Below are 55,692 nucleotides of genomic sequence, written 5' to 3'. Positions count from 1 at the left end.
GCGATATTCATCGCGCACGCCGTCCAGCAGGGTGTACAGGCGGGTCTGCGAGAGGGTCAATCGGCCCTGGGCGTCGGGCGTGAGCTTCCCAGCCTCCACCTCGGCGCGGACGGCGCGCAGGAGCAGCAGGGCGGCGGCTCCCGGCACGCTGCGGCCCGGTGCCCAGCGCGCGGCCAGCCCGTGCGTGACGCCCTCGCGCAGCAGCAGGGCGTAGGGGCCGTGAACGTCCAGCGTCCAGCCCAGGGTGCGCTCGACTTCGGCCAGTTCCGGCACCGTTTCGGCTTCTGCCAACACGGCGAAGGCTCCTTCGTCCTGCGCCCGCGTCAGGGCCGGGCCGCACAGCAGGGCGCGCACGGCCCGCTGCGCCGGGGTCACGGGCAGCGGCGGCGGCAGGCTGATCAGGTACGGCGCGGCGGGGGTGAATTCCAGCAGCGCGCCGCCGTCGGGCAAACCCTCGTCCGCGCCGCCTTCCCAGCGCGAGGCGTCCTCGTCCAGCACGCGCAACGCGCCCACCTCGGCCAGCGTGCGGATGGCCTGGAGGAGGGCGCGGCGGTCTGCCAGCACGCTGAAATCCAGATCACCCGCGCCCGGATTGGCCGCGATGGCGGCGGCCAGTTCCGAGAGGCTGAACTGCGCCACCTCGCCCAGCCGCACGCCCAGGTATTCGTGATACCACAGCGTCCAGACCACCAGCGCGGCGGCGCGCGGGGATTTCAGACCGTCCCAGGCACGTCCGCCCTCGGGAAAGGGGGGCGGCAGCACCAGCCTCAGCACGCCGGGGCCAATTTGCACGGTCAGCGCGGCGGTGCGGGCAAAGAAGGCCCGCAATTCGGTGCGCCAGGCGTAGGTTTCGCGGAAGCCGTCCATGCCCTCGGTGAGCAGCGGCGTGCCCAGCAGCGTGCGGGCGGCCTGGGTCAGCGCGGTGGGCACACTCTGGATGGATGCTTCGGGAGCGGACAGGTAAGAAGCGGTCACCGCACCCCCTCCGACTGGCCCAGCAGCTCCAGCGCCGCGCCGCGCTCGATCCACAGCGTTCCGTCCGGCACGCGCAGCAGAGCGGGGGAAGAGGTCAGCGATACGCGCACCTGATGGCCCTGCGGCCCCGGCGTCAGGCCCGCGCCGCCCTCAGCTCCGTTTTCTGGGTCATGGGCGGCATGAAGGCCCGCCGAGAGCCACGCCAGCACTTCGGGCAGCATGGCAGCGTCGGGGAGGATCAGGCCGTCCAGATCCAGTTGCCCGTCCTCGAACAATTCCAGCAATAGCCTCTGGCGGCGGCGTTCGGCTTGCAGGGCGTCCCTCGCGGCGCGTTTGGCCTCGCGGCTGACCTCACCGACATCCGCGCTGAAGCGTTCGGCCACCTTGCCCTTTTGCACCGCAGACAGCAGCACCGACTCGGTGGGCGTGGCCCAGGCATCGTAGACGACCTGTGCGGGAGGAACGCCAGGGGCGTGCAGCGGCGCGGACAACCCCAGCGCGTGCGCCAGTTCCTCGCGCGCCGTGGAGGCGTCGGGCAGGTCAACCAGGTGGGCGGCCAGTTCCGCCAGCACCCCGGCGCGGCCCAGGCCCAGTTCGCGGGTGCGGTGAACCGCGTCCACGAAGGCCAGCACCCGCGACACCGCCCCGCGCAGGGCCACCACGCCGTATTCCAGGCCGTCGCCCTGTTCGGCGCGGCGCGAGAACCAGCCCAGCAGGCCGTCCCACTCGCGCACTGTTATACGCTCGGCCCCTTCCGCGTCCAGCACGCCCGCGCCGCGTGTCAGGCGGCCCGCGCGCACCCCGGCCACTGTATTCAGCAAACGTGAACGGAGATCAGGCGACAGCTCCTGCAAGCCTGCGCGCAGGCGGCGGCCCGGCCCGGCCAGCTCGGCGGCCAATCGCTCCACATACGAGCGCACCGCGTCCTTGAATTCCAGAAAATCGTCCAGGGCTTCCAGGCTCAGCTTGCGCTCCAGGTTCAGGGCCAGCAGCCGCACGTCGCCCGAAAGCGCCACGAAATCGCGCACGAGGTTGGCCCAGCTCGCCTCCAGCTCGTCGGGGTGCAGCTCCGGGGCGCTCAGCAATTCGGCCAGATGCGCCCACTGCCGCTCCATGCCGCTGACGATCCCGGCCCCCACCGCCACGGTTTCCTCGGCGGCGTCCAGACCCGCGTCCAGAAAGCCCTCAATGGCCAGGCCGCGCGCCGTGGCGTAATACAGGTCACGCTTGCGGGCGTACTCGGCCAGCGAACCCACCCGGCGGGTGTCGCGCCGCCGCCCCAGGTTGCCCCAGGCCACCAAGGCGTCCAGATCGAGCAGCAGCGCTTCTGGGGTCAGGTCAAGGTCTGAATCCTCGATTCCCGCCAGCACCTCGTCGGGCGGCAGGGTGTGCTGCTGCTTCAGGTGCGCCTCGTAGAACAGCCGCATCAGCGCGCGGTACGTGGGGGCCGAGGGCGCGGTCAGGTACGCGAATTCACGCAGGGCAGACAGCATCGGGGAGGAGTATAGCGGCAGACGGAGAAACGGATTCTCGATTGGCCCGCTCTCCATGCGTTTTACACTCAGCCATGACTGACCCGCCCCCCACCATCCGCCCCGCCGTCCCCGCCGACGCCCCGGCCATCGCCCGCATTCACGTCACCAGTTGGCGAGAAACCTACGCGGGCCTGATGCCTGACGAGTTTTTAGAGCGCATGACGAGTGAGGAAGCGCGTCAGCAGCGCGAGGCAAACTGGGAACGCACCATCTCGCGAAAGTCAGAAACGGTGCTGGTGGCTGAGCAGGACGGGGAGGTGGTGGCCTTCGCCTCGGCTGGCCCGGCCCGCGATCATCCCGGTTTTGAGATGGAATTGATGACGCTGTACGCGCTGAAGTCAGCGCATGGGCACGGGCTGGGAAGGGCGCTGTTCGGGGAGATAGTGCGGACGCTGAAGGCAGACGGTTTCCACAATCTGGCCCTGTGGGTGCTGGATGCCAACCCCACGCGGCAGTGGTACTTGCGCCAGGGCGGACGCGAGGCGGGCGAGAAGACCGAGGGGGAACTGCGCGAGGTCCGAATCGTCTGGGACACCCTGCCGGGCTGACGCCGCAGCCTGATCGCTGCCAACCGCGCGCCCCGCCGATGTGTCAACATCATTGCCCAGTCTGCCCATGACCGATCCCTCCCTCCTCCAGCCCCCCTCCCCCAGCGTGATTGCCCTGATCGGCGCACCTGCTGCGGGCAAAAGCACCTTCGCGGCGCAGCATTTTCAGCCCGCAGAAGTGCTGTCGGGCGACTTTTCGCCGGAGCTGGAGCGCCGACTTTCACGCGGCGAACTGAGCGTGATAGACGCCCCCCTGACCCGCCCCGACGAACGGCGGCGCGTGCTGGAGGCGTCGCGCGCCCACGATCTGCCCGCCGTCGCCATCGTTCTTGATCTGCCCAGGCAGGTGCTGGAGGAACGGGCCACGCGTCTGGGACTGGACCCCGCCACCATCCTCCCCGAGTTTGCCGAACTGCGGCGCACGCTGGGCGGCTTGCAGAAAGAGGGCTTTCGCCAGGTGTGCGTCCTGCGCTCGGTGGCCGAGATCGACGCCGCACAGATCAGACGCGTGCCGCTGCCGCCGGATCGGCGCGATTTGCCCGGCCCCTTCGATTTCATCGGTGACGTCCACGGCTGCCTGCCCGAACTGCTGGAGTTGCTGGCGAAACTCGGCTACAGCCTCAGCGGTTCAGAGGTCACGCCGCCAGCGGGCCGCACCGCCGTCTTTCTGGGCGACCTGACGGACCGGGGGCCAGACAGCGCGGGCGTGCTGCGTCTGGTCATGGGCATGGCGGCGTCAGGCGCGGCGCTGTGCGTGCCGGGCAACCACGACGAGAAACTGGCCCGCGCGCTGGACGGCAAGGCGGTCAGGGCCATGCACGGCCTGGACGGCACGCTGGCGCAGATGGACGCGGCGGGCGCAGCGTTCAGGGCACAGGCCCGCGCCTTTATCGGCAGCCTGCCCAGCCATCTGGTGCTGGACGGCGGGCGGGTGGTGGCAGCCCACGCCGGACTGCCTGGGAAGTATCAGGGGCGGATAGCCAGCCGGGTCCGCAGTTTCGCGCTGTACGGCGATGTGGACGGCAGCCGCGATGAACTGGGTCTGCCCATTCGCCGTGACTGGGCTGCCGAATATAACGGGCAGGCCATCGTGGTGTACGGTCACACGCCCGTCGCCGCGCCCGTCTGGATTAACCGCACGGTGGACATTGACACGGGCTGTGCGTTCGGCAACGCGCTCACGGCGCTGCGCTATCCCGAACTGGAATTCGTCAGCGTCCCTGCCCGCCAGATTTACACGCCGCCGCCCCGCCCTCTGCCCTTGCTGGGGCCGGGGACTGGGACGCCGGAGTTGAGTTAAATCACCCCTGGCACGAATCGCTTGGTCCGCTTGCAATAGGCCGCGTAGTCGGGAAAGCGCACCAGCAGCGCCTTTTCCTCACGGGCAGATTTGAAATGGAACAGCGCAGCGAGGGCGGCAGTCCAGCCCAGCGCCCCCCAACTGCCCCGCAAAATGCCCCAGCCCAGGCCCAGCGCCAGCAACCCGCTGTAAATCGGATGGCGGACATGGGCGTACAGCCCCGTCGTCACCAGTTGCGCCGTGTCCAGCGGCTCCGGCAGGGGGCTGAGGTTGCGGCCCAGACCACGCCCGCCACCCGCGACGACTGCGCCGCCCAGAGCCATCAGGGTCAGCCCAGCCACCTTCTGAACGACGCCAACGCTTTTACGCTTCCGTCCACCCAGCGCCACCAGCACGATCAGCACGAATTGCGCGGCCACCAGATCGCCGCCGCGCTGGCGAAAGTTCTGGAGGCGGGTGGGTGGGGTCATACGCGAATCCTACCCCGCCGTCACCACGCCGTCGCGCACGCTCAGGCGGTAGTTCGCCAGCGCTGCCACCTCCAGATCGTGGGTGATGAGGACCACGCGGCGGCCCTCGGCAGCGGCCCTGGTCAGCAGGGACAGCACCAGTTCTCCGGTCTTGCTGTCCAGATTGCCCGTCGGCTCGTCGGCCAGCAGGATGCCGGGATCGCGGGCCAGGGCGCGGGCAATCGCCACACGCTGCGCCTCGCCGCCCGAAAGCTGGTTGGGCAGGTGTCCGGCGCGGTTTTCCAGGCCCACCAGGGCCAGCAATTCCCGCGCCCGCGCCCGACGTTCTTTCGGTGGCAACCCCGCCAGCGTCAGCGGAAACTCCACATTCTCCTGCGCGCTCAGAATGCTGACCAGATTGTGGTTCTGGAACACGAAGCCGTAGTGCGCCAGCCGGAAGTCGGCCCGCGCGGGTTCGGAGAGGGTGGTCAGGTTCACGTCGCCCACCGCCACATGCCCGGTGCTGGGCGAATCAAATCCGGCCAGGAGGTTCAGCAGGGTGCTTTTGCCGCTGCCAGATGGCCCCACCACTGCCGTCATGCCCGGCGGAAAGGTGTGCGTGAAGGGGGCCAGAGCCTGCACCTGCCCCTCGCCGCTGGGATAGACGCGCGACAGGTTTGCAACGTGCAGGGGCGGCGTACTGGTGGCCTGAGCCTCGGCTTTTTCCCTCGTTGCGACAGTCATCAGACCCTCCCCAGCGCTTCGGTGATGTTCAACTTACTGGCGGTGCGCGCGGGCAGCAGACCCGACACCAGCCCCAGGAACAGACTGATGCCCAGCGCCAGCAGCACCAGCCGGGGCGTCAGCGCGGCGGCGTCAATTCCGGCCAGTTGCTGGGTGTACAGGTTGACGCCCCAGATGCCCACCAGCCCCACGATCACGCCGCCCACGCCGCCCACCAGCGACAGCAGCAGCGATTCGCTCAGCACCAGCGCCCGCACGAAGCCGGGCCGCGCCCCGATGGCCCGCAGCGTGCCAAATTCGCGGGTGCGCTCAAACACGCCCATCATCACCGTATTCGCCACCGCCAGCCCGCCCACGATCAGCGAGATCAGCGAGATGCCGAAGCGCACCGCGTCACTGATCTTCAGCGCCCGCTCCACGAAGCTCAGGAAGTCCGACTGGGTAGAGGCTTCCAGGTCCAGTTTCTTGGACAGCGCCGTGGCCACCTCACGCGCCTGTCGGGGGTTGTCCAGCTTGACGGCCACCAGCGAGACGCGGCCCTCTGCACCCTCCGACTTTTGCAGGGTGTTCAGCGGCAGGAAAATAAAGTTGTCCACCAGCCCGGATTCGGGGGCCAGCACGCCCACCACCTTGGCCTGATTGCGGCGGTTGAGGTTGAGGGTGCTGCCCACCTTGAGATTCAGGTTCTGCGCCGCCTTCGCGCCTGCAATCGCCACCCCCTTGCCCTCGTCGGCGGCAGTGAAGGCGCGGCCCTGCGCTTCCGATGAATTGGGAAACACCGCCCCGATGCCCTGCGCGGCGGGCAGGCCATACAGCACGACGCTCTGCGACACGTCCAGGCTGCCGCGAATGGTCATCACCACCGGGGTCACCGTTTTAATTCCCAGTTCGGGGGCCAGTGCCTGGATGTCGGTCACGGCCTTGTCGGGCAGGTTGGGCTGCGGCGCAAAGCCCTGCGTGAAGCCGCTCAGGCTGACCTGAATATCCGGGCCGATGCCGCCCAGTTGCTCCACAAACACCTTGCGGATGCCCTCGCCCAGCGACAGGAAAATGACCATGCTCGCCACCGCCACCGTGATCCCCAGCGCGGTCAGGCCCGTCCGCACCCGCCGCCGCGTCAGCCCGCGCCAGGCCAGTCCCCACAAATCCGTCCATTTCATTGCCCTCAAGGTACGCCCCAGGGGCCGGGGCAGATGGTACGCAGTGCGGAGGTGTGGGGAAAGGGGGATTGGGGGGCAGGGGCGGGTGGTTGCGGTTTAACCCCTCTCCTGCGGAGCTGTACCAGCCAGTCAGCTTCGCTGCCAGCTCCCCTCAAGGGGAGCCAAGAGGGGCAATTAACCTTGCCACGCAGAAATCTCCTTGCCTCCCCTTGAGGGGAGGTGCCCCGAAGGGGCGGAGGGGTTAAACCGCAAGCTGCCAACCCAAAACCCCCTCTCATCCCCCCCCGCTACCCTTCCCCCATGTTTCGGCACACTCTCCTTCTCTCCTTACTTATCGCTGCCCAGGCCGGGGCACAGACCCTTCTCCCGCTGGATTCACGGCCCGCGACACGGGTGCTACCTGCCCTGATCGCGGGCCTCGGCGGCGGCACACCCCACGTTCCGCCCGCCGTGCTGCTGGGCAACGCTGGACAGGAGGCCAACCCGGCGCTGCTGGCCGCGTGGCTCAGCACCCAGCCCACGGACGGACCGCTGATCGCCTCACTGGACGCGCTGGCCTACGGCGGGCTGGTGCAGTCGCGCAAGAGTCCGCTGACGGCGGCGCAGGCGCTGACCCGGCTGGAGCCTCTGCGCGAGTGGCACAAGCGGACCGGGCAGCCCATCCTCGCCTTCATCACCCTGCCGCGCGAGCCGGACGCCACGGACCGCGCGCGCAATCTGGACGTGGCGCGGACCATGCTGGACTGGGCGGCGGCGGGAGACTTTGCCCAGTTGGACATCACCTGGGACGACGCCCTGCCCGGCAGCCCGGCCCCGGCGGAAGGTGCGGCGCTGGCAAAAGCGGCGGCAGACAGGGGCCTAGCGAACGTGCGCGTCTACCCTGGCGCGGACGAGGTGCTGTCCATGCTGGTGGCCCGCGCACTGGCCCCCCAGAAAAAGACCGTGCGGGTGGAATACAGCGACCCGAAAGCGGCGCAGGCGGTCATCAAGTACGAGGGCATTCCACTCACGCAGAGCGCGGCCAACCACGCGGCGGGCAGCGGCTTCACGGTCACGGAAGAGGCGAACGCCGATCTGACCCTCTACGTGTTCAATGGCGGCGATCCACGCAAATCTGCCCTGCGAATCAGCGCGTTGCTGCGGCGCGGGCCGGTGGCGGTGGCGGACGTGGAAAAGGTCAACCTAGGCAACTCGCGGCTGTGGGCCGATCTGACCACCCTGCGCCAGCACGCCAACCTGCGCGCCCTGGCCGCCTGGGGAACGCCGGGCAACAACCTCGGCTCGGCGCTGGCCCACGCCAAGCTGGCCCTCAACAATCCCGATCCGCTGCGCCAAGACGCCCTGCTGGCCCGCGAGTACGCCAATGACGTGATCTACAGCACCGAACTGCGCGCCGCACTTCGCAAGGCCGTGCCGGAAAAGGAGCTGGACACACCGCAGGGACAGGCCGAACTGCTGAGGCTGGCGCAGTCCTACTTTCCGCTGCGAATCGGCAACGAATATGTGCTGGAGGACGCCGCCCTGCCCTGGGGCCGCTCCTTCGAGTGGGATTTTGATTTGCAGGCCCGCTGAGAATCTAGCCCCAGTCGGCGGGACTGCTCAATTACGGGCCGCTCAATCGCGTGGCCCCAGCAGGGCAGCCGGGCCAGCCCGCAGCAATTCCAGGGTATCGGCCAGTTCCAGGGGCCGGGCGAACAGGTAGCCCTGGCCCCAGCGGCAGCCCATGCGGATCAGGTGGTCGCGCTGCGTGGCCGTCTCGATGCCCTCGGCGATCACGTCCACATCCAGGGTGCGGGCCAGCAGCAGCACGGTCTGCACCAGCTTGGCGCTGACCAGATCCTCGCCCAGGCGGGCGATGAAGGCCCGGTCCACCTTCAGGGCGTCCACCGGAAAGCGGTGCAGGAACGCCAGACTGGAATGCCCGGTCCCGAAATCGTCGATGTGGATTCGGACACCCAGGTCGCGCAACTCGGTCAGGGTACGGGCGGCCTCGTCGATATCCAGGATCAGGGCGCTCTCGGTGACCTCCAGGTGCAGCCGCGCGGCGGGAAAGCCCGTATCGTCCAGAATCCGGCGCACCGTCTGCGCGAGGCCGGGGCGCAGGAACTGCCGGGTAGACACGTTGACCTGTAGCGACGGGAGCTGGGAGGCAACCGCGCCAGCCGGATCAGAGCAGGCCGACTGGAAAGTGCGGCAGGCAGCCTCCAGAACGAAGGCCCCCAGCTCGGAGATGATCTCCAGTTCCTCGGCCAGCGGCACAAATTCGTTTGGCGGGACCGCTCCGAGTTGCGGATGCTGCCAGCGCAGCAGGGCCTCGTAGCCGCCGATCCGGCCCGTCTGGATGTCCACGATGGGCTGATAGACCAGCCGCATCTGGCCGCGCCGCGCCGCCTGCGCCAGATCCGCCTCAAGCTGAAGCTGGCGCAGGGCGGCGGTGTGCATCTCGGGCCGGAAGGTCACCACCGGGCGGGACGGGTCACGCTTGGCACGGTACATGCTCAGGTCGGCGTCGCGCAGGATGTCGGCGGGCGAGCCGTGGTGCAGCTCACCCGGCGCGACGCCGATGCTGACGCTGACCCCCACAGAGCGGCCCTGGACCGTGAACGGCGCGATCAGGCGGGCCTGAAGGCGCGCGGCGGCGTTCTCCACCGGTCTCAGGTCACCCGGCGGCAGCCCGCACATCAGCACGGCGAACTCGTCGCCGCCCAGCCGGGCCACCAGCGCGCCGTCCATGCAGGCTTTCAGGCGCTCGGAAAACGCCTGGAGCAACTGGTCCCCGGCGGTGTGGCCCAGGCTGTCGTTGATCACCTTAAACCGGTCCATATCCAGGTACAGCACCGCGTAATCTGGCCGTCCGGTCTGCTGGGCCAGCGCCATCTGCTCCTCCAGGGCGCTGTACAGGCGGTCGCGGTTGAACAGCCGGGTCAGCGAGTCGTGGGAGGCGGCCCACAGCAGCCGCGCCTCGGCTTCCTGCCGCGCCGTGACATCCCGCGACGAGGACAGGAACTGGTACGGCACAGACGGACCCGCCCGCCCCTCCCGCTCCAACTCCTCCGACTCGATGCGGCTGATGCTGGCCTCCAGGGTCAGGTAATGGCCCTTCTGGTGGCGCAGTCTGATCAGGATGGTCTGGCCCGGATGCTGGCCCAGTTCATGCAGGCGGCCCCGGTCTTCCGGGTGCATCAGGGCTTCGGGAGAAGTGCCGATCAGTTCGGCTGGCAGGTAGCCCAGCAGTCCGTGGACACTGGGGCTGACATAAATGAAGTTGCCGCCGGGCCGGTGCAGACAGACCAGATCGTTGGTGTACTCGGCCAGCAGGCGGTACTGGGCCTCGCGTTCCCTGACCTGCGCGTGCAGCCACGAGCGTTCCAGCACCTGTTGCAGGTAGCCGCCCACCGAGCCGATGATCTGGGCGTCCCACTGCCCGAGCGGCTCGGCGCTGCCGAAGGTCTCGACGTTCAGGACGCCGATCACCTGCTGGCCACGCAGCAGCGGCACGCACACCTCCGAGGTAATACCGGGCAGGGCCAGCAGCGCGTCCGGGTCCCGGCTGAGGTCCGGGATCCACTGGGTCTCGCCGCTGCGGCAGGTCCGGCCCATCACGCCCCGGCCCAGCGGCAGGCGCTCAATTACCTCGGCGTACCCCACCTGATCCTGCATGGCCAGCACGTCCCCGTCCAGCAGGTACACGCTGACATGCGAGTACCCGAAGGTCTCACGCAACCCACGGGTCACCGCCCGGACGCTCTGGGCGGTGTCCAGTCCTGTGCCGAACGAGGTCCGCAGGCGGTGCAGCAGGTCCAGCGCCCGGCGCTGCCGCTCGGTGTCGGCATGCAGCCGCCCGCGCTCCAGGGCCTGCCCCAGCCAGGTGCCCAGCGTCGCCAGCGGGCGCAGGTCCTGCATGCCCAGATGCCGGGACTCGCATTCCACGTCCAGCACGCCCACCACGCGTGTGCCGTCCAGCAGCGGCACGCAGATCTCGCTGATCACTCCCGGCAGCATGGAGATGTAATCGGGGTCCTGAGTCACGTCCGGGACCAGCGCGGGCTGACCACTGCGGGCGACCCGGCCCGCCACGCCCGTATCAACCGGGTGTCGGGTGTCCCACTGGCCCTGCCCGGCGCTCTCGCGCAGGACCAGCACGCCCCCCCCCAGCACGCCCCCCTCCAGCATGCCGATGGCCACATGCTCGACCTCCATCAGCTCGTGAACGGCCCGCGTGACCTGCTCGAACAGCTCCTGCTGGCTGCCCGAGTGCGCCACCGCCCGCCACGCCCGCTCCAGCAACTCCACCTCGCACTGCGCGGCGTTCAGGGCGCGGTTCAGGTCCAGTCGGTGCAGCGCTGCGGCCAGCAGCCCGGCCTGGGCCTGCGCCAGTGCCAACAGTGGCGCGGGCGGCAGCGCGTCCACCGATTGGACCGCAGCCCCGTCCACGGGTTCGAGGTCCAGATGTAGCGCCCCGCGCACCACCCCGCCCACCTCGACAGGGACGGACAGGGAGAGCGAAGGCTGGGAAGTCACTGCGCCGCTCAGCACCTGCACGGCGTCCGGTGCCAGCAGCGCCGCGTAGAGACTGGAGGCGTCGAACAGGCGCTCAGGCTGCGGCAGGTGCGCCAGCAGTTCGGCAGCGCGGCGGCACAGGGCCAGCGACGTGGCCGTAATGGGCACCGGGGCAACTTGAGCGCCAGCCTGGGGAGATACAGGGCCAGCCTGGGCCATCAGCGCGAAGGTGCCGCTCTCGCCAGTCAGGAACAGCCGCGCCGCCACCACCGATTCCAGCTCCAGCATTCCCGCCAGCGGCCCCAGCAGGATGTCCGGCGCGGACCCGGCCCCCGGTCCCGTCATAGTGACGGCAATATCCGTCTCTTGTCGTCGGGGAGGAAAGATCGGCGGGTGAGGATGCATGAGAATCTTCATGTATGGTAGCGCACCGCTCTTTCTGAACAATCACCGCCTTCCAAGTAATCAATGCGGTGCGGGCAGGAAAGACTCAGGACGCGTGTCAGGAATCCACTGCTAGCGCCCGCGCGTCGGCACTTTTTTCTCCACGCTCAGCAGCAGTGCCGCGCCGATCACCAGCGCCGCGCCCAGCAGGGCCAGGGCCGCCAGACGTTCGCCGAACAACAGCGCCGCCAGCCCTGCCGCCACCACCGGCTCCACGCTGGCGATCACGCTGGCGCGGGTGGCGTTCAGGCGGCGCAGGCCCGCGCTGTACAGCAGGTACGCCAGATAGGTGGACAGTACCGCGATGCCCGCCAGCCCGCCCCACGCGGAAGCTGACTTGGCCGCGAATCCCGCCGGGGCCACGAAGGGCAGCAGCCCCAGCGCCCCCACCGGCAGCGCCACCCCCAGCAGCGCCGGGGTGCTGTAGCGGTGAAAAAATGCCTTGCCGTACAGGTAGTACAGGCTGTAGGTAAAGCCTGCCGTCAGCCCGAAAGCCAGCGCGGGGACCGTGACATTCACGCCCTGCCCACCGCCCAGGCTGATCAGGGTGATGCCCAGCAGCGTTCCAGCAATCGCCAGCCACTCGCGCCCGCCGGGTTTCTCCTTCAAAAAGGCCCAGCCCAGCAGCGCCACGAAGGCCGGGGCGGTGTACAGCAGCACGGAAGCCAGGCTGGCCCCGCCCGCCCTGACCGCCAACTGATACGTGCCGTAAAAGATGCTGACCCCAGCAATCCCGAAAGCCGCCGTGATGCACAGGTCACGCCCACGCGGCAGGCGGCTGCGCGTCAGCAGGGCGTGCAGGGCGTACAGCGCCCCGCCCAGCAGCGCCCGCCAGAAGGCCACTTCCAGCGGGGCCACCCCCTCCGCCTGCACGCCCTTGCCGAAGATGCCCAGCAGGCCCCACAGGCACGCGGCGGCCAGAATCAGCAGCGGCGCGGGAACAGCCGGGCGGGCCGGGAGTGCAGTCTCCGCACTCATGGACGGGTCACCTGCGCCGCCAGATCGCCACCGTGGCGGCTACGGTGGCCAGCAGGGCCAGCCCACCCAGCACCGCCAGGATCAGGCTGGCGCGGTCCCGCGTGTCGCCCACCGGGGCCAGGGTGCCGTCGGTAAAGGCGCGGGTGTCCCCGGCGGGGGCCAGCACATCCACGGGTGTGGGCGCGTCCGCCCGCCCGGTCTGGAGGCTGCCGGGGCCAGTGCTGCCCGTGGGCTTTAGGACCCCGCCCGCCGACAGCGGGCTGTAGACGCTGCTGGTCACCCAGTACGCGTAACTTCCAGCGGGCACGGCGGCGTCGATGACCAGTCCGGTGCCTTCGATCTGCACGGTGGGTGCGGTCAGGCGCTCGGTCTGCTCCCCGGCGTCGTCCGTTCGCTCCAGCGTGCTGCCGTAACCGGTCACGCGCAGGTGATAATGCCAGCCCCCACTGCGCGCCCGCAGGCCGGTGTCCGCCAGCGCCGTCTGCCCGCCCGGACCTGTCTTGATAAAAATGTCGGTGACCCCTGCCGAGAAGCCCGACGGCGCATTCCAGGGGTTGCCGATCTGCCCGAAGCTGACCGTGAAGCGCATTCCCGTGGCCTGTGTTGCCACGGTCTGCGGCGCGGCACTGAACGAGCGCAGATCCAGCGCGTCCTCGGTCACGGCGGGCTGGCGCGGCAGGATGTAACCGCCATCCCCACGCGCGTCCCCCGCCGGATCGGGAACGGTCAGCAGCGAGGCGGTGAGCAGCAGCAGCAACAGCACAGGGGGAAGTATAGAGGCGGGGTACGAAATGCGGGGCCAGGACCGGACTGAACCGAGAGAACCAGAAGCAGGGCAGGCTGCGCCCGCCACCCCCGCAAGGAGGGAGGGGCTAAAGATCAAGGAACTGGCACTTCCATAGATGTCAGTTAAGTAGCAACCGAAGGCCGTCGGGCGCGTAGCGGACGGGCCGCATTCAGCGTAACGGAGGAGGGCGTCAGACCCGGATGCCGCCGCCCTCTCCCACCGATAACGCCCAAAAACTCGTGCCTAGCGCAGCGCTGCTCCCCCTGCCCCTCTGGGGTAGGGGGCTGGGGGGTGGGGGGGGCTGCCCGAAAAACACAGCAGCCCCCTACAGCCGAACCAGATCGTCCCGGTGGACCGCTTCCGGCCCGTAGGTAAAGCCCAGCAGCGCCTCGATCTCGCGCGAGTGATGCCCGGCGATACGCCCCAGATCGCCCGAGGCATAACGCGTCAGCCCACGCGCCAGTTCCGCGCCGCCAGGGCCGATCAGGCGGATGGTCTGACCGCGCACGAACTCGCCCTCCACGCGCCGGATTCCAGCGGGCAACAGGCTGGAGCCACGCTCGGTCACCGCCCGCGCCGCGCCGTCGTCCAGATGCACGCGGGCAGGGCTGATCTCGGCTAGAATCCAGCGCTTGCGGGCTTCCAGGCGCGAGCCAGCGGCCAGAAAACGCGTGCCCAGCGCCTCGCCGCCCACGATGCGGGCCAGCGCGTCGGGCGCGTCGCCGGGGGCGATCACCACCGGGGTTCCGGCGCGGGTGGCGATCTCGGCGGCCTGGATCTTGGTGTGCATGCCGCCCGTGCCCCGGTGGGAGCCTGCGCCCCCGGCCCGCGCCCAGACCTCCGGCGTAACGCGCTCCACCACGGGAATCAGGGTGGCGTCGGGATCGGTACGCGGGTCTGCGGTGTACAGGCCCGGGGCATCGGTCAGGATTACCAGCAGATCGGCGTCCACCAGATTTGCCACGAAGGCCGAGAGGGTGTCGTTGTCGCCCACCCGGATCTGTTCCAGGGCCACGGCGTCGTTCTCGTTGATGATCGGCAGCACGCCCCGGCTCAGGCAGGCGTCCAGCGTGGTGCGGGCATTCAGGTAACGGGTGCGGTCCCGGAAATCGTCGGCGGTCAGCAGCACCTGCGCCACGTTCACGCCGTACAGCTCGGCCAGCAGGGCGTACAGGTGCATCAGGCGGCCCTGACCCACCGCCGCCAGCAATTGTTTCTCGGCCAGCGTGCGGTCACGCGGCGGAAAGGCCAGGGCCTCCCAGCCTGCCAGCACCGCGCCGCTGCTGACCAGCACCACCTGATGCCCGGCGGCCTGCACCGCCACCATGCCGCGCATCAGGTCCACCAGACGCGGGCGGCTCAGGCGGTCCCCCCCCGCCGTCAGGACGCTGGTGCCGAGTTTCAGGACGACGCGCATGGGAGGCAGTGTACGGGTCAGAGGGTCAGCAGATCACCGGGCTACCTCGCCCCTTCCCCAAAACGCACCAGATGCGCCTGCCGTCCCGCCGCTGCCCGCAACGCTCCTGGCGACAGCACGGCGTCCCGGAAGGCGTCGATCAGTGGCGAAGCCTCCTGCTGACCCCGGCGGGTCACGCTGCCGATTTGCCTCCACAGCGGCGTGGGCAGTGGATAGGCGCGCAGATTGGGCGGCAGAGGCACGAACACCAGACCGGTCAGCACCGTGAACCCGTGTCCCTCGGCCACCCGGCCCAGCGCCACCTGCGGGTCCTTGAGACGCACGGCGGGCGTGGGCGGCTGCGAATACCGGGCCACATGCGCGGCGATAAACGGGGCACAGTCCTCCTCGCAGACGATATACGCGGCGCGGTGAAAGTCGGCCCAGGTGCGGATGGGTGGAGCGTAGGCAGACGCGATGATCAGGTATTCGTCGGCCAGCAGTTCGCGCGTGTCCAGTTCGGGGTGCATCGGCAGGCGGCCCAGGCCCAGATCGGCCTTGCCCGCCCGCACCAGCGCCTCGATCTCGTCATGCTCGCCGGAGGTGTCGCGCACCACCACCTCCACGTCCGGGTACAGGTGACCAAAGGCGTTCAGCGCCGGGGTGATGAACTGCCGGATCACGCTGCGGCACGACACCACGCGCAGGGTGCCGCCGAGTGGAGCTGGCAGAAGGGTCATGGCGTGCAAGGCGTCGGCGGCATTGCGGGCGTGGGCCAGCACCCGCGCGCCCGCCGCCGTGGGCCACGCGCCGTGGCGGCCCCGCTGGAAAATCCGCAGGCCCAGCACCGTCTCGGCGGTCTGCACGGTATGGCTGACGGTGGACTGGGCCAGCCCCAGCCGCAGCGCGGCCTCGCTGAAGCTGCCCGCCTCGGCCACGCCCAGTAGCACGCTGAGGTGGGCGCTGCCCAGTGCGGGTAACTGGGCAGGCAGAGCGGGACGAGGGGGTGGTTCGGCAGTCATGGCCGCAGTCTAGGGGCTTCCATCGAATTTCTCGATACAAGGTCCGGGGAGCATCGGCTCTCTGCGTTGTTCCTGCCCAGTCACGGACGCAGAATGCACGGAACACCCCTGCTGACCCGCCCTTCAACTGTTCCGATCTCAGGAGGCCATTCCATGTCCAGATTCCCGGCCCACCCCCGCCTGATTTTCCTGTGCGCCGCCCTGCTCGGCAGCGCCCATGCAGGCGGCAACGAAGCCCCGCAGGCTTTTCAAACCCTATCCCCGCCCCCCGCCGAGGCCGCGCGCCCGTTGCGCGAGGTGCAGATTGCCGCCGCCCCGGACGGCTCCCTCGTGCTGGCGCTGCTGAACGATGCCGGGCAGGCCGACAGCGGCAAGGGCTTTTACGAATCGCGCAAGGTCCGGGTGTGGCGCAGTACAGGAAACGGCTGGGAACTACTACGCGGCGGTCTCCCCGGCGGCGTGCTGAATTACGACGTGCCGCGTCCCGCCTCCAACATTGATCTGGCGCTGGACGGCGGGGGCACGCCGATCATGGTCTGGAACGAGAATTACGGCGACAACGACGTGGTGGTCTTCCGCGCGTATCAGGAGGGAAACTGGACCCGGTGGCAGCCGCGCTATCTGGGCGACGATCTGCCCTACGCGGCCCGCACCCGCTCGGTGGTGGCGCAGAACGGCGAACCCGTTTTTGCGTGGGGCGAGTCCCTCCGCAATCCCTACGGCAGCCGCCTGAGCGTGCGCCGCTGGGACCCGGCGGCAAAAACCTGGACGCGCAGCCCGGCCTTCAACCAGATCAGCGTCTTCTCGCGCACGCCTGCGCTGGGGCTGAACGGGGCGGGGCAGCCCACCGTGGCGTGGCTTCAGGGCGAGGTGCTGGAGAGCAACGTCTTCGTGAAACGCTGGAACGGCGCGGCCTGGGAAGCGCTGGGCGGCAGCCTCAACCGCACGCCGGACCGCTATCTGGCCTCCACCCGCCTGAAACTGGACGCCCAGGGACAGCCCACCGTGGCGTGGCTGGAGGACCTGAATGGCAAGGACGCGCTGTACGCCTCGCGCTGGGACGGACAGAAATGGCAGGCGCTGGGCGGTCCCGTCAGTGCGAACTATGCCGCCGCCCCCGCCCTGGCGCTGGACGCGAATGGGCAGCCAATTCTCGCCTGGGTAGAGGAACGCGCAGGAGCCGGGCAAATTCACCTGGCCCGCTGGAATGGTGGACGCTGGCAGGATTCCAGCGTGCTGAATCTGGACCCCCACCACGACGCCCGGTCTCCCAGTCTCGCGGTACTGCCGGACGGAGAGATCGTGCTGGCGTGGCGCGAGGACATGAACGGCGTGTACGGCGTGCAGTTGCGGAAGATCGGGGGGAAGCCCTGATCTCAGAGCCTCTCCCTGACCCTTATTGCGTGTTCAGGAAGTCCAGAATGGCCCGCGCCAGCCCCTGCGCGACCTTTTCGCGGTAGGCCGCCGTCGCCAGCCGGGGTCCCTCGCTGGGGCTGGAGCCGAAGCCGATCTCGGTCAGGATGGCGGGGGTGGTGGGGTTGCGGATCACGTAGAAGGCGTCGGTCTGCACGCCCCGGTTGACGGCCCCGGTGTACTGCACCAGCCGCGACTGCACCTTCTGGGCCAGTTGGCGGGAGAACGACAGCTTGGCCTGCGCCACGATGTCGCCCAGCAGGCCCTGGGCGCTGTTCGCCGCCTTGCGGGTCAGCTCCTGGCCCACGCTGCCGCCGCCGTTTTCCTGCACGGCGCGGCTGCGGTCACTGCCCGCCAGCGGCTGCCCGAAGTAATACGTCTCGATGCCCTGCGCCGACGCTCCGCCCGCATTGACGTGAATGCTGATATACGCGCTGACCTTGCCGGTGGTGGCCAGCCGTGAGCGGGCGTCAAGATCGGTGCGCTTGTCGGCGCTCAGGTCCGTGTCGGCGGTGCGGACCATCACCACATCCACGCCGTGTTTGATCAGTTCGGCGCGGGTTCGCAGGGCCACGTCCAGTGTTATGTCCTTCTCCTTGAGCCACTGGCTGACCATGCCGGGATCGACGCCGCCGTGCCCGGCGTCCAGCACCACGCGGGGGCGGGTGACGGTGGTCGATACCGCCGGTCTGCTGGAGGTGGAAGCCGCCCGGACCGATGCCTGCGCGGCGGCAGTGGTGGGCACGTCGATCACCAGCCGCGCTGCCGCCGTTCCGCTTCTGGGCAACACGCTGACCCGGGTCCTGGCCGCACTGACACCCCCCGCCAGCGTGAGCGTGACGGTCTTGCCCGACACGTTGTAGAACTTGACGCCCGCCGCGTTTAAGGCTCCCTTTTCAGTCTTGAGGGTGGTGCTGAGCCTGACGGTGACGCTGTGCGCCGCCGTACTGACCCTGGAGGTGGCATTGCCCGGCAGCGCGAACACCAGCCGCGTAAAACCGTCGTGCGATCCCACACGCGGGGCGGCGTCGGCGCGGGGCAGAACCAGAAAGGCACACAGCAGGGCGACGATCTGAAGAAGCCGGGAGGAATGCGCGGCCCCCTGGTTCACAGCACCCTTATGGGCTGGACTCTGGCCGACTGGACCACGGCGAATTAGACCCCGGCGAACTGGGAACGGAAGAGACAGTAGAGATGAGGAGATCACTGCCCCGGAGTGTAACGCCCCCGTCCTGATCGGCGATTGAAAGCCCATGAGAGCGCGGGGACACCGCTCCGGCACCTGAATCAGGTCTGACTGGCCCACTCACACCGCTCAGGCACGGGCCGTTACGGTGGAACGATGAAATTTCCCTCCTCCTCGTCCCTGCTGGCCGCCACCGCACTGGGTCTGCTGACTCTGAGTCCCCTGTCTGGCGGGCAGGCCGTGAACTTTGGCGGGCTGAACGTCACGCCGCGCGGCCCACAGAACCTGAATCTGGAGACTGGCGTCACTGAACTACCGCAGGGCGGCACCGCCACCGACAGCAAGGGCGGCCTGAAACTGGTAGCCGGGGCGATGACCCTGAATCCCGGCAAGATCCTGACCGCCCAGAACGCCGTCCTGACCACCAAGCAGGGCGGAACACTGCGGGCCACGCAGGTGATCTATGACCTCAAATCCTCCACCGTGACCGCCACGGGCAGCGTGACCTACAACGACGCCCGCTTTAAAAACCTGAGTGCCCCGCGCGTGATCCTGAATGTGGGCAGCGCTTTCGTGACCGCGCTGGGCGGCGTGAAGGCCGACGTTCCCGCCCTGAGCGGCGCGGCGCTGGTCTTCGATCTGAACACCATGCAGGCCGTGCTGACCGGGCCGTACACCGCGAAACAGGGCACGCTGAATGCCTCGGCGGACGCGGCAGGACGGCTGCTGCTGGTCTTCGGGGGCAATCAGGTGGTGCGCTCCTCGACCAGCCCGGACGCGGCCACGCTGGGACGCTTCACGCCTTACCTGCACTAAAGGTTGTGGGGCGTAGGCTGTGGGTTGCAGGGAGGACAGGGACTGTGAATTCAGTCTCGACTTTTCATCCACAGCCTGACAGAAGCCGAAAACCTGCGTCTGGCACCCATCTTTCCCCACACCCTACAACCCACAACCCTCTACGCGTTCGGCTTGAGCAGATGCTCCAGGCAGTGGCCGTAGCTGACACCCTGGCGCGAATCGGCCACCAGATCGGCCACGCTGAACTCCTGCAACACGCCCAGCATGGCGTCGCGCATGCGGGTGTAGACGGTGGCGCGGACGTGGCACCTGCCCTCCTCCGGGCAGGACTCGTGCCAGTTGAGGCTGATACAGCTCAGCGGCGCAACCGGGCCGTCCACGGCGCGCACCACCTCGCACAGGCTGATCAGGGCGGGCTTGCGGGCCAGCGCGTAGCCGCCGCCGATGCCCTTCTTGCTTTTCACCACGCCCTTGTTGCCCAGTGCCGCCAGGATTCGCACCAGATACGGGCGGTGAATCCCGGTGGCCTCGCTGATTTCCTCGCTGGACACCCAGCGCGCGGCGTCCCCTGGCCCCGGAGAATGGGTCCCCAGAAAACCCAGGGCCTGAAAGGCGTACACATCGGTGGCCGAAAGGCGCATGGAGACAGTCTAGAGCAGATGTGATGGAAGCGGCTGTCTGGACCGCTCCTGTCAGTCCCCAAAGTGACCTTGCAGGTACGCCAGCGCCACCGGATCGAACTGCCCGCCCGCCATCCAGCGCTCTTCCAGATTCTCGGTGCCGTACAGCGCCCAGGCGGCGGCCTCGGTGGTGGCGTCCCAGGGACCGTCCGGCAAACTGGGGGCGTGGCCCTGCCGAATCAGCACGCCCCGCAGCCAGTTCAATTCCCCGGCGGTCAGTTCACGCGTCTGCGCTGGCCTGCCGAACAGCAGATCAAAGGTGTCCAGCAGGCGCTCCAGCTCGGCGCAGGGTTCGGCGTGATCGTCGGCACGCAGATTCACCCAGTCGTCCGTGAGACCGCCATACCCCCGCCCCGGCCCGGCACACAGCAGCGCGGCGGACTGGCGGCCCCGTTTGTCGCCGCCCGCACGGTCCCCGGCACGCAACGCGGCCAGCAGACGGCGCGGCAGGGGCTGGCCCGCCGCCGCATTCCAGGCCGCGTGCATGGCTGGGACCACCTCCGGTCCGGTCAGGATGTTGCCCTGGATCGCCACGTCCGCCCCGGCCATTCCCCCGGCCCAGGCGTGGCACTGCGGGCCAGTAAAGGTGACGCTCTGTCCATCCGCGCCCACGATGCCGAACTGGCGCTGGGCGATGCCGGAATCCTCGGCCTGGAAACGGGCGCTGACCTTCTGGGGCGACAGACCTTCCAAGAGCAGGCGCAGCCCGTCGGGGCCGAAGTTGGGGTTGACGTAACTCTGGGTGGCCACCGCACCCACGCCCGCCCGCACGAACGGCACCAGCGCGCCCACCGCCAGAAACCTGCTGGCCACCGCCACGCCGATGTCCCCGGTTGCCGCGTCGCGCCCCACGATGGAAAAGGTCATGCGGAAAGCTAGCAGGCTTTACGGTAACGGGGTGTTGAAAGCGGCCCTGAACGGCAATCGGACCCCCAGCGAGCATCCCCGAATTCCCGTCACGCCTCAGCAACTGGCCGGGGCGGCGCGTGAGGCGGTGGAGGCGGGCGCGGACGCCCTGCATCTGCACCCCCGGAATGCGGCGGGGGCGGAAAGTCTGGAGACAGAAGCTGTCGCGCATGCCCTGAACGCCGTGCGCGCCGCATGTCCGGGCGTTCCCGTGGGCATCTCCAGCGGCTGGTGGATTCTGTCGGACGTAGAGGCCAGACTGGCCGCCGTCCGCGCCTGGACGGTGCTGCCCGATTTCGTTTCCGTCAACTGGCACGAGGATCAATCCCCCGAACTGGCCGAACTGTTGCTTGAACGCGGCATTGGCGTAGAGGCGGGACTGTGGACGGCGGAAGCGGTGCAGACCTTCCTGGACTGGCCCCGGCGTGACGAGGTGCTGCGCCTCCTGCTGGAACTGCCCGACAAACCCATCCGCGATTACAAGGCCGAGTTGAGGGAGATGTTCGCCCTGCTGGACGCCTCCGATCTGGACAAACCTACCGTGCTGCACGGCCTGGGCGAGAGTGCCTGGCCCCTGCTGCGCGAGGCGGGGCGGCGCGGCCTGAGCGCCCGCATCGGCCTGGAGGACACCCTGCTGCTGCCCGGCGACTTTGATGCTGCCGACAACGCAGAGCTGGTGCGTGTGGCGCGGGAAATACTGGGGTGAGGGGCTTCGCCCCGTCAAACCGTCTAAAAGTCTAACCGTCTGACCGCTCAACAGCTCGGCGGTTTGACGGTTGGACCGTTAGACGGTTTGACCCCTGATCCCTCACAAGTGTTACCCTCGCCACGATGCTCACCTTTGCCCAGGCCGTGACCGAGCGCACCCGCCGACTGAACACCCGCCTGTGCGTGGGCCTGGACCCGCGCCGGGACGCCTACCGCGACGCCACCCACCTGAAAGCACACACGCTGGACGTGCTGGAGGCGTGCGCCCCGTATGCCGCCTGTATCAAACCGCAATTTGCTTTCTACGAGGCGCTGGGGCTGGAAGGCTTCGGCATTCTGGAGGAGGTCTGCGCCGCTGCCCGCACGCTGGGGCTGCCCGTGCTGCTGGACGCCAAACGCGGCGACATCGGCAGCACGGCTGGGGCCTATGCGCGGGCGTGGCTGACCGGGCGGCACGCAGGGGCGGCGCTGACGGTCAATCCCTTTCTGGGTTTTGAAACGCTGACCCCCTTCGTGGACACGGCGCAGGCAAACGGCGGCGCGGTGTTCGTGCTGGTCAAGACGAGCAATCCCGGTCAGGCCGACTTGCAGGGCAGCGGCGTGAGCGAGCGGGTGGCGGTGGAAGTGGCCCGCCTGAACGCACAGGAACCAGAGGGCGAATACGGCAGCGTCGGCGCAGTGGTGGGCGCGACGCATGCCGCAGATCTCGCCACCTTCCGTGCCCTGATGCCGCGTGCGCTGCTGCTGCTGCCCGGACTGGGCGCACAGGGGGCCGCCGCCACCGATTTGCAGGGGGCTTTCCATGCGGGCGGTACGGGCGCACTCGCCAGCGCCAGCCGGGGCGTGCAGTACGCGGACGGCCTGAGCGTGGCAGCCAGTGTGGAGGCGGCGAAAGGGTTCAGGGATGAGCTGAATGGGGTGCTGGAGCTTTAGGCCCGCCCTTTTCTCCTCTTTTGAGTACAGCCGCTGGCGGAGCGATGCAATGAGAAGAGAGCTTCCCGGCAGGCAGAATGCTGGGCTTACTCCACCTCCTGCGCTCTAGATCCCTGCCAACAGCCGCTCCACATCCTCCAGAGTCGTGTAATGCGCGATGCTGACGCGCACGACGCCTTCAGGGTACAGGCCCAGATCCTTGAGAGGCTGCACGGCGTAGAAATGGCCCGCCCCCGCGTCCACCCCGGCAGCGGTCAGGCGGGCAGCAGTCTGATCAGGAGATTCGCCGTCCACGCGAAAGGCCGCTGTTCCCACCCGGCCCGTCATATCCTGCGGGCCATAGAGGGTCACGTTTTCCATCCCCGCCAGTCCAGAGATCAGGCGCTCGGCCACTGGCCCTTCCAGTTCGGCGATGCGGGTGTATGCGGATACCAGCGCGGCCCGCGTCAACTCCGGCGACTCCCCCAGCTCGCGCAGGTAATCCAGCGTGCCCAGCCATCCGGCCAGCAGTTCGTACTGCGGCGTGCCGTGTTCAATGCCCGTGATATCGCCGTCTGGCACAAAGCTCAGCTTGGGCCAGGGCAGATGGGCGCGGTGTTCGGGTCTGATCCACAGCGCCCCCAGGTGCGGGCCAAAGACCTTGTAGGGGCTGAACATCACGAAATCCGCGCCCCACGCCTGTACGTTCGGCAGCGTGTGCGGCGCGGCGTGGACGGCGTCCACCATCGTCCAGCCGCCTGCCGCACGCACCTGGGCGGTCACGGCGGGAATGTCCACGGTGACGCCCAGTGCGTTGCTGGCCGCCGTTACCGACACCAGACGCGTTTTATCCGAGAGCAGTTCCGCCAGATCATCGGCGTGCAGGCGCATTTCCGGCGGGCGGGCGTGCCAGACCTTCACGGTCACGCCCACGCGCTCCAGCTCGCGCCAGGGGCTGGCGTTGGCCTCGTGTTCCAGGCCCGACACGATCACCTCGTCCCCCGGCCCCCACAACCGGGCAAAGGCGGCAGACAGACGGAAGGCCAGCGCGGTGGCACTCTGCGCCAACGCCACATCCTCGGGCTGGGCGTTCAGGAAGAGGGCGGTAGCCTCCCGCGCATGGTGTTTGAGGGCCAGAATCTCGGCCCCCGGCAGGTGTCCAGGCATGGCGTTCGTCGCGCCGTAGCGCATCAGGTGGGCGGTGATCGCTTCAATGGCACGCAGGGGCAGCAGCCCGCCCGCCGCGTTGTCCAGATACGCGCGGCCCGCAGCCAGCGGGGGAAACTGTTCGCGCAGACGATGGGGCAGGGTCAGTGTCGCGGGGGTCATGTTCAGAGTGTAGGCCGGTCTGAATGCCCGGAGGTGATTGAATCTCTCACCGCTCCTGCTCAGATGGGTTGCACGCCAGCCGGAACCGGCTCACCCACCCTCAGAGCCTCCACGAACGCCCCGAATTGCAGCGCCAGCGCGTCACGGACACTCCGCCAGCGCTCCAGCGGTCCGCCCGAGGGATCGGGAAAGGGATAGTGCAGGCGCGTCGTCTGGCCCCCATACGCCGGACACGCCTGATCTGCCGAGTCGCAGACCGTGATCACGTAATCAAAGTTCTGGGCGTCGGGAACGTCCCACAGCGTCTTGCTGGTGTGAGCGTCCAGGCTCAGGCCCAGTTCGGCCATGACGGTGCGGGCCTCGTCCTTGACGCGAGTGGCCTCGGTTCCCGCCGAATGCACGTCCAGCGGCAGGCCCACGCGCCCGGCAGCCGCGCGGGTCAGTGCCTCGGCCATCTGCGAGCGGGCCGAATTGTGGGTGCAGAGAATCAGCACGCGGGGAGTGTGGGCCATTCGCCCACCATACCCGCGCCTCCGCCCAGACAAGTCAGTGGGAAGTCAGGGCCAGAAAGTCAGAGTCAGAGACTGCCGTTAACCCCCACTTGCTCACTCTTTGGTGTGATGTGGCGCTCATGCACCCCCCCTATCCTTTACCTATGAGTTTCGTCCGCAAACCCCGCCCCTATTCCTCCGGCCTGCCGTCGGTGGGGCTGCCCGGTGCAGCAAGGGCCACTGCGGCGCGGGAGGCTCCCAGACCCGAGAAGGCCAGAAAGGGACCGCGCCCCCCACGCGGCTCCCGTCCGGCCATGAGCTGGGCCGGGGCGGTCACCGGGCTGGCAGTGCTGGGCACGGCGCTGGTGATTCTGGTGGGCGCGTCGGGGCTGTGGAACAGCGTGGCCCGTGACTGGCAGTTCCGCTCGGCGGCGGCGGGCGTCACCGACGTGGCCCGTTGAGGCTGAGGTCATGAACCGCAGCCGTTCAGAACGCAACAGCTTGAGACAGCGGCTCACGTTCTGGCGAAACCCCTGGCCGCGCACGCCGTTCGTGCAGCAGCCAAAGTCGCGCTGGACCCTGCGGCGCGTCATGCGGGCGGGGCTGGCTACCGTGGGCGTGCTGACGCTGGGCATGATGGGGCTGGGCGTGGCGGGCGCGTGGAGTACCGGGTCCTTTACCCGCGTGTGGAACCTGCGTTCGGAGTTGCGGCCCATTGAAGTGCAGGACCGCCGGGGGCAGCCGCTGGGCGTCATTGACCACTGCCGCGAGGGCCAGACCACCAACGCCGTGCCGTGCCGCGAGTCGCTGAGCGTGCCTCTGACCGGGGTTTCGCAAGCGTTTCTGCTGGCCTACGTGGCAAAGGAGGACGTGCGCTTCTTCTCGCACTCCGGCGTGGATCTGGGGCGGCTGCCGCGCGCCCTGCTGAGCGGCGCGGGCGGCAGCACCCTGACCATGCAACTGCTGAAGAACAACGTGCTGGCCGGGCATTTTGACTACGATACGCAGCGGCGCGGACTGGGGCTGGTGATGGCCCGCAAGGCCACCGAGTTCGTGCTGGCCCCCCTGGTCACCCTGCGTTACGGACGCCCAGAAGTTCTAGCCATGAGCGTCAACAGCCTGCCGTGGATCGGCATCGGCCAGCGCAAGGGCGTGTACGACGCGGCGCAGGCGGTCTTCGGCGTGGACCCGGCGGACCTGACCCTGGCGCAGAGTGCCTTTCTGGTGGGCCTGCTGCCCGCGCCGGGGCGCTATCTGGTTTCGGAGAACACCCCGCCCGAAACCGCCACCGCCCGCTTTCGCTGGATGCGTTCTCAGCAACTGCTGACCCTGCGAATCCTGCGCTCCCACGGCCTGATTTCGGAGAACGATTATCTGGCGGCAGCTTCCGTCCCTCTCCAGCCCCGGCTATGGCGCACCGAGTACGCGGGCAGCGGCGGCGACTTACGAATTGTGAGCGCGGCGCGCAATCCCGATTACCGCAACGATCCCGAACCCGTGTGGGCCATGCAGGAACTGGTGCGCCGCGAGTTGCGGGCGGCGGGCCTGAATCCCAGCAAGGTCAGCCGTGTGGTCCTGACCATTGACGCAAGGGCACAGGCGGAACTATCACGGCGCGTGAGCGGCGAGGGCGCGACTGGCCCCCGTCCACCCGGTATCGCTGAGGGCGCGGCAGTGGTGGATGTGCGCGGCGGCGGCATCGTAGCCCTGGCCAGCAGCACGGGCGGCAACCAGAGCAGCGACGCCGGGCGGCAGTGGGCGGCGTATGCCCAGAGACCCGTTGCCAGCACGGTCAAACCGCTCCTGTATGCCACTGCCTTCGGCACCGGGGACGGAGACCTCAACCAGTTCAGCACCTTCACCGATCAGGCCACCCGCTACGGCTCGCAGGCCATCGGCAACAATTCCGGCACCTTCCTGGGCCGCGCCGTCACCGTGCGCGAGGCCAATGCCCGCAGCCTGAACACCGTGGCCGTGCAGGTGGGCACCGGGCGGGAAGCCGCACTACGGAAAGTCCTGGCAGGCGTGAACTATCAGGAGGACAGCGCCAACCGCTCCAGCCCAGCGCTGGGAACGTTCCGGGCCTCGCCGCTGACGGTGGCGGCGGCGTATGGCAGCTTCGCCAACGGCGGAACGCTGTGCCAGCCGCACCTGCTGGCCGAGGTCTACGGAGATGGAGACAGACCGCTGCCCCTGCGCCGCCGCGACTGTCAGCCGCTGTGGGACCCGGTGGTGGCGTATGAGACCTTTGACATGCTGACGGGCGCGGTGGGCGATTCGGTGGGCCATGTCAAGTTCCTGCGGCCCACCCTCTACCAGCGCCTGAGCGGAAGAGCCATGCCGCTGGGTGCGAAGTCCGGCACCACCGACGACATCAACGATACGTGGTGCGCGGGCGTGACCCCGCAGTACGCGATGGCGGTGTGGATCGGTGACCCGGATGGCCGTCAGAGCGTGCCCGTGGGCCTCTACCGCGAACAGGCCGCCTGCCGCGAGATCGGCCTGCTGCGCGAGTTGCCGCATGACATCAGAAGTGTGGACGTTCCGCCTGGGATTACGCGGGTGGGCGGCGTGGCGGTGCCGATTCCGGGGCTGAATCCGAGGAATCCGGTGCCTCCTCAATGAGTGGTCAGTGGTGAGTGGTGGAGGCCAGGGCGACTTGATTCGTTTGTGTTTGCCCGGTGGCCCCCTCACCCTTCCGGCGCTACGCGCCTCCCTCCCTCTCCCACGAGTGGAGAGGGGATTAAAAGCCCCTTAGACCCTCAGACTTTTTGACCCTTAGACCCTCCGAAGGAGTTTCCCCATGTCCCCCCTCCCCTTTCTTTTCCTGTTGCCCCTGCTGACGCCCGCGCCCATGAGCGCCGGGACAGTTCTGGGGCTGAGTACGCCGCCGCTGCATTTCGTGATCGCCGCCGATATGACGGGCAGCAGCAAGAATCCCGCCTACAAGTACGCCGAGCAGGCGCGGTTGCTGTCGCAGAGCATCATGCTCAATCAGGTGCGTTCAGGGGACACACTCACGCTTCTCCGTATCTGCGAGGGCGTGCAGACGGTGGCCGACTTCAAATTCGCCTCTAAAAACGGCGCGCGGATGGGCAAGGCTGACATCCTGCGCTACACGGGCGCACTGACGCAGCCGTGTACCGGGCGGGGCAGCGCGATTACCGCCGGGCTGAGCAAGGCGAACGAACTGACCGCCAGAACGGCAGGCACGGGCGACGTGATCGTGATGTTCACCGACGGGGCGCTGCTGGATGACCCGGCGCGGGGCAAGCTGGGAGTTATTTTTGACAAGCTGCTGGGCCGCAAGGACACGCGCCAGATCTTTTTCGCGGGCCTGAGTCCAGAAAAGGACAAGAACGGAAACTCCATCCGCGACGGGTTCGTGAACGCGCTGGGCAAGGCGGGCAACGACGCGCGGGTGCTGACGGCGGGCGCGTATGACCTGAACAATGTGTATCCCACCTTCGCCGACGCCGTGAAAAAGGCCAGGAGGTAAAGCTAGTGCCCACCGACAGAACGGTTGAAATCCACCTCTCCAAGAGAGAGCCAGAGCTGACCTCACCCCAGCCTTCAGCCCCTCAGACCCTTAGACCCTCAGACGGGCCGGAAGGCCCCACTGACCCCGGAGCCTTTGACCTCTCCAGTTACGCCGCCGCCCTGCCGCGCCCGGAAGCGCTGAGTGCCGAGCAATTCCTGCCGGTGCTGAGGCCGGGGCAGTTCTCGGAATTGCTGGAGGACCTGAGCGGCGAGTTGCAACTGGTTCCCGACGAGGCCGCCCGCAGCGCATTGACCTCACGGGCAAGAATCCTGCGGCTGAACGTGGACCAGTACCGCATCAACTACGACGCGGCGCGCACCACGCTGGACCGCGTGCTGGCCGAAACCGGGGTGGGCGTGCGCGGCTCCTGGGCACGGCAGCAGGACCACCTCAACTTCATGAACGTGGCCAGCGGCGATGTGGAGCGCGAATACCTGAAGGCCACCGAGGAAATTGAGGCCGCCCGGCAGGGCCGTTTTGAAGCCCTGTCCCGCCACGGCGTGCGCCCCGACGTGAACAGCGCCGAGGGCTTTTACCACGAGCAGGCGCTGGCCGAACTGGCGCGCGAGGGTCATGCCCTGCGTCCGCCGGAGGGCCGTTCGGGCAGCAAGAAGGTCTTCAATGCCTTCGCGGTGTTCAGCAAGTTCTTCGTGGGGATCATCAGCGGCGTGAGCATTAACCTGCTGTTCAACCCGGAAAGTCGGCTGTACATGACGATTATTGCGCTGACTGCCGGGATCATGTTCAGCGTGCTGCTGCTGTGGCTGGTGGACGAACTGGCCTACCGCGCCAAGCTGGCGACGCGCACCCAGGGCATGGCGCGGCCTATCGCGTACACCCTCGGCATCGTGGCCGTGACCGCGCTGTATCTGGGCGTGGAAGGCTACCTGAACTGGGACGGCATCCTGCGCGTGACCCAGCAGATCGCCGCCAACGCCGCGCAGCAGGGGCAGTTGACCGATCTGAGTGCCGCCTCCGACACGCCGGTAGAACCGCAACACTGGTCCCTGCTGACCTTTACCCTTGCGCTGGTCAGCATGGCGGCGGGCGCAGCGCTCATTCAGGGCCGCGAACGCGCCCGCATCCTGCTGGAGCGCGAACGGCTGGCAAGCAAAGTGGCCGAACTAAAGGTGGAAGGCCGCTACGCCGACGCCGCCCGTGCCACCGATCACGTCACCTATTTGGAGATGGCCCGTGACCGCCTGGCCCCCCCGCGCGACGTGACCAGCCCGGACCACGCCCGCCTGAACGAACGCGTGTTGAATCACTGGGAACAGGAACGCGACGGGCAGGTGCAGAGCATCGCCGCCGATCTGGTGCGCGAGGCAAGGGCCGTGCAGGACGCCCTGGAAGCCTTCGCACAGGACTTGACCGGAGCGAAGCACCCGCAGACGCGACGGGGATTTGGGTTCTTATAGGTTGTGGGATGTGGGTTGTAGGACGTGGGAAAAAACTGGGGGAGTGGGGCTTTCTGGCTCCCTCCCTTATATGGGCGACTGGCACAGCTCGGCACGAGAGGGGCGGAGACCTGCAAAGCGAGGGGGCGAGTAGGGCGTCCCAGAAACCCATTTTCTGAGGTGCAACAAGAGTTTCCAGAAAATTGGGGAGAGCGTATGGATGGGCAAAAGAGCAGGGTCAATGCGGAAAAACTGCGGTCAGCACGTCAAAAATAGATGACTCTGAAAATCTCGCTCTCAGCGCCTTTCAACTGGAATCGGTTGTGATTTCCATGCTGCTGGTGCGCTGTATTCCGCTTCACCCCTCCCATTCCCCTCTTCGCCACCTTGACCGCACTCCATCTCCAGCACGGTCAGAATGATATTTGCTGTGCTGACCGTGCTTTTCTCCGTTTCGATGCGGAAATGAACGTCCCACACAGCACATTTTTTTGACTGGAAACTCTTGGTGCAAGGCTAAAAGCTCTTGTTGACCAGGCTGCCAGCTCTTCCAGAAGAGGACACTGCCCTGGACTTTCCGCGCTCCTTTTCACTCTGGCCCCCGCGCTAAACTCGCCCGCATGACTGCTCCATCCTCCACTCTGACCACCGCCGAGATCCGCGAGAAGTTCCTCAGTTTTTTTGAGAGCAAGGGCCATCTGCGCCTGCCCAGCGCCAGCACGATCTCCCCTGATCCCACGACGCTATTTACGGTGGCGGGGATGCAGCCGTTCAAGGCGCAGTTCATGGGCGCGCCCGCCCGCTTTGAACAGGGCGCGAACAAGCGCGTGACCACCGCCCAGAAATGCCTGCGCGTCGGCGACATTGAGAACGTGGGGCGCACCCTGCGGCACTGCTCCTTGCTGGAAATGCTGGGCAACTTTTCTTTTGGCGACTACTTCAAGCGCGAATCGCTGACCTGGGCCTGGGAATTTCTGACTGACCCGGAATGGATGGGCCTGGACGGCTCCAAGCTGTACGCCACCATCTACGAGGACGACGAGGAAGCGTATGACATCTGGACGAAGGAAATCGGCCTGCCCGCAGACCATGTGCTGCGCTTTGGGGCCGACGAGAACTTCTGGCCCGCCGACGCGCCGAAGGAAGGCCCGAATGGTCCCTGCGGCCCATGCAGCGAGATTTTCTATGACCGGGGGCCGAAGTACGGCGACGACACCTGGGCCGAATACGCCAACACCCGCGAGAGCGCGCGCTTTCTGGAAATCTGGAACAACGTCTTCCCGCAATATGACCGCCAGGAACCGGGGGCAGACGGCACGCCGACGCTGATTGACCTGCCCTTCAAGAACATTGATACGGGCATGGGCCTGGAGCGCATCGCCACCGTCGTGCAAGACGTGTACGACTTTTACAGCAACGATGTCTTCGGCCCGATTGTCGCCAGGGTGGCCGAGCTGAGCGGTCACGCCTACGAGGGACCGCAGAACGTCTCGCACCGCGTCGTGGCCGAGCATGTCCGCAGCGTCAGCATGGTGATTGCGGACGGCAGCACCCCTGGCAACACCGGGAGCGGCTACGTGATCCGCAAGATTCTGCGCCGTGCCAGCCGCCACGCCTACCTGCTGGGCCTGCGCGAGCCGACGCTGTACAAACTGGTGCCGCTGGTGGTGGAGAGCATGGGCGACGCCTACCCCGAACTGCGAACGGAACAGGCGCGGGTGGAAGCGACGATCAAGAGCGAGGAAGAACGGTTTTTGAAGACTTTGGAAGGCGGGATTTTACGCCTTGGCGGGCTGCTGGAAGGCATGGAGAAGGGAGCGGTGCTGGGCGGCAACGAAGCCTTCATCCTTTACGATACCTACGGTTTCCCCGTTGATCTGACCAAGGAAATTGCCGAGGAATACGGCGTCAGCGTGGACGAGGCCGGATACGCCGAGAGCCTGGAAAACGCCCAGAACATCGCGCGGGCGGGCAGCAAGTACGGCAAATCCGAACTGTTCGGGGCGCAGGAGGCATTAGAAGACCTGCCCCAGACCCAGTTTGTCGGCTACGACGACTTGGAGGCCGACGGCGAGGTGCTGGCCCTGATGGTGGGCGGCGAACGCATTGAACACCTATCGGCGGGCGACGAGGCGACGGTGGTGCTGTCCCGCTCACCCTTCTACGCGGAAGGCGGCGGCGAGGTGGGCGACACCGGACGCCTGGAATGGGACAGTGTTAATGGTGAGCGGGGCGCGGGCGTGGTGCGCGACACCCGCAAGACCCCCGGCGGCGTGTTCCTGCATGACGTGGCGGTTGAATCCGGCGAGCTGAAACCCGGCCAGAGCGTGCGCGGCGTGGTGTCGGGCGAGCGGCACGCGACGCAGCGACACCACACCGCCACGCACCTCCTGCACGCGGCGTTGCGGGCGGTACTGGGTTCGGGAGTACGGCAGGCCGGGTCCCTGGTTGCGCCGGACCGTCTGCGCTTTGACTTCTCGCACGGCGCGGCCATGACGGTGGACGAACTCGCGGATGTGGAGCGGCTGGTGTCCCGCTGGGTCAGCGCCAACTTCCCCGTGACGTGGCAGGAAATGCCGATTGCCGAGGCACGGGCGTCGGGCGCAACCGCCCTGTTCGGCGAGAAATACGGCGACACCGTGCGCGTGGTCCGTGTGGGCGGCGACGTGTCCTACGAGGGGCAGGCCGTGGCGAGCATGGAACTCTGCGGCGGCGCGCATGTAGGGCGCACCGGGGACATCGGCGCATTCGTCCTCCTGAGCGATGAGAACGTGGCTGCCGGGGTCCGCCGCATTGAGGCTTTGGCGGGCGAGGCCGCAACCGGGTGGCTGCGCGAACGCCTTCAGCAGATGGCCCGCGTGTCGGCCATGCTCAACACCAATCCCGACGGCCTGGAAGGGCGTGTGGCTGGCCTGCAAGTTCAGGTCAAAGCGGCTGAGAAGGAAATGGTGGCGGTGCGCCGTCAACTGGCCGAGGCGCAGATGGGTGGCGGCAGCGGCGCGGCCTCCCCGGTGCGCGAACTGGGCGGCTTCAAGGTGGCGTCCCTCAAGCTGAGCGGCATTGAGGGCAACGAATTGCGCGGCGCTGCCGACAAGCTGCTGGATCAAAGTGGAGCCGATATTGTCGTCCTCGCCGGGGATAAGGGCCTGGTGGTCAAGGCAACGAAAGACGCCGTGGCACGCGGGGCGCATGCCGGGCAACTGGTGGGCAAGCTGGCGGCGGCGGGCGGCGGCAAGGGCGGGGGCCGCCCGGACATGGCCCAGGCGGGAATTACGGACGCAGGGGCGGCTCTGCTGGCTCTGGACACGGCATTCTGAGTTCATCTTTCAGCATCAGCTCCGGTTCACCGCTCCATGCAGGGGACCACGGCTGACGGGTGGGGCGCGCAACGCGGTCAGGTCAGTGACGGGGCCATCGTCCTTCATCTCACCAGACTGACCCCTGGTTGATCAGATTGACCCCTCGTCAACCTGACTGACCTATAGTGGGCCTTCATGCGCCCAGGTTTCCGCCTTCTGTCTTCTGTGATGCTGTGCCTTCTGGTCGTCGGTTCCGTGGGCGCAGCCCAGACGATCAAGTACGACAAACCCATCGTGATCAGCAAGGGCGGCACCTACCGGGGCAACTGGCAGAGCCTGGACCCCAAGGTGCCCGCCGTGACCGTGGCCACCAGCCAGAAGGTGATCATCGAGAAGTCCAACATCCAGAGCAAGGGCACGCTGATCTACACCGCGTTCGTCAGCGCCAACCTGACGGTCCGCAACACCCGTGGCGTGGCGCTCAACCCGGACCGGCCCCTCAAGGAATACCGCTACCCTGGCCGTTTCCTGGCCGCCGAGGAATTCAAGAACATTGTGCTGGAGAACAACGAGATGATCGGGACTTCAGGCATTTACCTGCGGTCTTACAAGGGACAGGCGAAGCTGGGAGAAACGATCAAGATCCTGCGCAACAAGGCCCTGAATATCGACGGGCGCTACAGCACGGGCAAGGGTCAGTATTCGGACAAGGAATACCGGCTGGTGCAGTTCGTGCAGTTCAATGCGGTCCGCAAGATCAGCGGCGCGGAGATCGCCTGGAATCAGGTCATCAACGAGCCGGGCAAGAGCCGTCCCGAGGAAAACATCAACATGTATCTGTCCAGCGGCGTCCCCAGCAGCCGGATCAAGATCCACGACAACTACATTCAGGGGGCGTATGCCGTCAACCCACGGGTCAGCACCTACGCGGGCGGCGGCATCAACGCGGGCGACGGCAGCGCCAAAACCGTGGCCGAGGCGGCAGGCTACATTCTGGTCTACAGAAATCAGGTCGTGGCCACGTCCAACAACGGCATTGCCGTATCTTCCGGTCACGATATCGAGGTCTACAACAACCGCATCATCGCCAGCGGCTACCTGCCCAGCGGGGCACCGATCCCCGCCCAGAATGTCGGGTTGTACGTGTGGGATGCGCGCGGGGACAAGGCCAGAAAAACTTTTTTCAACATCACGGTGCGCGACAATCTGGTGGCCTGGGGCAATCCCCTCAAGGGCCGCGAGACCCAGAACCCCACCTGGTTTCCCGACTGCGAACCGCGCAAATGCTACGGCAACAGAATCCTTCCTGGCCGCATCACCCTGACGATGGAACGCAATGAGTACACCCGCTGGCTGGCCAAGCTGAAATCGACCAAAATCACGGTGGGGCCGGTCTCCAAGTAAGCCGCCTCCAGCCACGAGAAGCGCAGGACCAGCTAGCGCAGAGGCCCGCCCGTTTATTTTTTATTAGCGGCCCGCTGGCTACATTCCGTCACGTTATGAGGTTCGGACCGGTTCCGCACCGACTTCTGGGAGAAGTATGTCTGCAAGCCGTCCGTCCACACTATTCCACGCCCGAAATCGGCCTGCTTCCAGGGCGACTGACCATTCACACGCCCAGTCCTGCCCGGCGAAACGGACCCCGGCAGTTCCTCCATATGCCCGCCGCTTCACAGCGAAAATGAGGGGCACTGGCCTGTGAAGTCCATGCCTCTGCGGAATTCCGGGGCGCAGACCCAGCCCGCGCGCGTCGGCTGGGCGACGTGGCTGGCGCTGCTGGTTGCCGCACTGCTGGTGGGTGTTCTGGCCACCGAACAACCGCTGCTGGCCGGGGCACTGGCGGCCCTGATGGTGTTGCTGGCCGGGCTGGTGCGCGTGTGGGACCGCCTGTCCCAGTTCGCCCTGGGGTTCATCGGCGTTTCGCTGATCGGCTACGCCTTTCTGGGCAAGGGCTACTCGTATATCGGGGTGCCCCCGCTGTTCGTGGGCGAGATGGCGCTGGCCGTGGGACTGCTGGCGCTGTGGCGGGTGGGCATGGTCGGCATCCGCCATTACCGGGGGCTGCTGGCGCTGCTGGGCGTGTTCATGTTCATTGGCCTGATCAATACCGTGCCGTATATCGGTCTCTACAAAATTGATGCGCTGCGCGACAGCGTGGTCTGGCTGTACGCGGCCTTTGCGCTGATCGTGGCGGGGCTGCTGCTGCGCCTGGGCTGGCTGGAGCGGGTACTGACGCAGTACGCCCGCATCATCCCGTGGTTCCTGTTCTTCGCGCCCCTGAGCTTCGTGATCTTCAAACTGTTCGAGAAGGTCATTCCAGCGTGGCCGGGCAGCGATACGCCGCTGCTGTATCCCAAGGGCGGAGACATCGGCGTTCATCTGGCGGGCGTCGTGGCTTTTCTGCTGCTGGGCCTGCACCACCGTTTCACGCCGCCGGAGCGACGCCGGAGCTGGCACGAATGGCTGTGGTGGGGGCTGATCCTGCTGGGCATCCTGGCCACCTCCGAGAGCCGCGCCGCGACGCTAGCCATTGTCGCCAGCGGGGCGTTCATCGTCCTGCTGCGCCCCCGCAGCGGCTGGGGCCGTCCGGTGTATCTGGTGGCCGTCCTGCTGACCCTGCTGATCGCCACCAATTTCAAGGTCAACCTGGGTGGCCAGCGTGACATCTCTGCCGAGTCCCTGCTGCTCAATGTTCAGAGCATCGCCGGGGATTCCGGCTCGGATGTGCGCGAGGGCACCCGCACCTGGCGGCTGGACTGGTGGAAAGAAATCGTGGACTACACGGTGTATGGTCCCTACTTCTGGACCGGCAAGGGCTACGGCATCAATCTGGCCGACTCCGACGGGTTCCAGGTGTATCAGGACCACTCGCTGAGAAACCCGCACAACGGCCACATGACCTTCCTGGCCCGCTCCGGCGTGCCGGGTTTCCTGGCCTGGGTGGCGCTGCAACTGGCCTTCGGCTTCAGCCTGCTGCGCGCCTACGCACTCGCACGCGCCGCCCGGAACACGCTGTGGGCCAGCCTGAACCTGTGGCTCTTCGCCTACTGGCTGGCCTTTCTGGTCAACGCCTCCTTCGACGTGTATCTGGAAGGGCCGCAGGGGGGCATCTGGTTCTGGTGCCTGTTCGGTTTCGGGCTGGCCGCCATGGAAACCCAGCGTCGCCAGTTCGCCCTGACCGAATCTCCCACAGCCCCTTCTGCGTTGCCTGTTCCCACCGCCCTCAAGGAGTCCTGAAACGATGTCTGTTCCCACCTCGCCCGATCCACGCCCTGCCGCCTCCACGCCGTCCACCACCGCCCCACCCGCCCCCACCCTGACCTCCCGCTCGATTCTGGGGATGCGGGTGGATGTCACCACCTACGCGGACGCCACGGCGAGGGTGATGGACTGGGCACGCTCCGGGCAGGCGCGCTATGTCTGCGCCTCCAACGTCCACATGGTCATGGAGACCAGCGACAGCGCCGAATTCCGGGATGTGGTCAACGGAGCCGATCTGGTGACCTCCGACGGCGTGCCGCTGGTGTGGGCGCTAAAAGCGCTGGGCGTGCCGCAGGCCGAGCGCGTGTACGGCCCCACGCTGATGCTGCACGTCTGCGAGGCCGCCGCCCGTGAAGGCGTGCCCATCGCCCTGTACGGCGGCACGCCCGAGAGTCTGGAGGAGTTCGTCGTTTTCCTGCATTCCCACTATCCGGGCATCGAGATCGCCTGCCTGATCGCCCCGCCCTTCCGTCCCCCCACCCGCGAGGAAGACGCGCTGTACACGCAACAGATCGCCGATTCGGGGGCCAGGATCGTGTTCGTGGGCATCGGCTGCCCCAAGCAGGAACGCTGGATGGCCGCCCACACGGGCCGCCTGGACGCCGTGCTGCTGGGCATGGGGGCCGCCTTCGACTTCCACTCCGGGCGGGTCAGGCAGGCCCCGCCCGCCATGCAGAAGCTGGGGCTGGAATGGCTGTTCCGCCTGATCATGGAACCCCGCCGCCTGTGGAAGCGCTACGCCAAGCACAACCCGCGTTTCGTGGGCAAGTTCATGCTGCAACTGCTGGGCCAGAAGGTGATTGACCGGGGACGGACGGCGGGCAAGGGCTGAGGGCTGGGCAACACAATTCAGAACAGTCAGCGTCTCGGCGGCACAGGGGAGAACCCAGGATGCCGCCGTTTCCCTTGACATAGTTTATATAATGTGCTTTTATTAGACATGAAAAAAACAAGTATCCGAATCTCAGACGGTGAGCAAGAATTTTCATACTTGGTTTCTTCAGAGGTGGCGGGCATGTTGATACGACAGCTCAACGACGCTGTTTTTCCCTCTCCTATTTCAGGAGAAGAAGCATCAAGAAAGTTCGACTTCAATCAGATCCGTCCCAGATACCGAGAACTTGCCAGACACCTTTATGGACGTGAGGAAGAAACTTTTTGCATGACATTCTCGCAAATTGAGGACATCATTGGTAAATCACTTCCTGCCTCAGCCAGAAAATACAATGCGTGGTGGGCCAATACCCGCAGTCACCCGTACTCCGCAGCCTGGTTGGATATTGGGCGGCGGACCTGTGAGCTTGATCTTGGTGAAGAGACAGTCGTCTTTCAAAAAAAGTAACTCCAGGAGAAGCATAATGACACTATATACACATTTGACCGAATTGGCCCTAGCCCAAACCGCCTCTCCCTCGCAAGCCTGGGAAAACGCCAAGCAGACCCTGGCTGAGCGGGACATTGGCACACCAATCAGTCGAGCCAAGGGCTGTCCAAAGGCGGCGTTCGTGGGTCTGGCCAAGCATGGTTTTGTCCGTGGATTTACTGCGTCGTCGGACAAGCCGCTGAGGGAAAACGCCCGCCACGCCTTATGTGCTTACCACCTGTATCTGGCTGATCCTTCGTTACTGAACCGCAAGCCCATATGGTGGCAGGCCGTCGCTGCTGAGCGTGGCATCTCCCGCAAGGGCCAGAATGGCGTACTGGACGTCATGGCTTCATTGATCCAGCACGACGCCTTCCTTCCGGCAGCGGGGACGGCCTCACCCTGACCTATCACGGCCCGGCGCGCGATCAGACAGCGGCGGCAAGAAATGACCCCGCCGCTCTATCGTTAAGCCCATGCTGACCGCCTTCGCCACGCTGCTGTGTGTCACGGCGCTGTTGGCCTACCTCAACGAGCGCTTTTTCCACTTTCCCACCACTGTGGGCGTCACGCTGGCCGGGGCGCTGGCCAGCATCGTGCTGATCACGCTGGACGCCTTTCACCTGATTCCGGGCGTGCGCGGTTGGGCGGCGCAGCTTCTGCAAACGCTGAACTTCACCAACTTCGTGCTGAACGGCATTCTGGCCGTACTACTGTTTGCCGGGGCATTGAGTCTGGACGCCCGCCAACTGCTGCGCCAGCGCGGAAGCATCCTGACGCTGGCCTTTCTCAGCACATTGATCAGCACCTTTCTGATCGGCTTCGCGGCGTATTTCGTCTTCGGGCTGGTGGGACTGGACGTGCCGCTGATCTGGGCGCTGCTGTTCGGGGCGCTGATCAGTCCCACCGATCCGGTGGCGGTGCTGGACCTGCTGAAACGGGCCAAGGTTCCGGCCAGGATCGAAACGCTGATCGCCGGGGAAAGCCTATTCAACGACGGTGTGGGCGTGGTCATTTTTCTGGCGCTAGCGGGCATCGCGGGCATCGGCGGGCGGCACGATGGCGGCGTGAGCGCGCTGGAGGTGCTGATCCTGTTTCTGCGCGAGGCAGGCGGTGGGCTGCTGTTCGGGGCCGTGCTGGGCGTGGTGGGCTACCGCCTGCTGCGCAGCATCAACCAGCATGCCGTGGAAATTCTGGTCACGCTGGCGCTGGTGGTGGGCGGCTACGTGGCCGCCGCCGCGATGGAGATCAGCGGCCCGCTGGCGATGGTGGTGGCCGGGCTGGTGATCTCGGCCAACCGGCATGAGGTGTTCAGCGAGGAAACGGGCGAACTGGTGGAGAGTTTCTGGGAGACCATCGATCAGGTGCTGAACATCCTGCTGTTTGCCTTTATCGGGCTGGACGTGCTGCTGACCCGCACCACCGGGGCGCAACTGATCGCCAGCGCCGTGCTGATCGCCGTGGCCCTGGCCGCCCGCTGGATCAGCGTGGCGCTGCCCTTCATGCTGGTCCGCGCCCGCGAGGGCTACGGGGCCTACACGGTGCGGCTGCTGACCTGGGGTGGCCTGCGCGGCGGCATTGCCATCAGTCTGGCGCTGAGCCTGCCCGCCAGCGCGTACCGCACGCATATCGTGACCGTCACCTACGCCATCGTGCTGTTCACCATTGCCGTGCAGGGGCTGACCATCCTGCCGCTGGTCCGCAGAGCCGCCGAGGCCAGCCCGGACGCCTGAACCAAGCTGGAATGCATTTCATCTCACATTGATGGTCGCCCGCAGGCAGCCCAATACCCTCATGACAAGTTCAGAACAGACAACTCCAGAAAAGACGATGTCCCGCGAGGTTCAACTGGCCGCCCGGCCCCAGGGTGCGCCGAAGGACAGCGACTTCGCGCTGGTGGACCGCGAACTGGGCCAGCCCGGTGACGGCGAGGTGCTGGTCCGCAACCTGTTCCTGAGCGTGGACCCCTACATGCGCGGGCGCATGAACGACGTCAAGTCCTACACGCCCCCCTTTGCGCTGAACGAGACCATGACCGGCGGCGCGGTAGGCGAGGTCATTGCCTCGAATGGGGATGGCCTGAGCGTGGGCGATCTGGTGCTGCACGATCAGGGCTGGCGCACCCACGCGCTGCTGCCCGCCAAGGCGGCGCGCAAGGTGGACGCGATGGACGGCGTCTCGCCCAGCGCGTACCTGGGCATTCTGGGCATGCCCGGCCTGACCGCCTACGCGGGCCTGCTAGATGTCGCCGCCTTCAAGGAAGGGAACGTGGTGTTCGTGTCGGGCGCGGCAGGGGCAGTGGGCAGCGCCGTGGGCCAGATTGCCCGCCTGAAGGGCGCGGCGCGCGTGATCGGCAGCGCCGGGTCCGCCGAGAAAGTAGCGCACCTGACCGACAAACTGGGCTTCGACGCCGCATTTAATTACAAGGACGGCCCGGTGAACAAGCTGCTGCGCGAGGCCGCCCCGGACGGCATCGACGTGTACTTCGACAACGTGGGCGGGGACCATCTGGAAGCGGCACTGTTCGCCTTTAACCCCTTCGGGCGGGCGGCGCTGTGCGGGGCGATCAGCCAGTACAACGCCACCGAACCGGCCAGCGCCCCGCGCAATCTGGCGCTGGCGATTGGCCGTCAACTGACCCTCAAGGGCTTCATCGTCAGCAGCTACAGCCACCTGTTCTCCCAGTTCGTGCAGGAAGTCGGGGGCTGGATCGCGTCCGGCGAACTGCACTACGACGAGACCGTGGTGGAAGGCATCGACGGCATGCCCGGCGCGTTCATGGGCCTGCTGGAAGGCCAGAACACCGGCAAGATGGTGGTCAAGCTGTAGGGTTAAAAGGCTTGACGGTATCCCCCCCGCTGTAGTGGCTGGGGGGATTAATTTTGAAGGATGCCCAGGAAGGAGATATCCAGAGCATTCCAGAAGCAGTTGGCGACGGCGGAGCGCTTGACGGCAGCCAGGGGTCAGAAACGGTTGGTCGAGAGCATCACGGGAAGTCTGCGCGTTGCGGGGTACGCCGTGAGGCGCAGCGCTGTGGCTAAGGCTGTGGAGGGGCGCAAGAAGTGATCCAATGTGCCTGCCATTGGGCCTTCCCTCACCATCCCGCCTCAGTCCCGGATCATGAATATTGGCGAGAATGGGGGGAATGCGCGCCCTCCCGCCCCTGCTCACCCTCGCCTTGCTTGGCGTGGCGTCGGCGCTGCCTGCCCAGATCAGCATCGACAACATCAAGCACGAGTACCAGCGGCTGAACAACTGCGGCCCGGTGACGGTGGGCATGGCGCTCAGTCGCTGGGGCGGCACGCTGAACCAGTACGACATCGCGCCGAAGTTGAAGGCGGGCGGGGGCGACGTGAACGTGTCGCCGGAGGAACTGGCGGCCTTTGCGCGCGGTCAGGGCATGGCGGTGCATCTGGCACGCGGCGGCACACCGCTGATGCTCAAACGTCTGCTGGCCGCCGGATTCCCGGTGATTGCCGAGACGTGGTTCGTCACGCACGACAGCGGCGGTATGGGCCATTACCGCCTGCTGACGGGCTACGACGACGCCAAGGGCAAGTTCTCGGCGCTGGACTCGTACATGGGCCGCCTGGGCTTTAGCTACGCCGAGCTGGACGAGCTGTGGCGTTCGTTCGGGCGCACCTTTCTGGTGATCGCCCCTAAAAGCAGGCAGGCCGAACTGGACGCGGCGCTGGGCTACCACGCCGACGCGGGCATGAATAAACGCGCGGCCCTGCGCGTGTCGCTCGCGGAGGCGGAGAAGAAAAATGATGCCGTGGCATGGCTGAACGTGGGGCAGGCCAGACTGAATCTGGGCGATTCGCGTGGAGCGGTGCGGGCCTTCGACGCGGCGTTTGCGGCCCGGCCAGACCCGAAACTCGATCCCACCCGCCCGGCGCGCACCGTGGGCGGGCTGGCGTGGCGCACGCTGTGGTATTCCTTCGGCCCGCTGGAGGCGTACACCCGCAACGGGCGCTACGACGACGTGTTGCGCCTGACGAACGCCGTACTGCGCGATGCCCCCGCGCACGAGGAAATGTATTACTGGCGGGGCCGGGCGCTGGCCGGAATGGGCCAGACGGCAAAAGCCCAGGCGGCCTACCGCGAGGCGCTGCGGTTGCGCCCAGGCTTCGCGGCGGCACAGACGGAACTGGCGAAACTGTAAAACCCGTCCGCTTTTCTCTGGAGAGTGGAATGGACTGCGGGCCTCTCCGGCAACCTCCTGCCCCCTTTCGCCGTATAAAGGGGCATGAACGAACCTGTCCCCCAGGAGACGGTGATCAACCTGCGGCCCTCTGGCGCTGGGAACGAACTGGCCCCCCGGCCCGTCACGGCGGGAAAACTGGTGCTGGCCACGGGTGGCGGCGTGCTGGCGCTGGCCGTGCTGGGCGGCGCGGCGGTGGCGCTGTTCAACGTGGCGCTGACCACCGTGACCATCGCGGCCTTTGGCATCGCGCTGCTGGCGGTGATCGTGCTGCTGCCCGCGCTGATGCTGGCCCTCAACGCGGGCCGGGTGCGCGCCAAGGAGGCGGTGGCCCGCGCCATGCCGCTGGAAACGCTGATCTTGCAGCGCAAGCAGTTCGAGGATCTGATCACCGCCAAGGGCCGCCAACTGGCCGAGGCCAACGGCCATCTGGAAGACTTCCGCCGGCTGATCGACACCAACCGCGCGGACATGGACGCCGCCGACATCGCCCGCTGGGAAACCGATTTACAGGTCAGTCGCGACGCCTTTGCCCGCGCCCAGACCCACCTCTCGGACCTGCGCGCCGATCTGGGAGAATTTGACCGGCAGATCAAGAAGGCGCGCATCGATACCCAACTGGCACAGGCCAAGGGCAATGTGGCCTCCGCGCTGCAACAGGCCAACCTGAGTGCCGAGGACCGCCACGTCACCGAGAGCGCCCTGAGCGAGATCGCCCGCCGCGCTGGCCGCAACGCCGCGCTGCTGGACGAGGCACTGTCGGCAGGCGAACAGTCGGGCCGTGCCCAGTCAGGCCATGCACAGTCAGGCCATGCACGGGGAACCGCCGGATGATGAGGATGCCCAGGTGACCCGCGCCCGCATCCTGACTGCCGTGCTGGCCGCCATCCTGCTGCTGTGCGCCGCCGCCGTGTACCTGGATCAGCAGGGATTTTTCGGCGGTGGAAGCACGGTGTCCATACCATCCAATCCAACACCATCTAGTCCAACACTGCCCAGACCCGCGCAACCCACCGCGCCAGTCACTCCGGCCACGCCTCCAGCCACCACCAACGGGGACGGCTACGGCGAGCTGAAATAAACCCCTTTCTCTGGAGGTCCACCATGACCCGCGTTCTGAGCCTGCTCCTGCTGTCCACCCTCGGCCTTGCCCACGCCGCCGATCCCATCTCGTTCAACGTCGCCACCGGCAGCCCCACCGGAACCTACAGCGCCATGTTCAGGAACATCGGGCAGGTCTGCGCCCAGAGTGCGTATCTCAAAGAACGCGGCACGGGCGGCAGCCTGGACAACATCGATCTGCTGATGAACAACGAGGTCTCACTGGCCTTCGTGCAAAGTGATGTCCTCAAGGCCAGAGAGCAGATCGATCAGGACCCGCGCATGGCAAGCATCAAGGCGCTGCTGCCTCTGTACGACGAGGAAATTCATCTATTTGCCAAACCGCCCGTGACCAGCAAGAGTTTTCTGGGCAAGACCACCGTGACTGGCGTGCAAACTTTTGGTGACCTGAAAAACAAGCGCGTGGCGGCCTGGGGCGGCAGCGTGATCACCGCCAAGGTACTGAGCGCCAAACTGGCGGTGCCGTACAGCATCGTACCCGTCAAGGACCAGCCTGCCGCCTTTGCCGCGCTGAACGCCGGGCAGGTGGACGCCGTGCTGGCGGTGATCGGTCAGCCCGCCCCCTGGGTCAAGGAGCTGAGCGGCGTGCAACTGGTCCCGGTGCCGTTTAGCCCGCCGCTGAACGGCATCTACACCGCCGCCAAGCTGCGGTATCCCAACCTGAGCGTCTCCAGCGTGCCGACAGTGGCCGTGCAGAGCGTGCTGGTCACGCGCGACTTCAAGACCCCCGACAAGAAAGAGAAGTTGCTGGCCTACAAGAAATGCGCCGTGGGCAAGCTGGTCAACCTTCAGGAAGACGAGGGCATGCACCCCAAATGGCAGCAGGTGACCTTCAAGACGTGGCCGTGGTCGGAGTACAAGTAGAGCTAAAACTCTGCTCCCAGAAAGCTGTTGGTGCTGCGGGAAAGCTGGTTGCCGTCCGTTTTCGTCTCGTCCCTGAAGGCCAGGACCGCCAGGGTGCAGTGCGCCCCCGAGGCGCTGTGGCCCTCGGCATGGGCCTCGGCCAGCAGGGCGCTGAGGGCGCGGGCCAGCCGCTGATACCGTTCGGGCGAGAGGCGCAGCGTCAGCGAGTCCAGATGGGTGGGGTGGGCCTCCAGACCGGCGCTGTCGGGCGGGGGTGGCAGCAAGACTGGACCCTCGCCTGAGCCGAAGCCGTACACGTCTTCCTCGCCCTCGTGCATCCGTGCCCAGGAGCGCCCGTAGGCGCGCAGAAAGCCCTCGCTCAGTTCCCGCAGGTCCGCCGTGCCGTTGCCTTGGGCGTCCTCTGGCGGCAGCAGATCGCTGGGCACCCGGAACTCCCGCGCCGCCAGTTGGTAGAACACCTTGCCCCCCTCGCGCTTCACCTCCAGCAACAGGCCCAGACCCTCCAGTTTGCGGGCGTGGTGGTGTGCCAGATTGGCCGCCATGCCCGCCGACGCCGCAATTTCACTGGGCGAACGCGGCTGTGTGAACAGGCCCAGAAAAGCGATGTTCTGACGCAGGGCACGGGCGGCTGGAACGTCACCGATTCGCCGCGTTTCTTCCTGAGCAATCGTCATGCCGCCCAGTCTGAACCCGTGGCTTTCAGCGCGCGAGGTCCGGGGCTGAAAGGGCGTCCGATCAACCAGAGGTCAGCACGGCACTCAGCCACCGTCAGCCCCCGCGTGCTAGGACTACAGGCATGAAGCGCGTCCACGCCCTGGCTTTCGCCCTGCTGACCGCCACTGCCGGAGCCGCGCCGGGTGGGGCAGACCTGAAAGCGGCAGCCCTCCAGACGGCACAGACGCTGGGCGGCGTGCTGCGGGATTGCCCCTCCAGTTTTGCCGGAATCGGCCTGCCAGAAAAGCAGTGTGTGGGCGTATCAGACGGTGTGGAAGACGCGCGCCTGAAACTGAATGCGGCGCTGCCAGACGATCTGTACAGCGTGTGGCGCAGCCGCGACGAGCAGCGCAGCGTCTACAACTGGCTGAAGACGGCGGGCGGGTACGTCTACCTGCGCCTCCAGCCAGACCCGGACGGACGGACCCAGACCCTGGTGTACCTGGACCTGCCACCCGCCCAGGGTGAATCCGCGCAGACACAGGTTACGCAGGCACAGGCCACGCAGACTGAAACAGGTCCATCCGGGGACGCGCCCGCCGGGGCCACCCGGATCGGCGGCGTGATCCTGACGCCCGCCCCTCCAGTCACCACCGTGCCCGTGCCGTCCCCTACGGCAGAGGCCAGCCTGCCAGCCCAGATGCAGACAGCCACCCCAGCGCCCACCGCCCCGGCTGTTCCCCCGGCCACACCAGACCTCGCGCCCTTGCCATTTGGCCGCACGCTGACCTTGCAGAACAACAGGCTTCATGGCCCCGACGTGCTGGCGGTGCAGAACCGCCTGATCGCGCTGATGCGCCCGCAGCGCGCCGGGCAGGGCGACGGCTGGTATGGCCCGGCAACCACGCAGACCGTGCGCGTTTTTCAGAGGGCGGCTGGGCTGCCTATCACCGGAGTGGTGGACCGCGACACCTGGAATCGGCTGTTCTCGGAGGGGGCCACGACATTCGACGCGCCCGTCACACCCTAAAAAAACGCCAGATGGGACACCCATGAGATTTTTCACGCCCAGGGTCATCTGCGTTTTATGAGTGCCAGAGCGTCCTTTCTCACCTGAAACATTGAATAGTGGGAAGCATCATGAAGCAGAAGATTATTCTTTTCTCATCTGCCCTGCTTCTAGGGGTCGCTGGAACCGGTCTGGCACAAACGAATCTGGCGCAATCAAATCTGGCGCAGGGTAGCGACCCCTTCATGCGCGAGGTTCCGGCGCAGGCCGCGCCCGTGTTGCAGGGCACGCCCGGCGCGGCTCCGGCCCCCATCAACCTGACAGGCGTTCAGGACGCCGCTTTCGGGTCGCCCCGTTCCAGCCAGAACGGCAGCATTACGCGCGTGGTCTTTGATCTGCCCACTGGCGTCAGCTACACCCTGACCCCCACCTTCACCGGGCTGCGGCTGGATATCCAGGGCGCGCGGGTGATCCCCACCGTGTCCGGCAAGCTGGGCGACAGCGTCAACGAGTACCGCGCCGGGGGCGGGCAGGCCACGCTGATCACGCCCTATCCGCTATCGCTGACTGGCGGATGGCAGGCCACGGAAACCACCATCGGTACAGGCGGGCGGGTGCTAATTCTGGACTTCGGCGCGTCCCTGACGGGTGGGGCCAGCGCAGAACTGGGCAAACAGGTCCGCACGGTGGCACAGGGCAGCGCGCCCTCGGCGGCAATTCCGGCGGCTCCTCCCCCAGTCCCGGTGGCCGCAAGCCTCAAACTGACTCCTCCGGTGGCCCTCTCGGTGCCGCGCACCGTCCCGGCGCAGGCCACTCCAACGCAGGCCACTCCAGTCCAGGCCACCCCGCCCGGCGACGATGTCACGCCTGCGCCCGGTGGCCCACTGCCGCCCGCGCCCGCCCTGCCCGGCGCAAATCCCGAAACCCCCAGCGCCCTGAGCGGTCAGGTACCGGGCACGGCCAGGGGCACCCTGCTGACGCCGCCGCGCATCGGCAAGAATCCGGGGCAGACGCGGGTGGTGCTGGACCTGCCGCCGGGGACCACCTACCGGATCGTGCCGGGGGGCATCGGCCTGCGCGTGGAACTCAGCGGCGTCAGCGTGACCCCGCAGGTGGCCCAGAACATCAGCCCGGAACTGCGCTCCTGGCGGGCCGAATCGACGCTGAGCGGCGCTGTCTTCACGCTGCTGACCGCCGCGCCCACCACTGCCCGCAGCGGCTGGCGTGCCCAGTTGCTGCCGCCCGCCAGCGGAGACCTGTCGCGGCTGGCCATCGACCTGTCGCCCGCGCTGGCCGATCTGACGCCGCTGCTGCCCCAGCAGAAACTGCTGGCTGCCGTGCCCGCCATCCCGGCGGCGCGCGGCATGGCAATTCTGGCCCTGAGTGCCAGTTACACGCGCCCGCGCGTGGTGATCGATCCCGGCCACGGCGGCAAGGACCCCGGCGCGGTGGGGGCGGTGATCGAGAAGGAAGTGGTGCTGGACGTGGCCCTGCGCGTGGCCACGCTGCTGCGGGCTGCGGGCGTAGACGTGGTCCTGACCCGTGACCGGGACGGCGCGCTGAATGCCGACAAGAATACCGATCTGACCATGCGCGCTAAAATGGGCACCCCCGGCACGCAACTGTTCGTGAGCATCCATGCCAATGCGATGGACGCCCGCAACGCCCTGCGCGGCTACGGTATCGAGACATGGTGGAACCCCAACCATCCGCTGTCCAGCAGTCTGGCGGCGCTGCTCCAGACCAACGTGATCAACGAAACCGGGGCGTTCTCGCAGGGCCTCAAGAACAGCCAGTCGCTGGCGGTGCTGCGCAACAGCCGCATTCCCGCCGCGCTGATCGAGATCGGCTACACCAGCCATCCCGTCGATGGCCTGAATTTGCAGGACACCAATTACCGGGACCGCGTGGCGCTGGGCATCGCAGAGGGCATCCGCGAGGCGCTGGTGTCGGGCATTGTGGACGGCGGCGCGGTGGGCGGCGCGGGCAAGTAGATGCCCGCAGAACCGGGGACCACCGAGGTCTCTGGCGAGTTTCAGGCGCGGATTCTGGCCCTGGTGGCGCGCATTCCGCCGGGCCGGGTCATGACCTACGGCCAACTGGCCCTGCTGGCCGGGCATCCCGGCGCGGCGCGGCAGGCGGGCCACGTCATGAACGGCCTGATGGGCGGCCAGGACGGGGAGGGGGCCGATCTGCCGTGGCAGCGGGTGATCAACGCGCAGGGCCGCGTCAGCACCCACAAGCTGGGCTTCGGCGATCTTCAGGAGCGCCTGCTGAGGGCCGAGGGCGTGCCCTTCGACGCCTCCGGGCGCTGCGATCTGTCCGCGCGCCAGTGGTGGCCCGAGGAAGACCGTGACGCCCCACCCGAGGCACTGTTCTAGCGGCAACAGCGATGCGGGGGAACTTGCCCCCAGCAGCATGCCCGCTGGACCAGGGAATGCGGCAGACGAGGACGCCGCCCAGCCCGCAATCTGTTCTCTGGACACCTGCTTAAAGGCCGTATAAAAGAGCTGGGGGCGGCACGTCCCGGTCCTCCCAGCGTATGCTGGGGGCCATGAACCGAACGCACCCCAAGCGCCGCCGTGACCCCTGGGTCGAGGGCAGTCTGGCTTCCTGGATGGCGGGCGTGACCCTGGGCGCGGTCCTGGGGATCACCCTGCTGATCGCCACCCCCCGGCTGATGGCCGCCCCCGGCGAGACCGCCAAAGCGCCCACCGCCGCCGCGCAGAGTACCGCTACTGCCCCCGGCGGCTCGGCCACGGCAGGATCAGGCAGCATGGCCGCTGGCACTCCCGCAGACGCTGCGGCCACACCGGAAATGTCTGGCACCACAGGAACCGCCGACACCAACGCCCCCACCACCGAAACCCCCACCGACAACCAGAGCAGCGGCGGAACCTTGCCCGCCGCGCAGTCTCCCGCCGTGGCAGAAAATACCACTGGCGACCCGGCCCAGCAGGACACCAACGGGGCGGCGGAACCGGTGGCTGCGGGCGGCACGGCAGACGCCGCGCCCACCCCCAACGCCGCCGAGGGTGACGCTGCGGCGGGCACCACCATCTTCGCCAGCAACTGCGCGGGGTGCCACGGTGCGGGCGGCGGCGGCGGCATCGGCGCAAACCTGCTGACTAGCGACGGTCCCAAGGGCTGGACGCTGGCCCAGTTCACCACCACCCTGCGCGAGGGGAAAATCCCTACGGGCCGTGAACTGAGCGCCGTGATGCCCCGCTTCGCCGACGCCCAGCTCAGCGACACCCAGATCGCCGACGTGCTGGCCCACATCAAAACCCTGAACTGATCTTCCTATCCTTGAAGTCGCCGTCCTGGACGAACAGGACGGCGACTTCGCCTATTCGGCCTGACCCAGCCGTCCGGCCAGCGCCCGCAGGTCTGCCCGGTCCTCGTCGGCCACGCGGTAGGCCATGCGCCAGCGCTCCGGGGCAATCAGCGGGCGGACATTCCACAGTTCGCGCACGCGGCCCCGTTCCAGGGCGTCCCGAACGGCGAACAGCGGGACCAGCGTGGCCCCCAGCCCCACCTCTGCCGCGCCCACCACCGCGCGTAGATCGGGGGCCACCACCGTCTGCCGGGCCGCGAACCGCTCGCCCAGAACGCCCAGAAAAAAGCGCCGCGTCACGGGCAATTCCACGCTGGAGCTGACCCAGGGACGGGCATTGAGCCACCCGGCCAGACCGCCCCGGGGCACATCCGGCGCGGGCCAGTCGGGCGGGCCGATCAGGACATACGGCACCCCGGCCAGCGCCCGCTCGCTCAGGGCGCGGCCCTGGACCGCAACGCTGACCAGCGCGGCGTCCAGCGTTCCGGCCTCCACGCGCTCCAGCAGGCCGCGCGCCTCGCCGAAGCTGAGATGCAGGGGCTGTTCCCAGCCTTTCAGGCGCGGCAGGACGTGGCCGTGCAGGAATTCCGGCGTGCTGCCCAGCCGCAGCGGCGTCTCGGCCAGGATGGGGCGCGACACGCGCAGGCCACGGGCCACGTTGTCCAGCCGGTCCACCGCGTCGGCCACGGCGGCGTACAGCAGCTTGCCGCGTTCGGTGGGCGTCACGCCGCGCGGCGTGCGGATAAACAGCGCCTCGCCCACGCGGGTTTCCAGCGCGGCCAACTGGGCGCTGACCGCAGGCTGGGTCAGGTGCCGCTCGCGGGCCGCCCCGCTGACACTGCCCGCCCGGTAGATCGCCACGAACACCCGGAACGCCTCTGCCATTGCCATCAGTTCTTGTTATACCGCCCAGCAGCAGCCATGATTTGAAGTCATGGGCCGGGGCCGCGCACAATCGGGGCATGCCAAATAACACCAATTCCGACAATGCCAATTCGGCCAGCCGCGAGTATTTCAACGCCAACGCCAGAAAGTACGCCGCCAGCGAGGTCCACAGGCACGGCCCCAGCCTGCCCGTGCTGCTAGCCTACGCCGCGCCCACGCCGCAGGACCGCGCGCTGGACGTGGCCACCGGGACAGGCAACACCGCCCACGCCCTGTCGCCCCAGGTGGGGAAAGTGGTGGGCCTGGATCTGGCCGAGGGGATGCTGGCCCACGCCCGGCAACGCGCGCAGGACGACGGGCAGACCAACGCCAGTTTCATGGTGGGCAGCGCCGAGGAGATCCCCTTCCCCGACGCCTCTTTCACGCTGGTCACGTCGCGCCACGCCCCGCACCATTTTTTGCATCTGGACCGCTTTCTGGCCGAGGCGTTTCGCGTGCTGAAAGGCGGCGGGCGGCTGGTCATCGCTGATCAGATCAGCCCCACCCCCGCCGTACAACTGTGGATGGACAAATACCAGACCATGCGCGATCCCAGCCACCACACCCAGCGCACCGTGGAGGCGTGGCAGGAGCTGGCGCAGGCGGCAGGCTTCGTGTGGACGCAACACACGCTGGTTCCGTACCGGCTGGACTTCGCGTGGTGGACGGCGCAATCCGGCTGCACCCCCGAAACTGTGGAACGCCTGCGCGCCCACGCCGACGCACTGAGCGAGGCAGAACAGCAGGCTGCTGGGCTGGAATACGGCGGCGGCGAACTGGTGGCCCACCACGAGCAGATGATGGTGGTGCGGCTGGAGAAGCGCTGATACGGATTCCGTCTATTCCGTGCAGAAATCGGGACAGCGCCGATTCCTGCACTCCACGCCCGGAACCCGCTTTTCTCCTGCTCACTCCGTTCGGATTTCCAGGTGTTTTCAACACCTTCCAATCGGAGTCCGTATGAACTCTATTTCGCCAGTAGACGTGCCTCTGCTTCCTGCGCCAGACGGTACAGCGCCCACTGCCCCACCGCAAACCACGCGCCCAGCAGCGTGAATCCCAGACACACTGCCCACGCCCCCAGCGTCAGCCTGCGCCCGGTTCGCTCCACGGTCTGCCGCCACGCCGCCGCCGATTCACGGGCCTCAGCCAACGCGGGCAGCCGGGCGCAGGCTTCCCGCACATCCATGACAGAGCGCATGGGGCCAGCAGAGGGGATTCAGGCGTCCGGTCTCCGGGTCTCGCCTCCGCCACCTCGCCTCGTCTATCACGGTCCACGGCCACGCTATACAGGAAGAACAGTTGAGCGCCCGGAGGATGGTGGCAGAAGGCGCAGACGCGCTAATGTTGAGGTGTGAAAAAATGCATACTTACGGCTTTGCTGGCCCTCACCTCACTGACGGCGGCCCAGACCACGGCTCCGGCCCCTGTATCTCCCGCCGATCCGGTTTTCGACGCCAAATGCACCCCGACGGTGACGCTGGGAGAGGGTGAGGGCGACTACCGGGTCGACCCCGATCCGGCCCGCAAGAGCGCGTTCTTCGACGTGGCGGGCAGCAATCCCGAAGCATTTATGCAGGACATCGGGCGCAAGGTCTGCCACATCCTGTACCGCAAGGCCAGCGAGATTCGTCAGGCCAGCCACCTCACGCTGGTCCTGAGTCCAGCCGTGGGCGAGGTGTCCTTCAAGAGCGGTGACGGGGCCGACATTACGGTGATACTCAGCACCGACTACCTGAACAAAGTCAAGAAAGAGGGCGGCGATGTGGGCAGCGAGATCAGGGGCATCCTGTTTCACGAGATGACACACATGTACCAGCAGGACGATAGCGACCTGGGCGGGGCCGACGGCGGCCTCATCGAGGGCATCGCCGACTCGGTGCGCTACCGGGCGGGCTTTATGCCTGGAGACGCCGAACCTGACAAGGACGGCCACTGGAACGACGGCTACAGCACCACCGCCTTTTTCCTGCTGTGGCTAGAGAAGCGCTTCCCGGACTTCATCTACAAATTGAATCTCAGCATGGACAGCCAGGACAACATCAAATGGACGCCGGACGCCTTCAGGGTTCTCACCGGCAAGACCGTGGATCAGCTCTGGAACGAGTACAAGACCTCGCCGGATTGATGACCGTCGGTGGTCTGACTGTCGTGCTTCAACGAATGAGGGCTTAGGCGAACCGTGGGGAAGATCTGGGGCGGATTAACCAAGAAGCGGCTCTGAGACGCCACTTCACCTCTCCCCCTAAAAGAGAAGCTCGTGTTAAGCGGTGTGCCGGGTGGTTTCGCTGAAATCCCAGGAGCCTCAAAGCCCCAGTTCGGCCCGCGCCGCCCGAGTCAGGCCCGCCACCACCAGCGCGTGACTGCCCGCCAGCAGTTCGCCCACCAGCGTATCGGGCAGACTGCCGTCCAGCGTCAGCGTGACCCAGTGGCGCTTGTTCAGGTGATAGCCGGGAGCGATGGCAGCGTGGGCGGCGCGCAGGTCATCGCCATGTTCAGGCCGCACTTTGAGCGACAGCTTCAGCGGATCGCCCGTGATGTCGCTCAGTGCATAGACCTTGCCACCCACCTTCCAGACCAGCGTCGTGGGACCGAAGGGAAAAGTTTCCGCTGAGCGGGGCAGCCGCCCACACGTCTCCCGCAGTTGGGCCACCGTTTGCATGGCTTCAGGATACGGCGCTCAGCTTGCACCCACTCAGCTTTCCGCCGTGGGGTCCACTCCCTCCCCAGTTTCCAGCGCCAGATTCGCCTCGGTCATGGAGGCGTCGCCGCCCAGCAGGCCCGTGACCTGTCCGGCGCTCATGCCCGTACCAGAGGGGGCGGGCACTCCGGGCAGCGTGCGCTGGGGCAAGCCCTCGGGCACTGAAGGGGTGGGCTGGGAGCCGCGCTCACCCTCAGAATCGTTTTTCGTCATGCCCCAGCATGGGCCGCAGAGGTCCGCGAAAGTTGAGAGCGGGCTGAAGGCAGGGCGGGACAAAGGAGAGGGGCGCGGCATTCACTCGCCGCGCCCCCCATTCTCCGTAACCCTTATTTGGGCATCATCTTGTACAGCTCCATTCCCCGCGCGGTGCGGTCCTTGAAGCCCTTCCAGGAGGTGTCGTCGGCCTTGGGCGTGCCGTCGGCGTTGCGGCTCACCTTGATGTCGTTGGACAGGGGGGTGGGCACGTTCAGATAAGCGGCGTCTTCCGTCTTGCCCTTCAGTTTCCAGTCCAGGAAGGCGGTCACGAAATGCTGGTTGATGTTGTTCAGGCGGCTCATGTCCCAGGCGGGTTCGGCGTAGTGCATGTAGTCGTCGAAGCTATTCAGGGACGCGGCGGGGGGCGGGTTGGGCGCGGCGTTGTGCGAGGCGTTCTCGTAGACCAGCATGTAGCGCTCGGCGTTCACGGCGTTCTCGAACAGCGGCTTGACACCGCCCTCGTAGTACGCCACGTCGTCGCGGCTGCCCACCACGAACATGGTGGGGACCTTCAGGCCAGCCAGCCCGGCGTCGTTCCAGAAGCCGTACTTGCCGCCAAAATTGACGCCGATGCTTTTCACGGCGGCGTCACCACCCCACGGCGCGAAGGCCACCACGGCCTTGATGCGCGGGTCCACCTTGAAATTGCCAACCTCCCGCTGCTTGAGCGCTCCGCCTGGAATCAGCGGCTCCATTTCCGGGCCGTAGCCCGCGCCCGCCGCGTTCAGCGCGCCGTACCCACCCATGCTGTAGCCCACCAGCGCGGTATCGTCGGCGTTGATCAGGCCGCTCAGCGGTGAGCCGCTGCCCGCCGCGCCCAGCCGGGCCATCTCGGACAGCACGAAGTTGTCGTCTATCGCCCGGTTCAGCAGCGTGCTGCCAAAGGCGGCCTTGTCGGCGGTGGTGCTGTCGGTATGATCGATGGCCGCCACGATGTAGCCCTTGCTGGCCAGGTTCTCGGTCAGGTAGGTCATCAGGTAACGGCTGCCCGGATAGCCGTGAGACACGATAATCAGCGGGTACGGGGCCTTGCTGGCGGCGGGCGGGGCGTCACGGGTGGCGCGGCCCAGCGTGATAAACGGCGTGTTGGGGCGCTTGGGATCATTGGGGCCGCTGCCCAGAAAATCAGTGTAGGTGGTGACGCCCGAACCACTGTCCCCCTGCGCCGGATACCAGACCTCCACGGTGAGCGGGCGGTCATAGCGGGGCACGTCGCCTTCCTTGGGGGCATTCACGATGTCCAGTTGGCCGGGGTTGGTCAGCTTCAGCGTCCGCACGCCCACCGCGTAGGGGCCGCGTGCGCTCAGCTCCGGGGCGTCGGGACGGGCGTCGCCAGGAATCGACTGGGACGGGGCCGAGGCCGCCAGTTGGGCGTGGGCGGCGGGAACGAGCAGGGCCAGGGTCAGAAACAGGGCTAATCTTTTCATGGCGGGAAACCTCCGGGGAAACAGGCAACGGCACTCGCCGCGCAGGGGCGGCAGGCTTGAATTGTCGATGCGGGGCTTAGCCTAGCTCCAAAGTGGGGAGGCCATGCAGGAATCAGCCGGGCCGCCACCCGCCGTCGCCGCGCAGGGCCAGCAGATCCAGCTCCCACAGCAGCGCGGCATAGAGTTCGGGGGACAGATCGGAGGCGGCAGCTTCCAGCCACAGTTCCTCGATGGTCTCAGCGGTCAGGGAGAGCCGTCCGCTCAGGCTGTGCAGCCGCACCCAGCCGTTCATGAGCACATCCAGTGTGAGCAGCGTTTCGCCCGCCTCATCCCGCAGGTGGACGAGGGTGCGCCGGACCGCAGGAGCATTCATTCCCCCCGAGTCTAGCGGTCAGCAGTTCAAGCACCCAAAAGAGAAACTGGAGCGCCACGTTCAGCGGCCTCCAGTCTGTTTCAGATGTGGTTGAAAACGGTGTTGCTGAGATCAGCGCCCGTGCGTTCCTTCTCCTGGAAAATCGTCGGGGATGAAATTGAAGATTTCCAGATCGTCCACGGCGTTGCCTGCTCCCTGAAGCTGGGCCAGTTCGGCGGCGCTGGCACGCGGCTGCTGCGTGTCGTGGCCGTACCCCAGCGCGTCGGCCATCACGGCGGCGGGCACGGCGGAGAACATCCGGGCGGCCTGCGCGGGGCTGGCGTCCAGCAGCACGTCGGACAGCACCTCGTCGGGAATGTCCTGGGAAATGCGGGCGCGGGCGGCGGCGATGGCTGCGGGGTCCAGCTCGGGCCGCTCGGCGGTTTCCTCGTCCAGATGCGCAGTGCCGGGCGGACGCAGCCCACGTAGACCCTTGCCCCGCCACCAGAACGCCACCAGCAGCAACACTGCCACAACCACCACGAATATCATGGCCGCAGGTTACGGCCCGCCATCTCACGGCGTTCTGCCCGCTGGTGGCATGAATGACGGGAATTGCACACCCCTGCCCCCGGCGGGCCACCCGCCCGGACGGTTACGCCTCGCTGTAGGTCTTTTCAATGGGCATGCCCACTGCGTTGCCCCACTCGGTCCAGCTTCCGTCGTAGTTACGCACTTTGGGGTAGCCCAGCAACTCGCGCAGCACGAACCAACTGTGGCTGCTGCGCTCGGCGATGCGGCAGTACGCGATCACATCCTTGTCGGGGGTCACGCCCTCGCCCGCGTACAGCTCGGTCAACTCGTCGGCACTCTTGAAGGTGCCGTCCTCGTTGGTGGCCCTGGCCCACGGAATGCTGCGTGCGCCGGGAATGTGGCCGCCGCGCAGCACGCCTTCCTGCGGGTAGTTCGCCATATGCGTGACCTTGCCCGAGAACTCGTCGGGGCTGCGGACATCCACCAGCGCGCCCTTGCCCGCCTGCACGCTTTCCAGATGCGCGCGGACCTCGTCGCGGTAGGCCCGCAGGCTCTCGTCGCGGGTCAGTTCGGGGTAGGTGGTGGCTTCATGGCTGGGGTACTCGGTGCTGACCTCGCGCTCCTCGGCCATCCATTTCTGGCGTCCGCCGTTCATCAGCTTGAGGTTCTGCACGCCGCTGTAAGACAGGAACCAGTATGCGTAGGAGGCCCACCAGTTGCTCTTGTCGCCGTACAGGATGATCTGGTCATCGGGTTTGATACCCAGACGGCCCAGCAGTGCGGCCACCTCATCGGGGCCGATAAAGTCACGTTCCACCGGATGCCAGAAGTCGGTCTGCCAGTCCACCTTGACCGCGCCGGGAATGTGGCCGGTGTCGTACAGCAGGATGTCCTCGTCCACTTCAATCAGGCGGACGCCGGGGGTGTTCAGGTTCTGGGCGACCCAGTCGGTATTTACCAGTACATCTTTCACGTATTCCATAAATTGAACCTCCAGAGTTCTTGCTGCTCAGGTCTTCTGGCCCAAGTCTAGCCTTCACCACTAGTTGACCGATCATGTCAACTGGACAAACCTCACCATAGCGGGCCGGGGCGGGGCGGTACAGTGACGCATGACCTCTGACCTCTCCTCCACCCCCGTCCTCCCCGACAAGCTCCAGGGCATCGTGAGCATGTTCAAGAGCGCG

At 66.9% G+C, this 55,692-nt stretch carries 54 protein-coding genes (2 of these 54 running past the window's edge); 30 read left to right on the top strand and 24 right to left on the bottom strand.

Annotation, left to right across the window (positions count from 1 at the left end; translation table 11 throughout):
• Positions 1–975, bottom strand: the 5' portion of a protein-coding gene (locus BOO71_RS10615) for a DUF2398 family protein (RefSeq protein WP_075832115.1). Its footprint begins 204 nt before the window's first position; only the first 975 of its 1,179 coding nucleotides appear in the window; its start codon is at positions 973–975; the stop codon falls past the left edge of the window.
• Complete coding sequence (locus tag BOO71_RS10610; RefSeq protein WP_175607424.1) at positions 972–2,468, bottom strand: DUF2397 family protein; 1,497 nt, start codon at positions 2,466–2,468, stop codon at positions 972–974. The genes BOO71_RS10615 and BOO71_RS10610 overlap by 4 nt, the downstream gene beginning before the upstream one ends.
• Before the next feature lie 74 nt (positions 2,469–2,542).
• On the opposite strand from BOO71_RS10610, the gene BOO71_RS10605 reads away from it, so the two are divergent.
• Complete coding sequence (locus BOO71_RS10605) at positions 2,543–3,058, top strand: GNAT family N-acetyltransferase (RefSeq protein WP_075832111.1); 516 nt, start codon at positions 2,543–2,545, stop codon at positions 3,056–3,058.
• A 67-nt stretch (positions 3,059–3,125) separates the two neighbouring features.
• Positions 3,126–4,358 (top strand): AAA family ATPase, encoded by a 1,233-nt coding sequence (locus BOO71_RS10600; protein ID WP_075832109.1) that lies wholly within the window; start codon positions 3,126–3,128, stop codon positions 4,356–4,358.
• Here BOO71_RS10600 and BOO71_RS10595 read toward each other — a convergent pair.
• The 3 genes from BOO71_RS10595 to BOO71_RS10585 are packed head-to-tail and all read right to left on the bottom strand — an operon-like array spanning position 4,355 to position 6,711.
• Complete coding sequence (locus BOO71_RS10595) at positions 4,355–4,828, bottom strand: methyltransferase family protein (protein ID WP_075832107.1); 474 nt, start codon at positions 4,826–4,828, stop codon at positions 4,355–4,357. The two genes, BOO71_RS10600 and BOO71_RS10595, sit on opposite strands and share 4 nt — an antisense overlap.
• Before the next feature lie 9 nt (positions 4,829–4,837).
• Complete coding sequence (locus BOO71_RS10590) at positions 4,838–5,551, bottom strand: ABC transporter ATP-binding protein (protein ID WP_083653332.1); 714 nt, start codon at positions 5,549–5,551, stop codon at positions 4,838–4,840.
• Complete coding sequence (locus BOO71_RS10585; protein ID WP_075832105.1) at positions 5,551–6,711, bottom strand: ABC transporter permease; 1,161 nt, start codon at positions 6,709–6,711, stop codon at positions 5,551–5,553. Before BOO71_RS10585 ends, BOO71_RS10590 begins: the two co-directional genes overlap by 1 nt.
• A gap of 300 nt (positions 6,712–7,011) precedes the next feature.
• On the opposite strand from BOO71_RS10585, the gene BOO71_RS10580 reads away from it, so the two are divergent.
• The gene (locus BOO71_RS10580; protein ID WP_075832103.1) at positions 7,012–8,283 is read left to right on the top strand and encodes a DUF4127 family protein; all 1,272 of its coding nucleotides are present in this window, start codon (positions 7,012–7,014) and stop codon (positions 8,281–8,283) included.
• Positions 8,284–8,325: 42 nt separating this feature from the next.
• Here the strand turns inward: BOO71_RS10580 and BOO71_RS10575 are convergent, their stop codons facing one another.
• The 5 genes from BOO71_RS10575 to BOO71_RS10555 all read right to left on the bottom strand — a co-directional run bounded on the left by BOO71_RS10575 (position 8,326) and on the right by BOO71_RS10555 (position 15,838).
• On the bottom strand, positions 8,326–11,628 hold the full coding sequence (locus tag BOO71_RS10575) for an EAL domain-containing protein (RefSeq protein ID WP_083653331.1): 3,303 nt from the start codon (positions 11,626–11,628) through the stop codon (positions 8,326–8,328).
• A 99-nt stretch (positions 11,629–11,727) separates the two neighbouring features.
• Positions 11,728–12,633, bottom strand: a complete 906-nt coding sequence (locus BOO71_RS10570) for a DMT family transporter (protein ID WP_075832099.1) — start codon at positions 12,631–12,633, stop codon at positions 11,728–11,730.
• 7 nt (positions 12,634–12,640) lie between these two features.
• Complete coding sequence (locus BOO71_RS10565; protein ID WP_075832097.1) at positions 12,641–13,396, bottom strand: glucodextranase DOMON-like domain-containing protein; 756 nt, start codon at positions 13,394–13,396, stop codon at positions 12,641–12,643.
• Positions 13,397–13,745: 349 nt separating this feature from the next.
• On the bottom strand, positions 13,746–14,837 hold the full coding sequence (proB, locus tag BOO71_RS10560; protein WP_075832094.1) for a glutamate 5-kinase: 1,092 nt from the start codon (positions 14,835–14,837) through the stop codon (positions 13,746–13,748).
• Positions 14,838–14,878: 41 nt separating this feature from the next.
• Positions 14,879–15,838, bottom strand: a complete 960-nt coding sequence (locus tag BOO71_RS10555) for a LysR family transcriptional regulator (protein ID WP_075832091.1) — start codon at positions 15,836–15,838, stop codon at positions 14,879–14,881.
• A 153-nt stretch (positions 15,839–15,991) separates the two neighbouring features.
• Here BOO71_RS10555 and BOO71_RS10550 point away from each other — a divergent pair, with 153 nt between their 5' ends.
• Positions 15,992–17,212, top strand: a complete 1,221-nt coding sequence (locus BOO71_RS10550; protein ID WP_075832088.1) for a hypothetical protein — start codon at positions 15,992–15,994, stop codon at positions 17,210–17,212.
• Positions 17,213–17,234: 22 nt separating this feature from the next.
• Here BOO71_RS10550 and BOO71_RS10545 read toward each other — a convergent pair whose 3' ends face one another.
• Positions 17,235–18,362, bottom strand: coding sequence for an N-acetylmuramoyl-L-alanine amidase (locus BOO71_RS10545; protein ID WP_368482873.1), 1,128 nt, complete (start codon positions 18,360–18,362; stop codon positions 17,235–17,237).
• 231 nt (positions 18,363–18,593) lie between these two features.
• Between BOO71_RS10545 and BOO71_RS10540 the strand changes: the two genes are divergently transcribed.
• Positions 18,594–19,253 (top strand): hypothetical protein, encoded by a 660-nt coding sequence (locus tag BOO71_RS10540; protein WP_075832086.1) that lies wholly within the window; start codon positions 18,594–18,596, stop codon positions 19,251–19,253.
• 140 nt (positions 19,254–19,393) lie between these two features.
• On the opposite strand, the gene BOO71_RS10535 is transcribed toward BOO71_RS10540, so the two are convergent.
• Together BOO71_RS10535 and BOO71_RS10530 are read right to left on the bottom strand one after the other, a co-directional pair.
• On the bottom strand, positions 19,394–19,876 hold the full coding sequence (locus BOO71_RS10535; protein WP_075832084.1) for an Rrf2 family transcriptional regulator: 483 nt from the start codon (positions 19,874–19,876) through the stop codon (positions 19,394–19,396).
• 51 nt (positions 19,877–19,927) lie between these two features.
• On the bottom strand, positions 19,928–20,782 hold the full coding sequence (locus tag BOO71_RS10530; RefSeq protein WP_075832082.1) for a DUF1028 domain-containing protein: 855 nt from the start codon (positions 20,780–20,782) through the stop codon (positions 19,928–19,930).
• Positions 20,783–20,813: 31 nt separating this feature from the next.
• On the opposite strand from BOO71_RS10530, the gene BOO71_RS10525 reads away from it, so the two are divergent.
• Both BOO71_RS10525 and pyrF read left to right on the top strand, forming a co-directional pair.
• Positions 20,814–21,527: a 3-keto-5-aminohexanoate cleavage protein gene (locus BOO71_RS10525; protein ID WP_254843116.1), complete on the top strand. Its 714-nt coding sequence runs from the start codon at positions 20,814–20,816 to the stop codon at positions 21,525–21,527.
• 125 nt (positions 21,528–21,652) lie between these two features.
• On the top strand, positions 21,653–22,462 hold the full coding sequence (gene pyrF / locus BOO71_RS10520; protein ID WP_075832078.1) for an orotidine-5'-phosphate decarboxylase: 810 nt from the start codon (positions 21,653–21,655) through the stop codon (positions 22,460–22,462).
• Between the two features lie 105 nt (positions 22,463–22,567).
• On the opposite strand, the gene BOO71_RS10515 is transcribed toward pyrF, so the two are convergent.
• Together BOO71_RS10515 and BOO71_RS10510 are read right to left on the bottom strand one after the other, a co-directional pair.
• Positions 22,568–23,770, bottom strand: coding sequence for a cysteine desulfurase-like protein (locus tag BOO71_RS10515; RefSeq protein WP_075832076.1), 1,203 nt, complete (start codon positions 23,768–23,770; stop codon positions 22,568–22,570).
• Between the two features lie 59 nt (positions 23,771–23,829).
• Positions 23,830–24,282 carry an arsenate reductase ArsC gene (locus BOO71_RS10510; RefSeq protein ID WP_075832074.1) on the bottom strand — a complete coding sequence of 151 codons (453 nt, stop codon included), beginning with the start codon at positions 24,280–24,282 and terminating at the stop codon, positions 23,830–23,832.
• Positions 24,283–24,425: 143 nt separating this feature from the next.
• Here BOO71_RS10510 and BOO71_RS10505 point away from each other — a divergent pair, with 143 nt between their 5' ends.
• The 16 genes from BOO71_RS10505 to BOO71_RS10435 all read left to right on the top strand — a co-directional run bounded on the left by BOO71_RS10505 (position 24,426) and on the right by BOO71_RS10435 (position 43,312).
• A complete protein-coding gene (locus tag BOO71_RS10505; protein WP_075832072.1) occupies positions 24,426–24,722 on the top strand; it encodes a hypothetical protein in 297 nt (98 codons plus the stop codon).
• Between the two features lie 10 nt (positions 24,723–24,732).
• On the top strand, positions 24,733–26,886 hold the full coding sequence (locus BOO71_RS10500) for a transglycosylase domain-containing protein (RefSeq protein WP_075832070.1): 2,154 nt from the start codon (positions 24,733–24,735) through the stop codon (positions 26,884–26,886).
• A gap of 178 nt (positions 26,887–27,064) precedes the next feature.
• Complete coding sequence (locus BOO71_RS10495; protein ID WP_075832068.1) at positions 27,065–27,760, top strand: VWA domain-containing protein; 696 nt, start codon at positions 27,065–27,067, stop codon at positions 27,758–27,760.
• Between the two features lie 5 nt (positions 27,761–27,765).
• The gene (locus BOO71_RS10490) at positions 27,766–29,220 is read left to right on the top strand and encodes a hypothetical protein (RefSeq protein ID WP_254843115.1); all 1,455 of its coding nucleotides are present in this window, start codon (positions 27,766–27,768) and stop codon (positions 29,218–29,220) included.
• A 599-nt stretch (positions 29,221–29,819) separates the two neighbouring features.
• Positions 29,820–32,516, top strand: coding sequence for an alanine--tRNA ligase (gene alaS, locus BOO71_RS10485; RefSeq protein ID WP_075832066.1), 2,697 nt, complete (start codon positions 29,820–29,822; stop codon positions 32,514–32,516).
• A 210-nt stretch (positions 32,517–32,726) separates the two neighbouring features.
• Complete coding sequence (locus BOO71_RS28735) at positions 32,727–33,902, top strand: hypothetical protein (RefSeq protein WP_254843114.1); 1,176 nt, start codon at positions 32,727–32,729, stop codon at positions 33,900–33,902.
• Positions 33,903–34,205: 303 nt separating this feature from the next.
• A complete protein-coding gene (locus tag BOO71_RS10475) occupies positions 34,206–35,735 on the top strand; it encodes an O-antigen ligase family protein (protein ID WP_075832062.1) in 1,530 nt (509 codons plus the stop codon).
• 4 nt (positions 35,736–35,739) lie between these two features.
• The gene (locus tag BOO71_RS10470) at positions 35,740–36,591 is read left to right on the top strand and encodes a WecB/TagA/CpsF family glycosyltransferase (RefSeq protein ID WP_254843113.1); all 852 of its coding nucleotides are present in this window, start codon (positions 35,740–35,742) and stop codon (positions 36,589–36,591) included.
• A gap of 93 nt (positions 36,592–36,684) precedes the next feature.
• On the top strand, positions 36,685–37,101 hold the full coding sequence (locus tag BOO71_RS26920) for a DUF7662 domain-containing protein (RefSeq protein WP_139322877.1): 417 nt from the start codon (positions 36,685–36,687) through the stop codon (positions 37,099–37,101).
• 34 nt (positions 37,102–37,135) lie between these two features.
• A complete protein-coding gene (locus tag BOO71_RS10465; RefSeq protein ID WP_139322876.1) occupies positions 37,136–37,528 on the top strand; it encodes a DUF6979 family protein in 393 nt (130 codons plus the stop codon).
• 70 nt (positions 37,529–37,598) lie between these two features.
• Positions 37,599–38,855, top strand: a complete 1,257-nt coding sequence (locus tag BOO71_RS10460; protein ID WP_075832058.1) for a cation:proton antiporter — start codon at positions 37,599–37,601, stop codon at positions 38,853–38,855.
• Between the two features lie 61 nt (positions 38,856–38,916).
• Entirely contained in the window at positions 38,917–39,951 is a 1,035-nt protein-coding gene (locus tag BOO71_RS10455) for an NADP-dependent oxidoreductase (protein ID WP_075832201.1), read from the top strand.
• Positions 39,952–40,267: 316 nt separating this feature from the next.
• A complete protein-coding gene (locus BOO71_RS10450; protein WP_075832056.1) occupies positions 40,268–41,287 on the top strand; it encodes a tetratricopeptide repeat protein in 1,020 nt (339 codons plus the stop codon).
• An 84-nt stretch (positions 41,288–41,371) separates the two neighbouring features.
• Entirely contained in the window at positions 41,372–42,160 is a 789-nt protein-coding gene (locus tag BOO71_RS10445) for a hypothetical protein (protein ID WP_075832054.1), read from the top strand.
• Positions 42,138–42,407: a hypothetical protein gene (locus tag BOO71_RS10440; RefSeq protein ID WP_254843112.1), complete on the top strand. Its 270-nt coding sequence runs from the start codon at positions 42,138–42,140 to the stop codon at positions 42,405–42,407. Before BOO71_RS10445 ends, BOO71_RS10440 begins: the two co-directional genes overlap by 23 nt.
• 23 nt (positions 42,408–42,430) lie before the next feature.
• Entirely contained in the window at positions 42,431–43,312 is an 882-nt protein-coding gene (locus tag BOO71_RS10435) for a TAXI family TRAP transporter solute-binding subunit (protein WP_075832052.1), read from the top strand.
• 2 nt (positions 43,313–43,314) lie between these two features.
• Here BOO71_RS10435 and BOO71_RS10430 read toward each other — a convergent pair whose 3' ends face one another.
• Positions 43,315–43,986, bottom strand: a complete 672-nt coding sequence (locus tag BOO71_RS10430) for a hypothetical protein (protein WP_075832050.1) — start codon at positions 43,984–43,986, stop codon at positions 43,315–43,317.
• A gap of 122 nt (positions 43,987–44,108) precedes the next feature.
• Between BOO71_RS10430 and BOO71_RS10425 the strand changes: the two genes are divergently transcribed.
• The 4 genes from BOO71_RS10425 to BOO71_RS29060 all read left to right on the top strand — a co-directional run bounded on the left by BOO71_RS10425 (position 44,109) and on the right by BOO71_RS29060 (position 48,273).
• Positions 44,109–44,996 (top strand): peptidoglycan-binding domain-containing protein, encoded by an 888-nt coding sequence (locus tag BOO71_RS10425; protein WP_075832048.1) that lies wholly within the window; start codon positions 44,109–44,111, stop codon positions 44,994–44,996.
• Between the two features lie 110 nt (positions 44,997–45,106).
• On the top strand, positions 45,107–46,969 hold the full coding sequence (locus tag BOO71_RS10420) for an N-acetylmuramoyl-L-alanine amidase (protein WP_075832046.1): 1,863 nt from the start codon (positions 45,107–45,109) through the stop codon (positions 46,967–46,969).
• A complete protein-coding gene (locus tag BOO71_RS10415) occupies positions 46,970–47,356 on the top strand; it encodes an MGMT family protein (RefSeq protein ID WP_075832044.1) in 387 nt (128 codons plus the stop codon).
• Positions 47,357–47,529: 173 nt separating this feature from the next.
• Positions 47,530–48,273 carry a c-type cytochrome gene (locus BOO71_RS29060; protein WP_139322875.1) on the top strand — a complete coding sequence of 248 codons (744 nt, stop codon included), beginning with the start codon at positions 47,530–47,532 and terminating at the stop codon, positions 48,271–48,273.
• A gap of 51 nt (positions 48,274–48,324) precedes the next feature.
• Here BOO71_RS29060 and BOO71_RS10405 read toward each other — a convergent pair whose 3' ends face one another.
• On the bottom strand, positions 48,325–49,203 hold the full coding sequence (locus BOO71_RS10405; RefSeq protein ID WP_083653328.1) for a LysR family transcriptional regulator: 879 nt from the start codon (positions 49,201–49,203) through the stop codon (positions 48,325–48,327).
• A 71-nt stretch (positions 49,204–49,274) separates the two neighbouring features.
• On the opposite strand from BOO71_RS10405, the gene BOO71_RS10400 reads away from it, so the two are divergent.
• The gene (locus tag BOO71_RS10400) at positions 49,275–50,063 is read left to right on the top strand and encodes a class I SAM-dependent methyltransferase (protein WP_075832038.1); all 789 of its coding nucleotides are present in this window, start codon (positions 49,275–49,277) and stop codon (positions 50,061–50,063) included.
• A gap of 140 nt (positions 50,064–50,203) precedes the next feature.
• On the opposite strand, the gene BOO71_RS10395 is transcribed toward BOO71_RS10400, so the two are convergent.
• Positions 50,204–50,437 (bottom strand): hypothetical protein, encoded by a 234-nt coding sequence (locus tag BOO71_RS10395; protein WP_075832036.1) that lies wholly within the window; start codon positions 50,435–50,437, stop codon positions 50,204–50,206.
• Positions 50,438–50,614: 177 nt separating this feature from the next.
• On the opposite strand from BOO71_RS10395, the gene BOO71_RS10390 reads away from it, so the two are divergent.
• On the top strand, positions 50,615–51,364 hold the full coding sequence (locus BOO71_RS10390; RefSeq protein ID WP_075832034.1) for a basic secretory protein-like protein: 750 nt from the start codon (positions 50,615–50,617) through the stop codon (positions 51,362–51,364).
• A gap of 177 nt (positions 51,365–51,541) precedes the next feature.
• On the opposite strand, the gene BOO71_RS10385 is transcribed toward BOO71_RS10390, so the two are convergent.
• The 6 genes from BOO71_RS10385 to BOO71_RS10360 form a co-directional block, all read right to left on the bottom strand.
• Positions 51,542–51,898 (bottom strand): MmcQ/YjbR family DNA-binding protein, encoded by a 357-nt coding sequence (locus BOO71_RS10385; RefSeq protein WP_075832032.1) that lies wholly within the window; start codon positions 51,896–51,898, stop codon positions 51,542–51,544.
• A gap of 33 nt (positions 51,899–51,931) precedes the next feature.
• Complete coding sequence (locus BOO71_RS10380) at positions 51,932–52,150, bottom strand: hypothetical protein (protein ID WP_075832030.1); 219 nt, start codon at positions 52,148–52,150, stop codon at positions 51,932–51,934.
• 113 nt (positions 52,151–52,263) lie between these two features.
• On the bottom strand, positions 52,264–53,619 hold the full coding sequence (locus BOO71_RS10375) for an alpha/beta hydrolase family protein (RefSeq protein WP_075832028.1): 1,356 nt from the start codon (positions 53,617–53,619) through the stop codon (positions 52,264–52,266).
• Between the two features lie 112 nt (positions 53,620–53,731).
• Positions 53,732–53,992 (bottom strand): hypothetical protein, encoded by a 261-nt coding sequence (locus BOO71_RS10370; RefSeq protein ID WP_075832026.1) that lies wholly within the window; start codon positions 53,990–53,992, stop codon positions 53,732–53,734.
• 111 nt (positions 53,993–54,103) lie between these two features.
• Positions 54,104–54,523: a hypothetical protein gene (locus tag BOO71_RS10365; RefSeq protein ID WP_075832024.1), complete on the bottom strand. Its 420-nt coding sequence runs from the start codon at positions 54,521–54,523 to the stop codon at positions 54,104–54,106.
• A gap of 103 nt (positions 54,524–54,626) precedes the next feature.
• On the bottom strand, positions 54,627–55,487 hold the full coding sequence (locus BOO71_RS10360) for a sulfurtransferase (RefSeq protein ID WP_075832022.1): 861 nt from the start codon (positions 55,485–55,487) through the stop codon (positions 54,627–54,629).
• A 130-nt stretch (positions 55,488–55,617) separates the two neighbouring features.
• On the opposite strand from BOO71_RS10360, the gene BOO71_RS10355 reads away from it, so the two are divergent.
• Positions 55,618–55,692: the 5' end (the start) of a SufE family protein gene (locus BOO71_RS10355; protein ID WP_075832020.1), read on the top strand. 387 nt of this gene lie beyond the right edge of the window; only the first 75 of its 462 coding nucleotides appear in the window; its start codon is at positions 55,618–55,620; its stop codon lies beyond the right edge, outside the window.

The sequence above is a fragment of the Deinococcus marmoris genome (assembly GCF_001949125.1).
In the GTDB taxonomy this organism is placed as follows: Bacteria; Deinococcota; Deinococci; order Deinococcales; family Deinococcaceae; genus Deinococcus; species Deinococcus marmoris_A.
This window is presented reverse-complemented; position numbering and strand designations above follow the sequence as displayed.

What these genes read in the sequence shown, in the direction of transcription:
- BOO71_RS10610 (WP_175607424.1), bottom strand. Translation starts at nt 2,468, where the DNA reads ATGCTGTCTGCCCTGCGTGAATTCGCGTACCTGACCGCGCCCTCGGCC.
- BOO71_RS10605 (WP_075832111.1), top strand. Translation starts at nt 2,543, where the DNA reads ATGACTGACCCGCCCCCCACCATCCGCCCCGCCGTCCCCGCCGACGCC.
- BOO71_RS10600 (WP_075832109.1), top strand. Translation starts at nt 3,126, where the DNA reads ATGACCGATCCCTCCCTCCTCCAGCCCCCCTCCCCCAGCGTGATTGCC.
- BOO71_RS10595 (WP_075832107.1), bottom strand. Translation starts at nt 4,828, where the DNA reads ATGACCCCACCCACCCGCCTCCAGAACTTTCGCCAGCGCGGCGGCGAT.
- BOO71_RS10590 (WP_083653332.1), bottom strand. Translation starts at nt 5,551, where the DNA reads ATGACTGTCGCAACGAGGGAAAAAGCCGAGGCTCAGGCCACCAGTACG.
- BOO71_RS10585 (WP_075832105.1), bottom strand. Translation starts at nt 6,711, where the DNA reads ATGAAATGGACGGATTTGTGGGGACTGGCCTGGCGCGGGCTGACGCGG.
- BOO71_RS10580 (WP_075832103.1), top strand. Translation starts at nt 7,012, where the DNA reads ATGTTTCGGCACACTCTCCTTCTCTCCTTACTTATCGCTGCCCAGGCC.
- BOO71_RS10575 (WP_083653331.1), bottom strand. Translation starts at nt 11,628, where the DNA reads ATGAAGATTCTCATGCATCCTCACCCGCCGATCTTTCCTCCCCGACGA.
- BOO71_RS10570 (WP_075832099.1), bottom strand. Translation starts at nt 12,633, where the DNA reads ATGAGTGCGGAGACTGCACTCCCGGCCCGCCCGGCTGTTCCCGCGCCG.
- proB (WP_075832094.1), bottom strand. Translation starts at nt 14,837, where the DNA reads ATGCGCGTCGTCCTGAAACTCGGCACCAGCGTCCTGACGGCGGGGGGG.
- BOO71_RS10555 (WP_075832091.1), bottom strand. Translation starts at nt 15,838, where the DNA reads ATGACTGCCGAACCACCCCCTCGTCCCGCTCTGCCTGCCCAGTTACCC.
- BOO71_RS10550 (WP_075832088.1), top strand. Translation starts at nt 15,992, where the DNA reads ATGTCCAGATTCCCGGCCCACCCCCGCCTGATTTTCCTGTGCGCCGCC.
- BOO71_RS10540 (WP_075832086.1), top strand. Translation starts at nt 18,594, where the DNA reads ATGAAATTTCCCTCCTCCTCGTCCCTGCTGGCCGCCACCGCACTGGGT.
- BOO71_RS10535 (WP_075832084.1), bottom strand. Translation starts at nt 19,876, where the DNA reads ATGCGCCTTTCGGCCACCGATGTGTACGCCTTTCAGGCCCTGGGTTTT.
- BOO71_RS10530 (WP_075832082.1), bottom strand. Translation starts at nt 20,782, where the DNA reads ATGACCTTTTCCATCGTGGGGCGCGACGCGGCAACCGGGGACATCGGC.
- pyrF (WP_075832078.1), top strand. Translation starts at nt 21,653, where the DNA reads ATGCTCACCTTTGCCCAGGCCGTGACCGAGCGCACCCGCCGACTGAAC.
- BOO71_RS10515 (WP_075832076.1), bottom strand. Translation starts at nt 23,770, where the DNA reads ATGACCCCCGCGACACTGACCCTGCCCCATCGTCTGCGCGAACAGTTT.
- BOO71_RS10510 (WP_075832074.1), bottom strand. Translation starts at nt 24,282, where the DNA reads ATGGCCCACACTCCCCGCGTGCTGATTCTCTGCACCCACAATTCGGCC.
- BOO71_RS10505 (WP_075832072.1), top strand. Translation starts at nt 24,426, where the DNA reads ATGAGTTTCGTCCGCAAACCCCGCCCCTATTCCTCCGGCCTGCCGTCG.
- BOO71_RS10500 (WP_075832070.1), top strand. Translation starts at nt 24,733, where the DNA reads ATGAACCGCAGCCGTTCAGAACGCAACAGCTTGAGACAGCGGCTCACG.
- BOO71_RS10495 (WP_075832068.1), top strand. Translation starts at nt 27,065, where the DNA reads ATGTCCCCCCTCCCCTTTCTTTTCCTGTTGCCCCTGCTGACGCCCGCG.
- alaS (WP_075832066.1), top strand. Translation starts at nt 29,820, where the DNA reads ATGACTGCTCCATCCTCCACTCTGACCACCGCCGAGATCCGCGAGAAG.
- BOO71_RS28735 (WP_254843114.1), top strand. Translation starts at nt 32,727, where the DNA reads ATGCTGTGCCTTCTGGTCGTCGGTTCCGTGGGCGCAGCCCAGACGATC.
- BOO71_RS10475 (WP_075832062.1), top strand. Translation starts at nt 34,206, where the DNA reads ATGCCTCTGCGGAATTCCGGGGCGCAGACCCAGCCCGCGCGCGTCGGC.
- BOO71_RS10470 (WP_254843113.1), top strand. Translation starts at nt 35,740, where the DNA reads ATGTCTGTTCCCACCTCGCCCGATCCACGCCCTGCCGCCTCCACGCCG.
- BOO71_RS10460 (WP_075832058.1), top strand. Translation starts at nt 37,599, where the DNA reads ATGCTGACCGCCTTCGCCACGCTGCTGTGTGTCACGGCGCTGTTGGCC.
- BOO71_RS10455 (WP_075832201.1), top strand. Translation starts at nt 38,917, where the DNA reads ATGACAAGTTCAGAACAGACAACTCCAGAAAAGACGATGTCCCGCGAG.
- BOO71_RS10450 (WP_075832056.1), top strand. Translation starts at nt 40,268, where the DNA reads ATGCGCGCCCTCCCGCCCCTGCTCACCCTCGCCTTGCTTGGCGTGGCG.
- BOO71_RS10445 (WP_075832054.1), top strand. Translation starts at nt 41,372, where the DNA reads ATGAACGAACCTGTCCCCCAGGAGACGGTGATCAACCTGCGGCCCTCT.
- BOO71_RS10440 (WP_254843112.1), top strand. Translation starts at nt 42,138, where the DNA reads ATGCACGGGGAACCGCCGGATGATGAGGATGCCCAGGTGACCCGCGCC.
- BOO71_RS10435 (WP_075832052.1), top strand. Translation starts at nt 42,431, where the DNA reads ATGACCCGCGTTCTGAGCCTGCTCCTGCTGTCCACCCTCGGCCTTGCC.
- BOO71_RS10430 (WP_075832050.1), bottom strand. Translation starts at nt 43,986, where the DNA reads ATGACGATTGCTCAGGAAGAAACGCGGCGAATCGGTGACGTTCCAGCC.
- BOO71_RS10425 (WP_075832048.1), top strand. Translation starts at nt 44,109, where the DNA reads ATGAAGCGCGTCCACGCCCTGGCTTTCGCCCTGCTGACCGCCACTGCC.
- BOO71_RS10420 (WP_075832046.1), top strand. Translation starts at nt 45,107, where the DNA reads ATGAAGCAGAAGATTATTCTTTTCTCATCTGCCCTGCTTCTAGGGGTC.
- BOO71_RS10415 (WP_075832044.1), top strand. Translation starts at nt 46,970, where the DNA reads ATGCCCGCAGAACCGGGGACCACCGAGGTCTCTGGCGAGTTTCAGGCG.
- BOO71_RS29060 (WP_139322875.1), top strand. Translation starts at nt 47,530, where the DNA reads ATGAACCGAACGCACCCCAAGCGCCGCCGTGACCCCTGGGTCGAGGGC.
- BOO71_RS10405 (WP_083653328.1), bottom strand. Translation starts at nt 49,203, where the DNA reads ATGGCAATGGCAGAGGCGTTCCGGGTGTTCGTGGCGATCTACCGGGCG.
- BOO71_RS10400 (WP_075832038.1), top strand. Translation starts at nt 49,275, where the DNA reads ATGCCAAATAACACCAATTCCGACAATGCCAATTCGGCCAGCCGCGAG.
- BOO71_RS10395 (WP_075832036.1), bottom strand. Translation starts at nt 50,437, where the DNA reads ATGCGCTCTGTCATGGATGTGCGGGAAGCCTGCGCCCGGCTGCCCGCG.
- BOO71_RS10385 (WP_075832032.1), bottom strand. Translation starts at nt 51,898, where the DNA reads ATGCAAACGGTGGCCCAACTGCGGGAGACGTGTGGGCGGCTGCCCCGC.
- BOO71_RS10380 (WP_075832030.1), bottom strand. Translation starts at nt 52,150, where the DNA reads ATGACGAAAAACGATTCTGAGGGTGAGCGCGGCTCCCAGCCCACCCCT.
- BOO71_RS10375 (WP_075832028.1), bottom strand. Translation starts at nt 53,619, where the DNA reads ATGAAAAGATTAGCCCTGTTTCTGACCCTGGCCCTGCTCGTTCCCGCC.
- BOO71_RS10370 (WP_075832026.1), bottom strand. Translation starts at nt 53,992, where the DNA reads ATGAATGCTCCTGCGGTCCGGCGCACCCTCGTCCACCTGCGGGATGAG.
- BOO71_RS10365 (WP_075832024.1), bottom strand. Translation starts at nt 54,523, where the DNA reads ATGATATTCGTGGTGGTTGTGGCAGTGTTGCTGCTGGTGGCGTTCTGG.
- BOO71_RS10360 (WP_075832022.1), bottom strand. Translation starts at nt 55,487, where the DNA reads ATGGAATACGTGAAAGATGTACTGGTAAATACCGACTGGGTCGCCCAG.